The following is a 57671-nucleotide window of genomic DNA, read 5'->3' as shown; positions in this document are numbered from 1 at the left end:
CACGATGGTGGGCATGGCTGCGCCCATGACCAGGCTGTCCAGGGCGCTCAGAAACAGGGCCAGGAGCGATGCGAAGATGATGTAGAGCCGCTCCCTGGCATGCGGCGGGGTGAAGCTCTTCGGCCGGAGATCGGAAGCGCCCGGGGTCATCCGGTCATCCGACCTTGGGCATCAAGGCCCAGGTGATCACCCAGCCGCGGGCGGTCCCGGGATAGATGTCGAGGCAGACGATACCGCCGTTCTGAAAGCGGAATACGGGCCGGCCCTCGCTGCCTGTGACCAGCAGGGCGGCCAGCTTCTCCATGAAGGGGAGGTGCCCCACCAGCATGACGCGCGCCTCCGGGACCGCGGCGGCGGCCCAGTCCGCAGGATCGTCGAGGGGATTGAGACCGGAGGCCGCGCCCAAACCCTTTTCGGGCCGGAGGAACTCGGCAAAAATCTCGGCCGTCTCCCGGGCGCGGGTCTTTCCGCTGTGAAGGATCCGGGAGACCGCCACCCCGTACCCCCCGGCGACCTCGGCGATTCGCCGCACGTCGCCCCGGCCTTCAGGCGACAGGGGCTGTTCGGGATCGACCTCCCGGGGCAGGCATTTTCCATGCTGAACGAGATAAAGAGGCATATTGATCTCTTTCTTGTAATTTTTCGCGATTGCCGGTATGTTTTATAGTTTGATTTCTTCGCAGGGTCCAATCATCCGGAAACGCAATAAGATCATTTTAATGATAGGATAATTTATGGAAAAGCTCAATGTCCAATCGCGAAAGGAAAACCCCATGAGAATCGTGACGCGTCCTGATTTCGACGGCATCGTCTGTGCCGCCCTCCTTTACGATGCCGAAGAGATCGACCGGCCCATCCGCTGGGCCGAGCCCAACGAACTGCAAAAAGGTTTTGTTGAGATATTTGAAGGGGATATCATCGCCAACCTCCCCTACCACCCCAACTGCGCCATCTGGTTCGACCACCACGTCACCAACCGGCCCGACACCCCCTTCATGGGGCTTTACAAACTGGCGCCGTCCGCCGCCGGGCTGATCTACGAATACTACCGGAAGAAATTTCAGCGGAACTACGATGAGCTCATCCACCAGACCGACCGGATCGATTCCGCCGACCTCACCCTGGACGAGGTTCTCGCCCCGGAAAAATACCCCTACGTGCTCCTCTCCATGACCGTGTCGGGGCGGGACGACGCGGAGGAGCCCTATTGGAATCATCTCATTCAGTTGATCCGACGCCATGACATCGATGCCGTGATGGCGGACCCGGAGGTGAAGCGCCAGTGCGCCCGGGTCATCGCGCAGAACAAGTCGTTTACGGGCATTCTGAAGGAAAACACGCGGCTGCAGGGCCATGTCACGATCACCGACTTCCGCTCCCTCGAAAAAGTCCCCAACGGCAACCGCTTTCTGGTCTATTCCCTCTACCCCGAGGCCGTGGTCAGCGTCCGGATTCGATACGACGGCCGCGAGCGGCGGAGGGTGGTGATCGGCGTGGGGCACAGCATCTTCAATCTCAACTGCAGGGTGAACGTCGGGCTGATGCTGACCCGGTTCGGGGGCGGCGGCCACAGGGGGGCCGGATCCTGCACCGTACCCGCCGAAGCGGCGGAGGTGTGCCTCGAATCCATCCTGGCCACCCTCACCGCAAATGAAGCAAATGATTGACTCCTGAGGCCCCGCATCCGGCCCCGGGTTCCACAGGCGCCTTTCCGGGCCAGGCCCGATCCGACGGCGGCTTTCCGGCCACGGGCAACACGGCATACCGGGGCCGTGCACCGGGCCGCCTTCCCGCAGGAGGCCATGGGCCTTTCCTGCGGCGCCCGGGCCTATCCGATCCTCGGCAGGATATTGGTGAACTGATATTCCTCGACAAAAATACCCACGAAAACCTCGAAGTCGTCTTCGTCCCACTGTTCAATCGACAGAAACCGCTCGCCGGCGTCATCCTCGTAATCCCATACCAGGAATTCCCGGCCCGGCCCCTTGCCGTTCCGGAAGAACTTGCCCCCGCCGAATTCATCGAGGTGGTAGGTCGTCCCCTCGAACTCGATTTCATCCGGCGGGTCCTCGTGCTCCTGAATGTGGTTACGGACGCGCGCGCCCAGGCGGCTGAAGGGGATGGGACGGCAGACGCACCACTCGACCTCATCGTCGGACGCCTTTTCCAGGTAGAGCGTATCGTCGTGGCTTTTCATCTGCCACTCGTGGCTGAGGGTTCCGCCGTCCCCCCAGTCGTAATGATGCTGGGCCGTCACCTCCCACGTTTTCATATCGTAATCCAGCACATACCCCACCTGGAGGTCGGCCAGGGTGAGGTCTGTCACCGAAGCGGACGGTTTTTCTTCTGATCCCCCGGGATCCGGCTCCCGCCGTTTCCGTCCAAAGCCGAAAAATTCTTTCCAGCCCATTGTCGCTCCTACTCTTAAATAATTCCCATCTTTTTCTTCAATTCCAGCAGATCGGCCGCCGCGGTGGAACTCTTTCCGCTCTCCAGCGCCGTCTGGATTTCATTCTCCACCGTCTTTTCCGCCGAGGCCATATCGCCGTACGCGATTGCAAGAGACTCATCCTCCTCGACCTTGAACTTCATCTTTTCCAGCATGGCGAGGGTGCCGGTGCTGTCGACCCTGGCGAGCTGCTGGTTGATCTTCCTGGTCGAGGCGGCCGTTCTGGCGCGGGCCCGGAGGGTGACCAGATCGTTCTCATAGCCGGTGACGGCGGATTTGATCTTATTGACGTTGGCCTGGAGCTGGGCGGCCATCTGTTCGTGGCGCTCGGCCTCCTGGGCGACGCGGACGGACTCGGCGGCCTGCTGCTCCTTCAGGGACAGGGCTTCGGTCGCCAGGCGCTCTGCCTCCTGCATGTCCAGCGCGCCGCCCTGGGCTCTCTGGAGGAGGAGCATCGCCTTCCGCTCGTAGTCGGCGGCCAGCTTTCTCTTGTTGTCGGCGTCCCTGCGGGTCCGGATGGCGATGGCCTTGACCTCCGCAAGGCTGGTCATGGCCGCCTGGAGATCATTTTTTAAATCCCGGATGCCCTGTTCGGTCATTTTGATGGGATCTTCGAACTTGTCCGCGACGGCATGAGCCTCCGCCTGTCCAATCTTGAAGATGCGGCTGAAAAACGACATGTTGCAACCTCCTTGAAAATCTGCCCGATGTGACATCGAAAAGTCGGATGGGCCGGTCATGACCGGTTTCGAAGGCGTCAGCTTCGGCGCGTCTAAGCCGACGCAAACCCCAGAAGCTCGGATCCGTATTCGGAGAGAGCGAGGCTCAGGGCCTTGACGGACCCCTCCAGCTCGTTGGAATCGAGGTTCTCCAGTTGAAGCGTGTCCCGATAGAGCAGCATCTCACCGGTCTCGTCCAGAACGAAGGCGCCGTGGACCAGTGTCCGGTTCATCTGCAGCAGGCGTTTATACTTCTCCGGCGTTCCCGCCCGCAGCTTCAGGATGAGCTGCTCGACGATCACGATGGGCGCCTCGCAGTCTACGATCAGGTTCTTGATGCCCTCGTCTTCGTTCTCCACCACCACCAGTTCGTTTTCGGGGTCTTCCGACACGACGGCCATCCCCATGTCGATCAGGTATTCCTTCACCAGGTCAAATCTGCTCATGCCATCCTCCTGAAAGGGTAACTGCAAGAAATTCACCTACAATCTAACACGCAAACGATGCCGATCAAGGCCGGGGAGAAAAAATCACGGGCCAAATCCGCGCACATGGCATAGTAATGTATAAGATTGATTATATACGCGTTCTGCCGTTTTATCAACAAAATAGAGCGGCATCGGCGATCCGAAGCCGGGGCCGGAAATCCTCCGTCGGAAACCGCGGGTATCCCGGCCGGCCGCCGCGAGGACCCGGGGTTGCGCCGGTTTCCCGGCCCGGTTTTTTCCTTGTCCGGCCTTCTCGATTCTGATAACCCTGCATCCATGAATCCCTTTGCAGGAAAGCGTCGTCAGGCGAGATGACGCCCGTTTCCGACATCAACGAATACGTCGGGGCCTTCAAGGCCTCCCCCCGCATGGGGGATCAGGTGATCTATCACATGGTCCTCCCGGAGCGTCCGGCCGACCTCGCCGCTCCGGAGCGCCCCTTCCCGGCCCCCATCCTGGAGATCCTTTCGGCCTGCGGCATCTCCCGGCTCTACCGCCACCAGGCCCTTGCCGTCGACCGGATCCGGAACGGCGAGCACGTGGTGGCCGCCACCCCGACCGCCAGCGGCAAGACCATGATCTACAACCTTCCGGTCCTCGAAAATATTCTGAAGAACCCCGCGTCGAGTGCCCTCTACCTGTTTCCCCTGAAAGCCCTCGCCCAGGACCAGCTCCGCACCTTCACCGCCATGGCCGGCAAAAGCAGCGCCCTCAACCGGGCCACGGCCGCCATCTACGACGGAGATACCAGCAACTGGCACCGCCGCCGGATCCGCGAGAACCCGCCCAACGTCCTCCTCACCAACCCGGAGATGCTCCATCTCTCGCTGTTGCCCTATCATGCCGCGTGGTCCGGATTCTTATCGCACATCGACATCGTGGTCATCGACGAGGTCCACACCTACCGCGGGATCATGGGGTCCCACATGGCCCAGGTTTTCCGGCGCTTCAGGCGAATCTGCGCCCACCACGGGACCTCCCCCGTCTTTGTCTTCAGCTCCGCCACGGTCGCCAACCCCGCCGAACTGGCGGCGGAGCTCACCGGCCTCGATGTGGCGCCCATCACCATAAGCGGCGCGCCCCAGGGGAAAAAGCACCTGATCTTCGTCGACCCCAATCAGGGGCCGGCCCGCACGGCCATCCTGCTGCTCAAGGCCGCGCTGCACCGGAATCTCCGGACCATCGTCTATGCCCAGTCCCGGAAACTCACCGAACTGATCGCCCTCTGGGCCGGCAGCCGGGCCGGCGCCTTCGCGGATCGGATCAGCCCCTACCGGGCCGGGTTTCTGCCCGAAGAGCGCAGGGAGATCGAAGCGAGGCTCGCAGGAGGCGATCTTCTGGCCGTCATCTCCACCAGCGCCCTGGAGCTGGGCATCGACATCGGCGACCTCGACCTCTGCCTTCTGGTGGGATACCCCGGGACCATCGTCGCCATGTGGCAGCGGGCCGGCCGGGTGGGCAGGAGCGGCCAGGACGCGGCCGTCGTCCTGATCGGCGGCGAGGACGCGCTCGACCAGTATTTCATGCGGCACCCCCTGGAACTGGTGACCCGGGAGGCCGAAGCCGCCGTGATCAATCCCTGGAATCCCGAAATCCTCAAGCGCCATCTCGCCTGCGCGGCGGCGGAGCTCCCCATCGAGGCGGGCGACGCCCTCCTCGCCCACGATGCCGCCAGAAGGGCCGCGGCCGAACTGGAAGCCGGGGGTGAGCTGCTGAGGAGCGCGGACGGGGGGACGCTCTTCAGCCGAAACAAGGCCCCCCACCGCAACGTGGACCTCAGGGGGACCGGCAGCCGGTATGCCATCGTCTGCGCCCGGACCGGCGCAGGCAAAGGCGAAATCGACGCCTTCCGGGCCTTCCGGGAAACCCATCCCGGCGCCGTCTACATCCACAACGGCGAAACCTTCCTGGTGGAGACCCTGGACATCGGCGCATGCACCGCCCGGATCGTGCAGGCCAAGGTGGACTATTACACCCGGGTCCGGGCCGCAAAGACGACGGAGATCCTGGAGATTTACGACCGGCGCACCGCATGGGGGGCCGAGGTCTTCACCGGGCGGCTCAAGGTCACGGACCAGGTGACGGGATATGAAAAGCACCAGATTCACGGCCGGAAAAAGCTCTCGGTCATCCCCCTGGACCTGCCGCCCCAGGTGTTTGAAACCGAAGGCCTCTGGATCGCCATCCCGAACTGGGTCCAGCGGGAGGCGGAAAGAGAGCGGCGCCATTTCATGGGGGGCATCCACGCCGTCGAACACGCGGCCATCGGTATCTTCCCCCTGCTGGTCATGACCGACCGGAACGACCTCGGGGGCATCTCGACGCCGCTCCACCCCCAGGTCGGCCAGGCCGCCGTCTTCATCTACGACGGCGTGCCGGGGGGCGCCGGGTTGACCCGCCAGGCCTTCCGGCGGGCCGAGGGGCTTCTGTCGGCGACCCTCAAGTCCATCACGGCCTGCACCTGCGAATCCGGATGCCCCTCGTGCGTCCATTCGCCCAAATGCGGCTCCGGAAACCGCCCCATCGACAAGTCGGCGGCCCGGTTCATCCTGGAGGCCATCCAGAGCGGCCCCGTCGCACCGACCGAACCCGACCCGATGCAGACCTCGGCGCCGGACGGGCCGGCGGCAGCCGCGAAACCCCCACCGTCCCGGGGAATGGTGTCCGCCCCGAAGCGCTTCGGCGTGCTGGACGTCGAAACCCGGCGATCCGCCGACGAGGTGGGGGGATGGCACCGCGCAGACCGGATGGGCGTCTCCTGCGCCGTGTTTTACGATGCCGGGGCCGACCGGTTTTACGACTATCTTGAAGACCAGATCCCGGACCTGGTGGCGCGCCTGAAAACCGTGGACCTCGTGGTCGGCTTCAACATCCGCCGGTTCGATTACTGCGTGCTGGGCGGGCTGATCGACTTCGATTTCACGACCCTGCCCACCCTGGACATCCTGGAGGAAGTGAAAAGCCATCTGGGCTACCGGCTCTCCCTGAACCACCTGGCCGGCGCGACCCTGGAAGCGGAGAAGACGGCCGACGGCCTCCAGGCCCTCCGGTGGTGGAAGGAGGGGCGCATTCAGGACATTATCGCCTACTGCCGCATGGATGTGACCGTAACACGGGATCTCTATCTCTACGGCAGGGAAAAGGGCTATCTCCTGTTCCGGAACAAGGCCCGGCAGATCGTCCGCATTCCGGTCAAGTGGTAATCCGGCCGGGGCCGGCGGGGCCGGGCACAAAACGACCGGAGCCGTCCGGCCCCGGGACAAACCGCAGGATGTGGGTAGTGCAGGCGGGAATCTCCTCCGGGTGATGGGTCACGTACAGGATGTGGGTGGGGGTATGGCGGCCGACGGCGTCGACGATCGACAGGAACCGCCTCCGGTTTTCCCGGTCGAGGCCCTGGCAGGGCTCGTCCAGGATGAGGAGCGCCGGTGATTTCACCAGGGCCCGGGCCAGCAGGACCATCCGCTGCTCGCCTTGGGAGAGGTGAGGGAAAGGCCGGTCGGCCCGGTCCGCGATGCCCAGGCAGCGCAGCCAGTCCCGGGCGGTTTCCTTCTGGAGCCGCGTCGATCGCCGGTAGAGGCCGACGGAATCGTGAAATCCCGACAGGACCGCCTCCATGGCGGTGACCCCCTTTCGATAGCCGATCTGGAACTCCGAGGAGATCATCCCGATGGGCGCCTTGATCTCCCAGATGCTCTCCCCGCTTCCCCGCCGCCTGCCGAACAGGAGGATCTCGTTCGCATAGGCCTGGGGATGGTCGCCCGAGATCATCCTCAGCAAGGTCGTCTTGCCGGCGCCGTTGGGCCCCAGGAGGGTCCAGTTCTCCCCCCGCCGGACCGTCCAGTCGAGATTCTCGATGATCACGGACGGCCCATAGCGCACGGTTACTGCCCGCATCTCGATCAGCACCGGCGGCGCCTGGAAGGCCGGCCGGCCGGTTCGTACCTCGGGAAGGGGCGCCGGAAGGGTCGCGGCACAGGATTCGCCATATTGCTCCCGCCCTTCTGCATCCCGCGCGAAAAAACCCTCCCGGATATTCTGCCGGACCACGCGCCCGTCCGCCACCTCCAGGATGTGGGTCACCTCGTGCGGAATTTCCGAGCTTCGGTGGGTGACGAGGACGATCTGGGTCCCCGACGCCATGAGGCGGCCGATCAGCGCCGTCAAACGGCTCCGGGACGGGGTGTCCAGGCCGTCAAAGGGCTCGTCCAGGATCAGGAGCCCCGGAGACGGGGCCAAAGCCCTGGCGATCAGGGCCTTGCGCATCTCCCCGGTGGACAGGGTCCGGATGGGGCGGTCCAGGAGGGGAAAAATCCCGAGGGACCGGGCCGCCGTTTCCGGCATCCCGGCGGCCGCGGGAGGATCAATCTCCAACAGCCGGCGTACAGTGGCCTCGCCGCTCCAGTCGCCGCTGAACTGCCGGGCATCGTCCCGCCCCTCCTCCCGGGCGATCAACTCCCGGTGCAGCTCGAAGGAGACATAGCCCACGCGCAGATCGCAACCCTGCGGCCCCCGGATGACCCTGCCCCGAACGATCGGCAGATCTCCTGCAAGGGCCCGCACGAGGGTCGATTTCCCGGCCCCGTTGGGCCCCACGACCGCCCACTGCTCGCCCTTCTCAATCCGCCAGGAGGTTCCCTCAAGAAGGCGCCGGTCCCGGACGCGCACGGCGATATCGACAAGGGCGATGACGGGATCAGCCGCCGCCCGCGAGGCGTCCACCCATCAGTCCGGAAGCATGTCGTAAAAGTAGAGCATGACGTCGGAGCGGGTGACGATCCCGATGATGCGGTCGTCCTCGACCACCGGAAGCCGCCCGATGTCGTGCTTCACCATGAGCCTGGCGGCCTGCATGGGGCTCCGGCCCGGTTCGATGGTCTTGATGTCCTTGCTCATGAAGGCCTTGACCGGCGCCTTGAGTCCCTTGTTGTTCCGGACCTTCTTGAAGTCGCGCCGGGAGATGACGCCGACGAGGCGGTCGTCCTCCACCACCGGCACCCCGGTGCAGCCGTTCTCCCGCAGCAGCTTGCGGAGCTCCGACATGGGCGCGTCCGCTGCGATCGTCGTCACCGGAAAGGACATCAGGTCGCTGATCTGGACCGATGCCTGCTGGTTGCCCCGGATGAGGTCCGAGATCATCTCCTGGATGGTGTCGGGGTTGACGAAGTCGGCCATGGCCGATCCGGCGCCCGGATGCCCGCCCCCGCCCAGGCTCCGCAGGAGGGTGCCGACGTTGGGCCCGTCGGCCCCGCTGCGGCCGATGACGATGGATTTGCCTTTTTTCTGGCCCGTGAAAATTCCGAAGACGGCATCGACGTTGAGGATCTCCCTGCACATCTGGGTCACCACCGACAGGCTCCCCACATGGCCCTCGATGTCAACCTTGTGGAAGGAGACCTTGAAGCCGTTGATGGTTTCCCGCTCCCCGGACTTCAGCATCTCGAACAGAACGTTCTTCTGCTTTTCACCGTATGCCGGGCGCAACAGGGACCCCACCACGTTGAGGTCGGCGCCGGCGTCCATGAGGTAGGCGGCGGCCACGGCGTCTTCGGCGCGCGTGGACGGGAACATGAAGCTGCCCGTGTCCTCGTGGAGGCCGGTGAGAAAGAGCGTGGCATGGATGGGGGTGATGGACTTGCCCTCATGACGCATCTGACGCACCATGAGGGTGATGTTGGCCCCCATGGGCTCGTGCCGGACCCAATTGGCGCTGATGTCCCCCTTGTCGGGATGGTGGTCCCAGAGGATCACCTCGAGGGAGGGCTTGGCCCTCACCTTTCGCAGGTCATCCAGGCGGTGCCACTGATTGACGTCCACCACCACCAGGGAGGTGACCTTTTCGAGCTCGATGTCATCCACCGTCCGCACGTCGAACAGGTCCTTGTGGATGGCGAGGAAAGACTTCACATTGGGGTTGATGTTTCTCGGGATGACGGGGACGGCCCCCGGATAGAGGACCGTGCCGGCGATCAGGGACGCGAACCCGTCGAAATCGGTGTTTTTGTGTGTGGTGATGATCTGCATGGGGTCACGCCGGGGTCACGCGGGTTGTGTCGCCCGCGGATGAGGGCTCCGGGGCCGGATCCGCATCTTCCGTCGATTTCGGAAAGGACGCGGAGGGCGGCGGATCGGCCGGGTCCTGGGCCTTCCATTCCGCAAGCCGGGGCGCGGGTTGCGCATCGGGTGCGTAGGTCAGCCGGGCCCGGGGGCCGGGATCCCGCTGGTACTCGAGCTGGAGCCTTGCCTTTTCAAGTTCGGCCTGGTTGTCGATGCTCCGCTTGGCCAGGAGGTACCGGAGATAGATGATCCAGACAAAGAGGCCGACCACCACCCCGCCCGCGGCGATGAAAACCCATTTGAACCGGATCAGGGTGTCGACGCTGACCCGTCCGATATAGGTGACCATATTGGGCAGGACCCAGTACATGAAGACCGCGAGCAGCAGCAGAAAGCCGATGGTGAAGATATTGAAGCTGCTGATGGTGGCCACGATCTTCTCGAATTCGGTTTCATAGGGACCGGTTTTCCCGTCCGGGGATTTCGAGCGGGCCGCCTCCTCTCCATAGAAGAGGGATACATAGGCCTTGACGACAAAGGCGAAGAGCAGGATCACGCCGACGGGGATCCCCACCGCGGCCGTGAACCAGGCCCGGAAAGGGAAGGGCTGCTCCCGGACCTCCAGCTTTTTTTCATACTGGTCCAGGGGCCCGAAGGTCTTTTCGAAATAATACTTGTTAAAATCACTCAGGCTTTTGCCGTCGGTCTCATGGATGACGTTGCCGTTGCCGTCGATGATCTGGAGCCACGCCTTCCTCCCGGAATTCATGGCCGCGACGGCGAAGATCTCAAGCTCGATGAGGAAAAGCACCACGCCGATGATGATAAAAACGGTCTTGTGTTCTCTTAACAAAGATGCAATACTTCGTTTTTGGCTGATCATGCTGTTTTCCCTGACTGAATTCCCTGGTACAATTTTTCAAAGCTATGCCTGGGGGCCCATTTTGGGTCCACATGCGTAAACATAATGCCGATTTTACCGACTGCACACGCCCGTGCGGCATCTGCAGCGCCGCAGACATGCAATCCTTACCACACAGGCCGCTCTTTGTTCAAGGCGGAATGACATCCTGAAAAAGCGAGACAATACCAAATGAAAGAAACGCGTCAAACGGCAAGGGAACGAATGAAAGGATACTGCCGGGTCTGCCCGGTATGCGACGGGCGCGCCTGCGCCGGCGAGGTCCCCGGCATGGGCGGCATCGGCACCGGAAGCGCCTTCATGAACAGCTTCAAGGCCCTGGCCGCCTTCCGGTTCAGGATGAAAACCCTCCATGACGTCACGTCGCCCGACACCGGGATCGACCTTTTCGGCAGGCGGTTTGACCTTCCGGTTCTGGCCGCGCCCATCGGCGGGGTCTCCTTCAACATGGGCGGGAAAATCACCGAGGACGATTATATCCTTTCTGTGCTGGGCGGCTGCGCCGACAGGGGGATCCTGGGATGCGTCGGGGACGGCGTGCCCGCATTCATCCATGAGGCCGGATACGCCGCGATCCGGGAATTGAACGGCCAGGGCATCCCCTTCATCAAGCCCTGGGAGGACGCCGAACTGTTCGACAAGATGCAGAAGGCACAGGAAACCGGGGCCGCCGTCATGGGGATGGACATCGACGCGGCCGGCCTGGTCACGCTCAAGCTCATGGGGCGCCCGGTGGCGCCGAAGCCGCCGGAAAAACTCAGGAAGATCATCGAAAAGACCCCCATGAAATTCATCCTCAAGGGCATCATGACGCCGGAGGAGGCCAGGCTCGCCGTCGATGTCGGCGCCGACGCCATCGTGGTCTCCAACCACGGCGGGCGGGTCCTCGATCACACCCCCGGCGTGGCGGAGGCGCTCCCGTCCGTGGCCGACGCCGTCAGGGGAAGGATCACCGTCCTCGCCGACGGCGGCGTCCGGACCGGCGGGGACGTCCTCAAAATGCTGGCCCTGGGGGCCGACGCCGTCATGATCGGCCGCCCCTTCTCCGTCGCCGCGGTCGGCGGCCTCCGGGAAGGGGTCAGGGAATACATCGATCAGGTCCGTTCGGAGCTAATTTCCGCCATGGTCCTGACCGGAACCCCGGCGGTCGCCTCGGTGGACCGGAAAATACTCTGCGAATTCTCCTGAGGAGGACCCGGATCTCATGGAAAGAAAAATCGTCATCACGGTCCTGGGGCAAGACCGGCCGGGCATCATCGCCCGGGTCACCGGCGTGCTGTTCGAGCAGGACTGCAATGTTGAAAACGTCAGCCAGACGATCCTTCAATCCGAATTCTCGGGCATCTTCATCGTGTCGATGCCCGGAAGCCTTACGATCGATGTGCTCCAGCGCCGTCTGATCGATCGGACGAAAGACCTGGGCCTTCACGTCTACATCAAGGCGGTCAACCCGGCCGAGCCGCCTGCCGACGATGCCGCGGGCGACCCCTTCGTCATCACCACCCAGGGTCCGGACCGAAAGGGGCTCGTTGCCGCCGTCACGGCGATCATCGCCGGATACGGGGTCAATGTCACCAATCTCCAGGCCGTTTTCAAAGGGGGAGACGATCCCACGAGAAACATCATGATCTACGAGGTGAGCATTCCCGCGAGCACGGATCGCGCGGCGCTGGCCGGCGACCTGAACCGGAAGGCCGCCGAGCTGGGCCTCCATATCAGCATCCAGCATCGGAAGATCTTCGAGGCGATCAACCGAATCTGAGAATTTCCTGTTTGATTCCCCCGGCAATTCTGGTATGGAACTAGGCGGCTGGAACCCGGATTCAATCGATCGGGCGGAGGTTGCCGTGGCGCTGACGTTCCCGGCCCGGGCTGGACGCCGGGCGATCTTGAGCGGCCAAGGCCTGAACCGGTATCGATCTGGAGTGATGATATGAGCAACGATGGTGACTCCCAAATCAGCGAAAAATGGCAGGAGATCAAATCCCAGCGGGTAAGGATCAAATTGACCGACGGGACGATTTTTCGCGGCAAGGTCAATCTGAACAGCGAAGCCGTCCCGGCGGACCGGATGAGCGATTTCTTCATGAAAGGCGTCTGCCCCTTCGTCGTGCTTTTCGATGTGACCGCGCAAGGCAGGAATTCCCTCTTCATCATCAATAAAAACCATATCCTCTGGATCACCCCCGATGATTGACCGCCCCCGGAAACGGATGTCCGGACATCGCTTTCGACGCGTTCCGGCGCATCTTCAGGGTCGCCCGGGCGCCGGGGATATCGGGGATTCGTCCCCGGAATAGCCCTTTCCGGCCGCGGATCGGCCATGCAGGCGGGCCTGCATTTGTTCCGGCAACACCATTAAACCAGACGCGCATGAGGGTCCCATGGAAAAAAAGATACTTCTGGCGATAGACGAATCCAAGCATGCCAGGAATGCGGTTCAATATGCCATCGGCATATCATCCCGGGTCAACCAGCTCAAATACACCCTTTTTCATGTTCAGCCGCAGATCTCCCAATTTCTCAGGGATGAGGCGCGGACCAGCCTGAAAACCCAGTCCGCGCTGGAAAAACTCAAGAAAAAAAACACCCAGAACGCACACATCCTGCTGGAGAAATACAGGGATTACATGCTCGACGAAGGCGTCGATGAAACCCGCATCGAATTGAAGACCGCCCCCCGAGGTTTAGGGCTTGCAAAGGACATCATCGAGTTCGCCCAGAAGCATCGATACGATGCCATTGTCGTCGGGCGCCGCGGCCTGACGAAAATGCAGGAGGTCTTCATGGGCAGCCTGACCTCCAAGCTCATTGAACATTCACAGGTCATCCCCCTCTGGGTGGTGGACGGCAAGGTGACCTCCCATCGGGTCCTGGTGGCGGTCGACGGCTCCGAGAGCGCCTTCAGGGCGGTGGATCATGTGAGCTTCATCTTTCGCGGCAATCCCCATGTGACCATCACCCTCTTCCATGCGACGCCGAGGCTCAAGGACTATTGTCGGCTGGACTATTTCACCGACGATGAAGACCTGGAATCCGCGGTCCTCCAGAGCGAAAAGAAATGCATCGACCAATTCCTGGAGATCGTCCGGAAAAAGTTCGAAGACGCCGGCGTTTCCCCGGAACAGGTCATCGTCCGGCAGACCAAACCCCGATTAAGCATCGGCGACGCCATACTGGAAGAGGTCCAGAAGGGGGACTACGGAACCGTGGTCGTCGGTCGGCGCGGCACCGACCGGGCCTTTTTCATGGGGAGCGTCTCCAATTACGTTCTGTCAAAAACCTCCCGACGGGCGGTCTGGCTGGTGTCATGAGCGATCTCCACCGCCCCGGTGATGAGGACGCACCCGCCGAGGATGCGCCGGCGAGTCGATCGCAGCGCAAACGGGAGGTGACCCGGCTTCAGAAAATGGGCGAGCGCCTGGTGACGCTCTCCCGGGAGCAGACCGATCGGATTTCCCTGCCTCCCGAGCTCCGGGAGGCGGTGGTCTTCGCCCGAACGCTGACCAGCCACGGTGCAAGGCGGCGGCAGATGCAACGGATCGGGGCACTGATGCGGGAGGTGGACCCCGGCCCCATCCAGGCAGGGCTGGACCAGTTGGACCAGCGCGGCTACCGCGAGGTCATGCGGCTGAAAGAAGCCGAGTCCTGGCGCGGACGGCTCTTGACGGAAGGCGACGCCGCGCTGGCGGCGCTTGCGGAGGCGATCCCGTCGGTGGACCGGCAGCGGATCCGGCAGTTGGTGAGAAACGCCGGGAAAGCGGCGCACCCGCCCATGCGCGCCCGGGCGTCGAAGGAGCTGTTCCGGTACATCCTGTCGCTGCTCTCCGGGGCACCGGAGGCCGATGAATGAGCACCGGCATCCCTGCGCCAAAACCCCCGCCCAGGCTTTATGAGTACAGGCTTCCCGGCGACTGGACCGTCCTCGCCGGGCGGACCGATGCCGACAACGACACCCTTTCCCTCGCGCTGGCCGCTCCGGACGACTGGTGGTTTCACGTGCGCGGGGTGCCCGGCAGCCATGTCGTGCTGCGCGCCAGACCCGGCCAGGAGCCGGTCCGGGAGACCCTCCGGCAGGCGGCCGCCGTCGCCGCCTATCACAGCAAGGCCAGAAACGGCGGCATCGTCCCCGTCGCCTGCACCCAGGCCCGATACGTCACCAAACCCAGGGGCGCAAAACCGGGGACGGTCTGCATCCGAAAAGAGACCATCCTCAAGGTGAGGCCGGGCCTGCCCGCCCAAAGCCAGGGAGACTGATTCCGCGGTGACGTCAACAATCCCCCGCCACCGCTTCCATGCCTGCGGCGTCTCCGCGGCGCAGCCCGGCGCCGGTTTTTTTTCCGGAACGGGTCAACCTGAAAACCATCACAATGAAGGCCGATGCCATGTTAACCCAACGAGAGATCCTCTCCACGATTGAAATGCTCCGGAATGAGCATCTCGACGTTCGCACCGTCACCCTGGGCATCAACCTGTTTGAATGCGCCGGCCACGACATCCGGCGGTTCAAACAGAAAATCCGCGACCGCATTCTGGGGCTTGCCGAGAATCTGGTCGGCACATGCGACGACGTGGGCGCCAAATACGGCATCCCCGTGGTCAACAAGCGGATATCCATCAGCCCCATGGCGGCCGTCGGCGCCGCGTTCTCTTCGGAGGAGCTGGTGGAGGCCGCCCACACCCTCGACCAGATCGCCCGGGAGGTCAACGTGGATTTCATCGGCGGCTTTTCAGCGCTGGTGGAAAAAGGCATGGCCAGAGGCGATCGGGCGTTGATCGCGGCCATTCCCCAGGCCCTCACCGAAACCGACCGCGTCTGCGCATCCGTCAACGTTGCCTCCTCCAAGGCCGGCATCAACATGGACGCCCTGCTGATGATGGGCCGGAGCATCAAGAAGGCCGCCGAGATGACCGCGGACAAAGACGGTCTGGCCTGCGCCAAGCTCTGCGTCTTTGCCAACATTCCTCAGGACGTGCCGTTCATGGCCGGCGCCTATCTCGGGATCGGCGAGCCGGATGCGGTCATCAACGTGGGGGTCAGCGGGCCGGGCGTCGTCAAGAAGGCCATCGACCGCGCCCTGGCGGCCCACCCGGACATGCCCCTGGGCCTGATCTCCGAAGAGATCAAAAGGACCGCCTACAAGGTCACCCGCATCGGCGAGCTGATCGGCCGGGAGGTGGCCGAAGCCCTGGGAACCGAATTCGGCGTGGTCGACCTTTCCCTGGCCCCGACGCCCAACGTGGGCGACTCCGTGGGGGAAATCTTCCAGAGCCTGGGCCTGAAGAGCATCGGCGTCCCAGGCACCACGGCGGCGCTGGCGCTCCTGAACGACGCGGTCAAGAAGGGCGGCGCCTTCGCCAGCTCCTACGTGGGGGGCATGAGCGGCGCCTTCGTGCCGGTCAGCGAGGACCTCAACATCTCAAAGGCCGCCGAGGACGGTTATCTCACCATCGAAAAGCTCGAAGCCATCACCAGCGTCTGCTCCGTGGGGCTCGACATGGTGGCCATCCCCGGCGACACCACCGAGGACACCCTGGCCGCCATCATGGCCGATGAGATGGCCATCGGCGTCATCAACAAAAAGACCACGGCCACACGCCTGATTCCGGTGCCCGGAAAAAAAGCCGGGGAGCGCGCCTATTTCGGGGGCCTGCTGGGGGAATCGATCATCATGCCGGTGCAAAACATCCCCGGACCCAACGCCTTTATCCGCCACGGCGGCCGAATCCCCGCGCCCATCCAGAGTCTCACCAACTGATGGCTGAAGGTCTCTGTAATGCAGCTATCGGAATTTTTACGAAATCATCAACATTGATATCCCAGAAAGGAGACGCCCCCATGGACCAAATCAAAAAAATGCTTTTCACCCTCTTGAGCAGCGCCTTGAAGTTTATTCTGACAAGGAAAAAAATCGCAATCTATATCTGCCTCACCGCCCTCTACTGCATCCTCTGCGGGATGATCGGCTTCGCACTGCTGATCCTCACGGCCCTTCAGTGGTTCTTCCTGCTGATCCTGACCCGGCCGAACCCCGCCATCAAAGGCCTTTGCCACCGGCTTACGGTCTACATCTACAGGATGCTGCGCTATATCGTCCTGTGTGAATCCGAAAAACCCTATCCCTTCGGGCCCATGCCCCAGGAGATCGAACCCGCGGGCGAACCCGATCTGAAGGCGGATGCCCCGGAAAAGAACTTTTTTGACAGGGCGGCCGAAAAAAGCAGCCACCCGGCCTCGGATGCCGGGCGATCCGATCCCTCCGGGATCAATGGGGAGTAAGCCCTGATGGGCCGCGGTTCCCTTGAAATGCCCCGGACGCCTGCCGCCCATCCCGGGTGAGATGACGCGGCACCTGATTCAGCAGGCAGGCGGGCCGTCGATCTGCCGACCGAAGGCCAGCCTGCCCGACCCTACCCGTTCGACGCAGACCCGGACGATGCGGTTCCGCAGCGCGTCGTCCCCCTCCAGCAGCACCGTCAGGTAATTGGAGCTGACGCCTTTCAGCAGGCCCGTCTCCCCGTCCCGCTCGTTTTCCACCAGAACGTCTACGATCCGCCCCAGAAAGTGCCGGTAAAATGCCTTTCGCTTGGCGCTTCCGAGGGCACGAATGCGCCGGCAGCGGGCCTTGACCACCTCGGTCGGCACCGGATCCGCATAGCCGGCGGCCGGGGTGCCTTTTCTCGGAGAAAAGGGGAAGACATGGAGATAGCTTACGGGCAGTTGATCCACCGTATCATAGGTGTTGGAAAAGGCCGCCTCGCTCTCGCCCGGAAACCCGATCAAAACGTCCACGCCGATGGTGGCGTCGGGGATTTTCTCATGAATCCCTGAGACCACCTCCTCGAACAGCTCCCGGGTGTAGGGCCGGCCCATCCGCCGCAGCACCCCGTTGTCGCCGCTCTGAAGCGGGATGTGAAAATGGGGGCAGAAGCGGTCGGAGGCGGCCAGCAGATCAATGACCTCCGGTGTCATCTCCAGCGGTTCAATGGAGCTGAGCCGGACCCGGTCGATGATCGCCGCATCATCGATCCGCCGCAGGAGCTCCAGGAGATCCGTCCGCAGCTCCAAATCCCGGCCGTAGCACCCCATGTGGATGCCGGAAAGAACGACCTCCCGAAATCCCCGGGCCTTCAGCCTTCCGATGGCGGCCAGCACCTCCGGTAGCGGCATGCTCCGGCTCCGGCCGCGGGCATGGGGCACGATGCAGTAGGTGCAGAAGGCATCGCAGCCGTCCTGAATTTTCAGAAAGGGCCGGGTGCGGTCTCCGTTGGGGGCGGCCGGAAACTGGTTGAACTGGCGCACCTGCATGACGTCGCGGACATGAACCTCCGGAATATGCGCCTCCGGTTCATGCGCGTCCGGTTCGAAATCCGTCCCGGAGCATTCATCCCTCGGGGCTTCCTTCAGGTGGGCGTCAACCATCATCGCGATGCGGTGTTTGTCGCCGTGGCCCACGATGAGGTCGATCCCGCCGATCTTGCGGAGCGCTTCGGACTCGATCTGGGCGTAACACCCCGTCGCGACGATGCAGGCCCGGGGATTGGCCCGGATGGCCTGGCGGATGGCCTGGCGCGACTGCATGGCGGCCTTTCCCGTAACGGCGCAGGTATTGATGATGCAAAGCCCGGCCGGCCATCCCTCGGGCGCCGGCCACCAGTCGGCCTCCCGCAGCGCCCCCCCCAGGGCTTCCGATTCACACTGGTTGACCTTGCACCCCAAGGTGATGATCCTGAACGATTTCAACTATACCTCTCAATCCATCCGCCGCCCAGCACCGCTTCCCTGCTGTAAAAAACCGCGCCCTGGCCGGGCGTGACGGCCGCTTCGGGCGCATCGAACACGAGGGTCCCCGAACCGTCGCTCCCGGGTTCGAAAACCGCCGGAACCGGCGGATGCCGATATCGGACCCGGACCCCCAGGCGGATCTCCCTTTCCGGAGGGCGGCCGATCCATCGGACCCCGGAAAGCCGGCACCGATCAACCGGCAGGTCCGCCTTGAATCCCACCACCAGGCGGTTCTCACGGGGATCCAGGTCGAGCACGTAATAGGGCTCCGACGCGGGGCAATTGATGCCTCTGCGCTGACCCACGGTAAAATGATGGAGACCCGGATGGGTTCCAATGACGCGTCCACAGGCGTTCGAAATGGGTCCGGGACGGGACGTGATCCCTCCTTCCCCCTCCAGGAATCTTCCGCAGGACGAGGTGATGAAGCAGACATCCCGGCTTTCCCTGCGCTCGGCCGGAACCAGCCCCCTTTCCTCGGCCAGGCGCCGGACCCGGGCCTTGGTCATGCCTCCAAGAGGAAACATGGCACGGGAAAGCTGGGCCTGCGACAAAAAGGCCAGAAAATAGGATTGATCTTTTTCCGGGTCAACCCCCTTCAGCAGTTGGCACGCCCCGTCCGCGTCCCTGCGGGTCCGCGCATAATGACCGGTCGCAAGAAACCCCGCCCCCAGCGTTTCGGCCGCGGCCAGCACGGCCCCGAACTTGATCACGGGATTGCAGACCAGGCAGGGATTGGGCGTCTTGCCTTCCTGGTAGGTTTCGATGAAATAATCGACGATCTCCCGGCGGAACAGTTCACCGACATCCACCATTTCAAGGGGGATCTCCAACTGACGGGCGACATCTTCGATCTGATCCGGCGGCGTGCTTTCGTATCCGGTGAAAAAATGGATCCCGAAAAGGCTGTGGCCCCGGTCTTTAAGGAGGCTGGCTGCAACAAGGGAGTCGACGCCGCCGCTCAGTGCGATGGCCGTTCTGGATGTCATTCAAAAAACATCGTATTGGTGGGGCGGATCTTCATCGCTCGGGTGACGCACGCAGTGATGCACAGCTCGCAGACGCTGCATTTTTGCTCTTCGAATTCGACGGTCATTTCCGGCCGCCGGATGCTTAAGGCGCCGGTCGGGCAGACCGCCGTGCAGGCGCCGCAATGAATGCAGCGCTCTTCGATCCGCTTGACCTCCTGGTCGGCGTTGGTGACCTTGACGCCCTGTTCCTTGAGATAAGTGACGCCGGCCTTGAAATTCTTCTTCTCCCCGGAAAGCTCGAGCACCAGGATGCCCTCCTTCCGCGGCAGCACCTGAGCGTTCAGAATATTGAACATCAGGTCGTAATCCTTGACCAGATGGCAGACGATGGGCTTATGGGCAACCTCTCGGGAAAACCGAAGGATCAGTATCTTGGAATACATGGGAGACCTCCGAAAAAAACTTTATTTTTAGTTCTAAACATAATAGATTACTTACAAGATGAATTGATGTCAATCGAAACCTGAGTCCAACAGCCGCAGCGTATCCCAGTGAACCCATGAACCGATTCGCATACCTGACGACGGGTCTGGCCATAAAGGCTGTTTCCGGTCTTTCCAAAGCCAGCATTCAGTTGCACGGCACCGAGAATATCCCCAAGGGTTCGATCATCTTCACGGTCAACCACTTCACCCGCATTGAAACCATGATCCTGCCGAGCTTTATCCATAAGATCATCGGCGGCATCCCCGTCTGGTCGCTTGCAGACGACACCCTGTTCAAGGGCGGCTTCAAGACCTATCTCGATCATGTGGGCGCCATCTCCACCCGGGATCCCGACCGGGACCGCCTGATGGCCAAAACCCTGCTCAAGGGAGACGCGGCCTGGATCATTTTTCCCGAAGGCCGGATGGTCAAAAACAAGAAGATCATGGACAAAGGCCGTTTCGTGATCCTTGGCGAGTCGGGAAAACACCGGCCCCACACGGGTGCGGCCACCCTGGCCCTCCGGACCGAATTCTACCGAAGGCGCATGGCCAAAATCGTCCACAGTTCACCCGATGAAGCCCGGCGCCTGATGTCGCTTTTCGAAATCGACGCCCTCCCGCCGGTGTCGGCGCAGCGGACCTACATCGTCCCCGTCAACATCACCTACTACCCGCTGAGGGCCCATGAAAACGTGCTCAGCAAGCTGGCCGCGACCCTGGTGGAGGACCTGGACCACCGCGCCCTGGAGGAGCTGATGACCGAGGGGTCCATGCTGCTCTCCGGCGTGGATGTGGACATCCGGTTTGGCCCCCCCATCGATGCGGGGGCCTACCTGGACCACTGGGCCGTCTCCAGGGACATCGCGCAGCCGGGGTATGCCAGCTTCGACGATCCCCTCCCCTCCGCCCGCGTATTAAAAAAGGCGGCCGTAAGGCTCATGGAGCGCTACATGACGGCCATCTACGAGATGACCACCGTAAACCACGATCACCTGGCGGCCTCCATCCTCCGGCACATGCCCTTCAGACGCATCCACATCGACGACCTGAAACGGCGGCTCTTTCTCGCGACCCAGCTCGATCTGAAGACCGCCGGGATCTCCTTTCACAAGAGTTTCGAAACCGACCAGGTCCATCTCCTCACCGATGACTGCTATCGGAAATTGAGCGACTTTCTCGCCGTGGTCCTCGAAAAGATGGTCCTCTCGCGGGAAGGGTCATACCTCGTGAAAAACACCTCCTCCTTTGCGCAGGTCTTCAATTTTCATCAGATTCGCATCGACAACCCCGTTGCCGTGATGGCCAATGAAGTGGAGCCCCTGGGTCCGCTTCAGCGCGGGATCCGCCGCATCGCGTTTTCACCGGCCTTCTGGATCAAGCGTCGGACGGCCGCCCATCTGCTCCGGAAGGCCGAGGAGAATTATGTCCAGGACTATGGAACCTATTTTATGGAGGGCGAATCCAAACCGATGGAGGTCGGCATGCCCTACCTGGTCCGGGGCCGCGGCGCAAAGATCGGGGTTCTCCTGATCCACGGCTACATGTCGGCCCCCGCTGAAATGGCAGACCTTGCCGGATACCTGGGGGACAGGGGGATAACCGTCTATGTCCCGAGGCTCAAAGGCCACGGCACAGCCCCGGAGGACCTGGCTTTGCGGACCTATTCGGACTGGCTCGATGCCATCGATGCGGGGTTTGCGGTCATTCGCTGTCTGTGCCGCCGGGTGGTTGTCGGGGGGTTTTCCACAGGCGCCGCCCTGGCCCTGGACCTGGTGTCCCGAAGCGAGGGCGTTCAGGGGGTTTTTGCCGTCTGCCCGCCGAGAAGGCTTCACGACCCCTCCCTGAAGAAAAACCTGGCGGTGGATTTCTGGAACCTTATGGTGAAAAAGGTTCGGGGAACGTCCTACCGGGAGAAGGAATTCATCCCGAACACGCCTGAAAACCCCCATATCAGCTACCGGAAGAACCCGGTTTCAGGAATCCGTGAAATCGAGCGGCTCATGGAAAGGCTTGACGCAAAGCTCCCCGACATCCACCCCCCGGCCCTCGTGATCCATTCTCATCGGGACCCCGTCGCGCGCCCGGAGGAGTCGAAACGGATCTTCGATCTCATCGGCTCCGAGCAGAAGACCTACGTCCTGTTCAATTTTGAACGGCACGGCATCCTGTCCGGCCCCGGCGCCCATATTGTCCACCGGGTCATCGGCGACTTCATCCGGGATCTGGTGTCCAGGGCGCCCCGTTGATCAGCCTCGCAGGACGATGCCCGAGGGAAGGGCCTCCCCGAACATCGTGTTGATCTCCTGCCGCTTCATCTGGACCACGTCGATGAGGGGCCGGATATCGTCCTCTGCAAACACATCCCGGGAGAGGGCTTCGACCACCCGCCGGGTCGTTCCAGGGTCGACATCGCGGATGCGGTCTCCTGTTTTTCTGGCCATCTGGATCGCCGCGGAAAGGGCGGGCCGGGGATCTTTCCACCGGCGGTCCAGGAGCGCGTCTATCCATCGGGCCGCCTCGTCCGGGGGAATGACCCGGTCGACCGGGCCGTAAAGCAGCTCCCGGGCCCCCAGGCGGGCGAGGGACCAGAAATATTGGGCGGCTTCCTTCCTGTCGCCCATCTCCGAGAGCAGCCGCTGCCCCCATTTCACCTTGTCCTTCACGAGGAGAAGCTCCATGTTGGCGACGGCCATCCAGATTTCCAGGTATTCCTGGGGAGGCACCCTGACCCGAGAACCTTTCCCGGGAAACATCACCTTCGACAGGTCCTGAATGAACTGGCGCTGCTGGCCCGGCGTCAGCCCCGCGGCCACCCGCCGCCACATGATCCACCATTCGGACCGGACCTGGGGGGTGTTGCCGTGGATCGGCCCCCCCTTGTAGATCTTCCAGAGCTTCTTGACGCGGTACTCGTCGAAGCCGTCGCCGACCCCCGGCCTCAGGCAATAGCCCGCGAGGTTGAGCCAGCGGCTCTCCGAAAGATGTCGCGCCCCCCGGCCGGCCGCCCGCTCCAGGAGCACATCGGCCATCTTCCGGATGAGAGAGAGGGGCCAATCCTCCCGGGGTCTCTCGACGACCGACGCGATCTCCTTGACCAGGGATGCCAGCTCAAAACTTCCGGCCGGGTCCGAGAAGGCGTCATCGACCCTCCGGCACACCGCCGCCACGACTGATTCATCGAAGATCTCCGCTTCCGACACCTCGGCCGGCAGGGCCGTATCCCGCAACTGGAAGCGGAGCTGCCAGCGGTGGTCGCTCACCCGGGACCGGCACCAGATCCCGAGGGTGCCCGCCTCCGTGTACTCTCCTTCGATCTCGACCGGAATGGATTTCTCCACCCCCTTCCTGCCGTACTGAACGACCGTCTGCAGGGGTGGCAGGGGGGTCAGGGTGTCATCCACCGTCACGAGGTCCCCGGAGGCGTCTCCGGAACGGAAGCTGGAGCTGTACATCTCGAAACGGACCGGCTGGTTGGCCAGCACCTCGAACGAGCGGTCCTTCAGGGTGATCAGGCTGCCCTCCTCGAGGCCCCGCTCCACGATGCAGACGGCCCGCCTTTCCGCGGGGTCCGCCTGGACGCCCATGTAGTAGGAACGGGCGCTGCCGCTCCCCACCCTCACGCCCCGCCCGATTTTGACGAGGCCGTAATACGCCGCCCCCAGGGCCACCGCGACATCCGGATGGGGATTTTCGAGGACCCGGGGCAGCGACGCGTCGGATATCCCGAACCAGTGGCGCAGGGCCTCCCGGATCCGCTCCTGGATCACCGGGGCCTTGAGGGAGCCTCCGTTGAAGAGGATCAGGTCCGGCGTCGGGGTTTCCCTTCCCGTCGCCTTTCGGACGTCATCGGCATGGTGCTCCAGGAACCAGCCCAGATGGCGGGTAACCGCGGGCTCGGGCTCGTAGGGCAGACCGAATTCCGTGATCCCCTTTCGAAGGGCGGCCTGTCTTTCGACGGTCCGATCGACCACGGGGAAAAAGCCGTCCAGAACGATGCGTTCGACCCCCTCCCGGGAGAGTTCCGTGGCAAGGGTGCCGCCGATGAGCTTCCTGCCTGTTCCCATGAGGGTGATCTTCCGGGATTCGCCAAGGCCGTCCAGGAGCATCTCCTTGGCCTGGCGGCACTGGTGGCAGAGCATTTTCCATCGGTCTCCCGAAAGGACGCTCCTGGTTTTTTTCCGGAACAGGGACGCCTCCGCATGGCGGGCCAGGGCCAGATCGATGTTGTCCCCGCCGAGGATCAGGTGGTCGCCCACGGCGATCCTTTCAAACCGGGGGCTCCCGTCCACCTCTCTCAGGGTGATAAGGGTGAAGTCGGTCGTTCCCCCGCCGACATCGCAGACCAGGATCAGTTCGCCGGGCCGGACGTGGTCGCCCCAGGTCTTTTCGTGCCGGATCAGCCAGCTGTAAAAGGCCGCAAGGGGCTCCTCGAGGAGGGTGACCTGGCCGAATCCGGCCATGGCGGCGGCCTCAAGGGTCATATCCCTCGCCACCTCGTCGAAGGAGGCCGGGACCGTGATGGTGACCCTCTGGTTTTCGAGATAAAACTCCGGGTCCTCCCCCTGGTCGTGGTTCCATGCGTTCCGGATGTGCCTGAGAAAATAGGCCGTGGCCCCCACGGGCGAAACCTTGGCCACCTCGTCTCCGGCGCCCCACGGCAGAATCCGGGCATACCGGTCCGCCTTGTCGTGGCAGAGCCAGCTCTTGGCGGAGGAAACCAGCCGAGCCGGCACGGTGGCGCCGTGATCCCGGGAGAAGGACCCCACAAAATTGTCATCCTCGGTTCTCCAAGGAATGGTGATGGCCGTCCGGGAGATGTCGTACTCTCCGGGGATATAGATGAAGGAGGGCAGCACCGGGAGCCTGGAAAACTCTCCCGCGCCGGTCAACTGGGGAATCTGGAAGCTCCGGATCCGCATCGCATCGCGATCCGCAGGCGCCAGATCCACATAGGACACGGCGGAATTGGTGGTTCCCAGATCAATGCCGATGATGTATCGCTTGTCGTTCGGGTCCAAAAGGGCAACTCTCCAAGGCAAAGGCGTTGGGCGGCCTGGCCTCCCGGACGGTTTCCAGGGGCCGTTGACGGCTGAATGCCGGGGATACTACTTCCGCCGCGGCTTTTTGTCAAAAAAATCTGCCGGGCCACCCCATCCAAGTTTGACGGTTTCGCAAAAAGGCCGATATCTGCGTTACGCTTCATCCCTCGTCACTGCGGCGTACTATAAGTATTCCTCATTCCTCGGGATTCGCAAGCCTTGATCTCGGCCTTTTTTCGGAACCGTCTGAAAATCGACTTTTTGCGAACCCATCAAGTTTGGTATTGCAATCCATCTCTTTGCGGTTATAGTATGAGCATAATGCCGCTTTTCCTATGAGTTATCTTAAATTCTGCGCCCGCGGCGGAACGGCGGCGACAAGGCCATACGCAACCCCATCCGGATCAGGGAATGCCCGGACACACCCTCTCCCCATCCACCAGACACAGGAGGAAATCATGGCGGGTCAGACCAGCAACACGCTCCGAAACCATCTTGCAGCGGTAAAAGAGGGAACACGCCGTTTTGAAAACGCCTTTCAGGGCGTCGCCAGAATGATCTTGGACGGCGAGATCCGGAAAGTCGTTGTCAACGGTAAAACCACTTATGATTTCGATATCTTCAGAACCGGAAAGAAGCATGTCATCGGCATGTACGATGAAATCAACAGCTTTGTTTCCTATGTCAAGGATGCCGCGGAAGGGGGCTCTTCCAAAGAGATGGCCTATGTTCTGGTGGGAGAACCCGGAAACGGGAAGACCTTCCTGGTGGATTTTCTCTGCGCGAAATACCGTGAATTCCTTTCGAAGCCTGGAAACCGCAAATTCACCTTTCGCTTCAACAATGTCGATCAACTGGGGAGCTATGGCAGAATCAAAACCATTGAATCCCAGACCTATGAAGACCCCATGATCCTCGGGATGAACCCGTTTGAAGACCCCGGTGAAAACCGCGCGTTTCTGGCCCGGGAGATCGGCTTCTCAGAAGCGGAGGTTGAAACCCTCTACGACAATTACCGGCCCATGGGGGCCTGCAGCGGATACATCTGGAACGACATCCGAAATCACTGCGACGGCGATCTGGATCGAATGCTGGGGTTTGTCGAAATCATTCCCGTTCCCCTGACCGAGAGCCTGGGGACCGTCACCGGCAAATACCCGGCCAAGGACAAGATCACCTCCTCGGCGGTGGACCTTCTGGGCGAGGAGTCGATCCAGCGGCTTCTCCACATCACCGACACCAACAACCCCTACCGGTTCGACCTGCGGCGGGGGGCCCTGGCGAGGGTGGCGGGCGGCGGCATCCATTTCAGCGACGAGATCTTTAAGAACAAGAAAGATCTGGTACAGGTCTATTTAGGCGTCATCCAGAATCGCAACATCGAGATCGACGGATACAAGTGGCCCATCGACACCCTCATCATCGCCACCAGCAACAACTCCGAATTCAACCGCTTCCTGGCGGAAAAGGAAGAGGCGCCCATCGTCGACCGGTGCCGCATCTGCTACGTCTCCCACAACACCAATTACAAGCTCCAGAGCGAACTGACCGCCTATTCCATCGGCAGCGAGGCCCGGACCACCCTCACCCGTGAATCCCTCCACCAGGACCCCAACCTCAACTACGCCACTTCCGTGGCCGTTGTGCTCAGCCGGCTGGCGCGTTCCGAAAAACTGACGCCCATCGAGACCATGAAGCTGGCGGCCGGCGAGGTGGCCGGGGAGAAGAGCATCAAGGCCCTGGCCGAGGTCATCGACACCCTGAACCAGGACCCCGACATCATCAAGCGGTTCGGGCAGAAAGGGCTCGGTCAGCGGAACCTCGGCCGGGCGCTCCAGCTCCTGATCGAAAGCTCGGAAACCAACGAGGGGCAGTGCATGTTCGCCTACGATATCTTCAAGTGCATGGAGCGCATCGTTCTCGACTACGTATCGGACGCCAACGACCGGGCCAAGTACCTGGAGGACCTCAAGATCGCCAAGGGGCTCTACCGCGAGCGGATCATGACGGAGATGTTCAATGCGTACATGGACGAGCCCATGGCCATCCGGAAGGACGTGATGAACTACGTCAACATGATCATCGGCATCGATGCGGAGAATCTGGGCCCGGACAAGATGTGGAAGTACAAGGATCCCCAGTCCAGGGAGCTTCGGGCACTCAAGATCGACGAGCGCTACATCCAGAGCGTCGAAGACCGGCTGGGGCTGAAAACCGAGGAGCACCGGGAAAGCTTCCGGACCACCATCCGCAAGATTTACGGCCAGAAGATCACGGTCGAGCCGAATTACGACTTCATGGACAACCTGGATCTGGTCAAGGCGGTGACCGATGTCCGGCTCAAATCCGACATCGCGGGCGCGGGCAGCCTCATCGGTGCCCTGGCCAACCGCACCAACGAAGAGAACCAGAAGCTCTACGACCGCATGGTCGACACCATGCTGAACAAGCTGGGCTACTGCATGACCTGCGCCCAGAAGACCATCGAATATTTCTGCACGCAGGAAGACGAAAAATAACCGGATATCGATCGGGGCCATTCCCGGAACGGGTCCCGACCGGACCCAACACCGTCGCGAAGAAAAGGCGGGGCAACCATGACGGAACAGCGACTCAAAGCCTATATCGAAGAATTGAAAGCACGGGGCCTTCCGCGCGGGCGGGAGGAGCGCATTCTTCAGGAACTCTCAGAAGACCGCTCCCACGGGATGCCGGCAGACCCGGAGGCGGCGGAGACGGATCGATTTCCGGCCGGCCCGGAGACCCTGTACGAATATTTCGATCTCTTTGAACTCCAGGACATGTCGCCGCCCCATGTCCCCCATGCGACCTGCCTGAGATCCCTGGACGAGCTGCTGGAGCGGGACAAGCTTCGCGAGAAGGACGGATTTCCGAGGAAGGTCCGGGTCGGGAGGCTGGTGAAACCCGGCAAGGGCGGAAAGGACAAGATCGTGGTCGTGCCGACCACCGTCGAGGAGAAGTTCATCCACGACATCATCCGCGCCCCCGAGGATGAAGAGCAGTCGGGCGGCTCCGGTGACGGGGAGGAGGGGGAGGTGATCGGCGAACAGCCCATCCGCTCGCCGGAAGGATCCGGCGCAGGCCCCGGAGAAGGCCGCGGCGGCCCCCATGAAATGGAATCGAGCGCCTACGACCTCGGCAAAATCCTGACGGAAAAGTTCGAGCTGCCCAACCTCAAGGACAAAGGCAAGAAACGCTCGCTCACGCGGTACACCTACGACATGACCGACCGGAACAAGGGGTTCGGCCAGTTTCTGGACAAGAAGGCCACCCTGAAACAGATCCTGGAGACCAATATTCACCTGGGCAACCTCCCGGATGTGGCCGACATCGACCCCACCGGGTTTCTGATCTCTCCGACCGACAGGATCTACCGGATCCTCTCCCGTGAAAAGGATTATGAATCCCAGGCCATGGTCTTTTTCCTGAGGGACTATTCCGGATCCATGACCGGCAAGCCCACCGAGCTGATCGTGTCCCAGCATGTGCTCATTTACAGCTGGCTCCTCTACCAGTATGAAAAGCAGGTGGAATCGCGATTCATCCTCCACGACACCGAGGCGACCGAGGTGGCGGACTTCTATACCTACTACAACACCCGGGTCGCCGGCGGGACCAAGGTGGCGTCCGCCTTCCATCTGGTCAACGAGATCGTCGAAAAGGAAAACCTTGAAAAAGACTACAACATCTATGTGTTCCACGGCACCGACGGGGACGACTGGGACGCGGACGGCAAGGAGACCCTTCCGGAAATCGAGCGGGTGCTCCGGTATGCCAGCCGCGTGGGGGTGACCATCGCCCGGCACGGCACAAGCGGCGAAGAGAGCGAGGTGGAGAAATACCTCAACCGGTCGGGGCTCCTGAAGAACAAACCCGGCCTCATCCGGATGGACGTCATCAAGCAGGATGCCGACGAGGCGCGGATCATCGAGGGAATCAAGGCCCTGATTTCCATGACGGCGGGATAACTCAATTTTGCCTAATCGGGAGTGGCGGTACCTATGGAACTGATCGGCCAGCACGCGAAAAAAATCATGGAGGGATGCAAACAGCGGGCACGGGACGCCGGGCTGCGATTTCAGGATGACACCCTGGAATATATCGTGACCAACCGGGACCTCCTGGAGCTGTCTCCCAAAATCATGATCCCGACCCTTTACGACTACTGGGTCCACGATGTCGAGGTCCTGAAGGGCAAGGGCAAATATGAGCTCTATCCGGGAAATCCCTACGAAACCGTCATCAACACGCGCCCCCCCATCTCCTTTTACAACGACAACAACCCCGACTGGCTCAACGTGATGATCTTCTACCACGTGATCGGCCATATCGACTTTTTTCAGAACAACGTCTTTTTCGAGCACACCCACGACTATGATTTTACCGGTGAAGCCCTCTCGGACAAGCGGCTGATCGCCAAACTGAGGTCCGAAAAGGGGCGGTGGGTCGATTACGTCCTCGAGTTCGCAAGGGGAATCGACAATCTGGTCTCCTTCCACCGCGAGCTTTCCAGAATCGCGCCGCCGGCGGCCGCGTCCGGCTCCGGCCCGATCAATTTCTATTTCGATGTCTTCCTCCAATCCATGAAGAAGGTCAATATCACCGACTACATCAAGGAGATCGAGCGATACAACGCGTGCATGCGCGCCTACGGGAAGCTGGGGGAAGAGACCTTTCTATCCGATACCGCGGTAAAGCACCCCGAATTCAAGGCGGTCTACCAGAAGAGCCTTCAGAAAAAACCCGAGACCAGGATGGATCTCCTGAAGTACCTGATGCTTCACTCCGAATTCCTCAACAAGGAAGAAAACGACTGGATGAAATCGATCCTGCAGGTCATCCGGAAAACGTCGCTCTTTTTCCAGCCCCAGATCCGCACCAAGATCATGAACGAGGGGTGGGCAAGCTACTGGCACGAGATCCTGTTCATGGCCGATGACCGCATCCGGGGACACGAGGTCGATTTCGCCCGCATCAATGCCGGCGTCACCGCAATGCCCCGCGTGGGCCTGAACCCCTACGCGCTGGGGATGCGGCTTTTTTACTTTATCGAGGAAATGGCCGACAAAGGGAAATACGCCTTTGACTTCAGCCGGATCAGAGACGCACGCGAACGGGAGACCTTCGACGCGAAAACAAACGCCGGCCGCCGATATCTCTTCGACGTCCGGAAGAATATGGACGACTTTCTTTTCGTCAGGACCTTCGTCGATCAGGATTTCATCGACGCCCACAGGCTGTTCGTGGTGGGGAAACGGATCAACGCCGCCAAAACGGCCTGGGAATACTACGTCAAATCCCGCAATGCCGAGGACTATCGCGACATGCTGATCGACGGGCTGTATCACCCGCCCCATATCGAGATCGACCCGAACAAGACCGAAAACAGGGTGCTGTATCTCGTGCACCGGTTTGAACACAAGCCCCTGGTGAAAGATTACATCACCAACACCATGATCGGCATCGAATACCTCTGGGGAGGTCCGGTCAAGCTGGAGACCAGCGAGGTGGCCGGCACCCAGGCCCCTTCCGCCTACGGCGTTTTCAGCGTCGGCGGCACCCCCGGAAAGGAGATGCCTGAAGCCCCGGAAATCAAATGGCAGCGGGTCCTCTACACCATGGAAAAACGCCGGATGACCCGCAGAATCCTTTACGATATGGAAAATGTATGAGCCGATTTCCAGACACCGTCATGAGGGGATAAATTAAAGCGATGAACAGCATCCGAAAGGCCATGGACAACCTCAACCGCACCATGGCCGAAAAAACCCCGAACGAGCTTATTTCTTTCGAGGAATTTCTGAAGGTCATGTCCGATAAGCCCTCCCAGGTGATCCGGAACATCTTCCAGATGTTCCACGACATGATCCGGTATTTTGTCAAGGAGAGCCCCGACGAGTACCCGGACGACCCGGAATCCATTCATTACGTCTACTATGACTGCAGCCGCCTGTTCGTTGAAGACACGGACCATCCCTTTTTCGCCGACCGGCTGTTTGCAAACCGTTTCATCAATCATATCGAGGCGCTTCGGCGGGGCGCCCAGCAGAACAAAATCTACATTTTCGACGGTCCTCCCGGATGCGGCAAAAGCACCTTCCTGAACAACCTGTTAAAAAAACACGAAACCTACGCCAACACGCCCGCGGGGCTGCGATATGAAACCGTATGGCGCCTGAACCGGAAGGTCCTGGGAAGCTATCGCGACCGGGAGAACAATCCCATGCTGGACAACCTCTACCGGATCCTTTCCGTGACCTCGCCCGCCAGGGACGCCTTTGACCTGAACGACGACGAGACGGCGCCATCCCAGGAGAACGCCTGCGAGGGAGACGCCTTCCTCCAGGATTTTCATGAAGACTATATCGACGTCCCCTGCCCCAGTCATGAGCACCCCCTGCTTATCATCCCCAAGCGATACCGGCGGCAGCTTTTCGACGATCTGTTCGAAAACGACGAGTTCAAGTGGAAACTCTTCACGGACAAGGCCTACGAATGGGTTTTCCGGGACAAACCCTGCACCATCTGCAGTTCCCTCTACCAGGCCCTTCTGGCCCGCGTTCAGCGCCCTGAAGAGGTCTTCAAAATGGTCTTCGTGAGGCCCTATCATTTCAACCGCCGGCTGGGTCAGGGCATCAGCGTATTCAACCCCGGGGACAAGCCCATGCGCCAGGCCACCATGACCAACCCCATGCTCCAGCGGCGCATCAACGACATCCTCAAGGACAGCAACCAGGTCAACTATATCTTTTCCCAATATGCAAAAACCAACAACGGCATCTACGCCCTGATGGACATCAAATCCCACAATATCGAACGGCTGATGGAACTCCACAACATCATCAGCGAGGGGGTCCACAAGGTTGAGGACGTCGAGGAAAACGTCAACTCCCTCTTCTTCGCCCTCATGAATCCCGAGGACAAGAAGAACATCCACGGGCTCCAGTCCTTTTCCGACCGCATCGAATACATCCAGATCCTCTATGTCCTTGATTTGAACACAGAGGTGGAGATCTATAAAAACATCTTCGGCAAGCATATCCTCGACAGCTTCCTCCCCCGGGTCCTTCATAATTTCGCCCGCGTGATCATCTCGTCCCGTCTCAACCAGAAATCCGAAGCCCTCCTTCAATGGATCGGCGATCCGGACAAATACAGCCTTTACTGCGACGCCAACCTCCACCTCCTCAAGATGGAGATTTACACCGGTTATATCCCCAAATGGCTGTCGGACGATGACCGCAAGACCTTCACCGCGAAGGTCCGTCGGAAAATCCTTGCGGAATCGGAAGCCGAAGGACAGAAGGGCTTTTCGGGACGGGACTCCATCAAGATCTTCAACGAATTTTATTCGACCTGCGCCCGCGAGGACAAGCTGATCAACATGTCCACCCTGTGCAACTATTTTACCAAGATCCGTGCCGACCTGAGCGAGGACATTCCCCCGGGCTTTCTGGAGTCCCTCCTCAGGATGTACGACTACACCGTCCTTCAGGAGGTCAAGGAATCTCTCTACAACTACAACGAGGCTCAGATCGCAAGAGATATCCAGAACTATCTCTTTTCCATCAATTTTGAACCGGGCGCCAAGGAAACCAGCCCGTATACGGGCGAACACCTTGAGATCACGGATGAGTTCCTGTGGGGAATTGAGAACCGGCTCATAGGAGGGAACGTCACAGATGCCCGGAGATCCGAATTCCGTTCAGAGACACAGAAGATTTATGCCGCAAAAACCCTGACCCAGGAAATCCTCATGGAAGGGCTGCCCATCACCGAAACCCAGCTCTTCAGCGAACTTCGGGAACGGTACGTCCATACCCTGAAAGAGAAGGTGCTGGACCCGTTCCTCAAGAACGAAAACTTCCGGCAGGCCGTCAAGGACTACGGCAAGGAATCCTTCAAGACCTACGACAAACGCATCCGGGAGGATGTGACCTTCCTGATGAACAACCTCACGCAACGGTCCAGATACACGGAGCAGGGGGCCAAGGAGGTCTGCATGTACGTGATCGACAACAATCTGGCCGCAAAATTCGGCAGTCGATGAAATGAAAAATTCCTGAAGCATCCTGATGACACCCTCCCGGTTCTCTGGTATAAAGCCATGGGGAGTATCGATGCCGACAATCGGCCGGCAGATCCCCAAGGTAACGGACCCCCGCCGCGCATGCTGCATCGGGCCAAGCAAGACGGTTGCAGAGCGCTTTCGGCGCACCGGCATCCTGACGGAAATCGACCCATAACCATTGACATGATTAATGAGAAAAATAAGAATATTAATCTTTTTCAGCCTTTTTGCGGGAGTCATGGGGTGTATGATAGAGCGCCACGCCCCCCATACCGCCGCTCCCGGCGCCCCTGACACCTACAACCGTGCCCCGGTGGATTCGATCGACGGCCTGCCTGGAAAAGACGCCTCGACCCATGACCCTGGAACTCGGAAAAGCCCGTCCGACGAAAAGCCCAAAGAAAACTCTAAACAGCGGAGCATCCCATCCCTTGAAGCCAGGCTTGCCAAGGTCGGCATCGACGGCGCCCATGTCATTCATTTGGTCCAGGCCGGGGAGACCCTCTCCGAAATCGCCAAGGCACGTTACGGCACGTCCAGGAAAGACCTCCTGCAGACGCTGAAAAAAGTCAACGAGATCCAGGAAACGGACACGGTTCAGGCCGGATGGGAGCTGATCCTCCCGGCCATGACGATTGACGGGGAGGTCCGGCCGAAATCCGGGATGGAAGCCTCCCTCCCCCCCGACCAGAGGCTCGAACCCGGGGCGGGCGCGCCGCGCCCGTCCGACGGCGGGGGCGATGATGCATCCGCGGTATCCATACCCCCCCCGGAGGATGACGGAAGGACCGCAGAAGGGCCCGCCTTCAGCCGTTTCCAGGAAGGGGTCTTTGCATTTAAACGGGAAGATTACCCCGCAGCATACGATGCCTTTGCATTTGAATCGGGGTCAGACCAACGCTGCGATCCCTGTGCGCCCTACCTGAAAGAGATCAAGACGCGCGCCGGCCTTCATTTTGAAAAAGGCCTGGGCCTGTTCAGGCAAAGGTCTTATGCCAAGGCCATACAGGAATTTGAGAAGGCCCGGATTCCGCCGAACCACTCCCAGACGGCGGAATATCTCTTTAAATCTCATTTTGAGATCGCACTGAAAAAATTCCTTAAATACAAGCGCTCGGGGGACAGAAGCCTTTACATCCAGGCCCGGACCAGCCTGAACCAGGCCCGCCAATACCGCGCGGAATGCCCCGGATGCACCGATTACGAAGAGGCCTTCAAGAAAACCCACTACAACAACGGCATCAAGTACTTTACGGGCAATGACGGCGACAGCATGGACAACGCGCTGAAGGAATGGGAGAAGGTGCGATTCATCGACCCCGGCTACAAGGATGTCTCGGAAAACATCCTCCAGGCCGAAGCCCTGCTGAAAAAACTGAAAAAGTTCAAGAAGGTATCCTGAAAGCGGGCGGTGGGCGAGACCGGCTTCGATGACAGGGGTGCAGCGGATCGGCAGGAGCCCTTTTCGCCTGCATCCGGGCGGTTAAGAAATCCGGGAGAGGACGACCGTAATATTGTCTGAGCCGCCGGCCTGTTTCGCCAGGGATATGCATGCGTCGGCCTTTTGGGGCAGGAGGGTATCGGCCGCCAGCGCCGCCGTGATCTCCGCGTCCTCGACCATGTCTGTCAAGCCGTCCGAGCACAGCAGATAGATGTCCCCCGGCAGGGATTTTCCCCTGATCAGGTCGAGGTGAAGGTTCTTCTCGATGCCCACCGCCCTCAGGATCACATTGCGATGGGAATGGCGCCGCGCCTGGTCGGCGGAGATCATTCCCTGATCCACCATGTTCTGGACCAGGGAATGGTCGCGGGTGAGCTGCTTGAGTTCGCCGTTTCGAAACCGGTAGGTCCGGCTGTCGCCGACATGCCCCAGAACGAATCCCCCGTTGCAGAAGGCCATCAGTTCGGCCGTGCACCCCATGCCCTTGTGCCGGGGTTCCTCCCTGACGTGATCCAGAATGTATTTATTGGCCACCTGGAAAGACTTCTGAACCAGGAGCAGCACTGCGGGAATCGAATCCGCCCTCCTTCCGGAGAAAACCTTGAAGCAGGTCTCGGCGAAATATCGACTGGCCAGCTCCCCCGCGGCGGCGCCCCCCATGCCGTCGGCCACCAGACAGAACTTCAGGTCCGATCTGATGAGAAACACATCTTCATTGTTGGTGCGCTTCAGACCGACGTCGGTCTGGCCGGAGAATGCAATGTCAGGCATATGGTATCGCTAATTCTAATGAAGGTTTTCAAAACCAGGTCACCCCGCCGGCCGCAGGCTTATGATCATGCTGAATGGCGGCAGGTCATCACGCCGGGGATAACCGCTTCCGGCGGGAGGCGATGAAAGCCCCGAAGCCGCGTGCATGAAAGGCTGCCCTCAGCCACGCGAGCGGCATGAAGGATCGGAGATTCGGCCGGGGCGCTCAAAAGGGCCGCCTGTGCTGAAACTAACGGAAAACCACCTCAATATCAAATGATTTTTTGAATAATTCGTGAGGCGCATTATAATATGTGCTTGACAACATGGATGAATTCTATAGACTTTCTGACGCGTTCATCAACCCGTGCAACCCCCACAAGGCCATAGGATCGCATGCCTCAGCAACCGACTATTATTGTTCAGCTTATCCATATTCATGGGCCGCTCAAAGGAACGATTCAGGAGTTTTCGGATCCTGAAATCACCATCGGCCGTCACCCGTCCTGCCATGTCCAGTTCCCAAAGAACCTTGCCACAATCTCCCGGTATCACGCCAAAATCATTCGGGACGGAAACCGGTTCAAGCTGGTGGACCAAAGCATCAACGGCACGTTTATCCGGGGCAAGCGGATAACTGAGACATATCTTAATTCAGGGGATGTGCTGATCCTTGCCGAGGAGAACGGCCCGAAGATCAGCTTCCTGGCTGAAATACGGTCCGATGTACAGGCGTCCGCTCCTCCACCTCCGGCCCGGCAGCATCCGGCCCCGCCGAGAGAGCGCTACCCCGCCCCGCCGGAGCCTGACGGCAGGACACTCGAGATGGACCAGGAGATCGCCCCCCCGATCCGCACGCCGTCCCCCCCATCGCCGGCAGCGCCCTCCCCGCCCATCGTCGGGAAGGTCAAAGCCCCCCTCGCGATTCAATACGGACCGACATTGAAGGCCTTCAAGGAACTGCCCATCACGGTGGGAAGACACCCGGACTGCGATTTTCCCCTGGACCATCCGGATATCCTGGACCGGCACCTTCAAATCTTCTTCAGCATGGACCGATACGGCATCAAAGATCTCACCGGGAGACGCATGGTGTCTGTCAACGGGCATCCCTTTGAAGGCCATGCCCTTCTCAGTCCCAACGACCGGCTGCGTCTGGGGCCGAAAGGGCCCAGCTTTCAATTTCTGGCGGGAGGGCGGCTGGCGGAGATCGACGAACCCGGCGCAGCCGCAGGGGGTCCGCCGGAAGCCGGACCCGATCCCGCGGGCACCCCGCTCAAGGGCGCCCCCAGGGGGCGATCCATGATCGACAAGCTGTTCAACCGGTAGGGTCGCCCGCCGGAGATGGGGATGGAAGGATGTCGCCTGCGGCCGCCCTGGCCGCGGTCATGCCCTCGGCAAGGCCCGGGGCGGACGCCGTTTTCGCAGCGGCGCGCAGGACTCGGCCGCTTTCCACCTCCACGAGCCGGATATCCAGCCGCATCCGGCCGCCCATGACGATATAGCCCCCGAACACCATGAACCGGGCCCCCACGATTTTACCGATCCTCAGCCGCGTGCCCTCGTCCGCCAGCGCGGACGACCCCAGGTGAAGCTCCTCTAAAGCCAGCACGAGCTGCTCCCGCTCGACGATCGTATAGCGGCCGGATTCTTCGAACACCGCCACGATGGAAGCGGAGAGCACCTCCCCCCAATCGGCCGCCGAGACATCCCCGAAGTTTTCCAGGTCCCATACGGCAACGCTCTGCACCGACGGCGCGGCCCCTTTTCCGTCGGGCGCCGTGACGCACCCGGACAGGCCCGCGAGAAGAACCGCCAGAAGAACGAACACCCGGATTCGCGCGTGGTTTGGGTTCATGTCATCCTTCGGAGACGAAAGGATCGATCTTTTCCTGGACCTGATCGTCTCTTTTCAGGGCCCGCGCCTTCTTCGTGATCCGACCCCGACAAAACTCCTTTTCCACCGCCACGACCTCGATCAGACCGATGGGTGTTGCCGTCCCCTCGAGTGTTTTGCCCTTGTACTGAATCCGCTTCGGGGCGTCCAAAATCTCAAAACGGGTCCCCAGGACCACACCCTGGGCTTCACCGATGTTGAGGAGCGCCTCCTCCCCCTGGACCTCCACAACGAATCCTCTCAGAGGATATTTTTCAATGACGGCGTGAAGGAGTTCGCGGTTCAATCGGTTCAGCTCTTCCTCCAAAGACCCCCCGGCTGGCAACCGGCGGGTGATGACCTTGGGGACCGCCGAGGTTTCGGTGTCGATGAGCCGCAGGTTGAAGAGGGTCCCGTCCGGCATGTGATGAAGGGTGCCGGTGCCGATCAGTTTGGCGGCCAGAACCTTTCCCAGCCGGAGCGCCGTGTTGGGGTCGGCCAGTTCGGAGGAGCCCAGGTTCAGCTCCTCCAGCAGGTGCTCGATGAGCGTCCGCTCCACGGCTTTCACCCGGCCCGATGCGTTGAGCCTGTCCCCCAGTTGGACGGCCAGGGCCGTCGATAAACCATCCCGCTCGGAAAGGCCCCCTTTTTCCTGGAAATCCATGAGCGTCAGCACCATGGGGCGGGAGGTCCAGGTATCCTCCTCGCCCTTTTGGGGCGACTGCTTCTGCCGCCGGTATCTTTCCGCAAGCTCCTTGACGAGCTTGTCGATGCGCTCCTTCCGGCTGCGGTCCTGGTTGAGGGCGATCATCTCCTCGGCTTTTCCGGCCAGCACCGAGGCGATCATGTCCCCCTTGTCCAGGGCGAGGGTGCTGCGATAGCTCGCCAGTGCCTGGTCCCACTGCCCCTCCTTCTCGTAGGTTACGCCCTTGTTCGAGGTGGCCTCCACATAGTAGGGGTCGATCTCCACGGCCTGGTCGTAAAGGCCCCGGGCCTCCTTGTACTCCCCGAGGCTCGCGTAGAACCGCCCCAGTTGATTGCGGGCCTGAGCCTTCTGGGTGGGGGACCCTTCCGGCTTTGCCGCTGCCTTCCGGTATTTTTCCTCGGCCGCCGCCTTCTGGTTCCGGGAGTAGAGGATATCGCCCTGGATCACCTGGGCCTGAACCCTGCCGGGCGCCTTCCTTTCCAGCTCCCCGGCCAACCGGGCGGCGCGGTCCGTCTGCCCGGTTTTGGCGTAGACAACGGCCGCCACCTCCTTTCCCAGGATCTCCCCCTCGCCTTTGGATGCGATCATCTTTTTGGAGATGTCTTCGGCCTCCTTCAGGTTGCCCTCCTGGATGGCGGCGTAGGCCTCAACCGAGCGGGCCTCCACATTCCGGGGGTTCTTGTCGGCCACCTCCCGGGTGATGGCCTTGGCCAGGGCGGTCTCTTTCCTCTGGAGATTCCGTTCGGCGAGCCTTACCAGCATCACCTCCGTGGATTTTCCGCCGCCCTGGAAATAATCCATCACCGTGAGTCCCGGCCCCAGGATATACACCGTGGGCAGGATGACGCGCGCGCCATACAGATCACTGATGCCTTCAGCGTCCAGCAGGATGGGAAAATCGACGGCATTCTGCGACACGAAGTCCGCGACCCCTTGCCTGGGGGACCTCGTAATCCCCCAGACGGCAAGGTCGGTGCCCTTGAACCTGCGGCAGATCTGGCCAAGACTTGCCAGCCCGTCCCGGCTGGAGGGTGAGGCCGCGTCAAAAAAATAGAGCACCGCCATGGGCCGGCTCTTGAGCACAGACAGATCGTAGGACTTCCCGTCCACTCCCGCGCCCGCAAACATCGGGGCCGCCTGTCCCGAGCGAGGCGCCGCCCATGCGGAAACAGATGCCAACAATACCGTCAGGGCCGCACAACACGGAATCACCAAGAGCTTCGATACGGGTCTCATCCGATCCTCCTTCATCTTCGGGTCAACGCACCGCCGGCAGTGTCCGACACCGCCGGTCCGCACCAGGCCGCTGCGCTGGAAACGAGGCTGATGCATACCCCGGTTCTGGTCATGAATCAATATAATCATTTGTAATCTAATGAAGAAATACCGCTCAATCGGCCACCGGGTTCAATTTCACGAATACCGGCGTTTCACCGGCCTGGTCCAGATCGATCTGGGCTTCCCAGTTGTAGTAGTCCTGGAGCTGCATCCGGACCTCCTGCTTGCCCAGGGGGAGCTCGATCTGAAGGGGCGTGCGTCCCTTCAGCGTGCCGTTGATGAACACCTCCGCGTCCACCGGGTCGCTCTCAATGGTCAGCATCGCCGTTTCTACCGGAGGCTTCGGGGGTTCCTCGACCACCTGCTCTTTCAGCGGGAAAACCTTAAGCCCGATCACCACGGCGATCAGCAAAAACGCCAGGACACCGACCGCATAGATCGATTTGAGGATCCTTCTCCTCTGTACGGAAGCCCCATCGGCTCTCTTCTCGGTTTTAATAACGGATAGAGCGCGAAGGGCTTCGGCCATGTCGCGGCCGGTCTGAAACCGCCGGTCCGGATTCTTCTCCAGGCACCGCATGATGATATCCGACAGTGCCCGGGGGATTGACGGATTGACGGAAACGGGGGCCGGCGGCTTCCTGTCGGTCACCTGCTTGAAAATGACGGCCATGTTCGGCCCCCCGAAAGGCCTTTTTCCCGCCGCCAGCTCATACAGGATGACCCCCAGGGCATATAGGTCCGACCGGCCGTCAGGGGGTGTCCCCAGCACCTGCTCGGGGGACATGTAGACCGGGGTTCCGAGGATTTCGCCGGCCCGGGTCTGGAGGGTGGAGGAGACATCCTCGATATGGGCGATCCCGAAATCGGTGATCTTGACCTGGTTGTCCTCCCCCAGCATGATGTTGGCCGGTTTGATGTCCCTGTGGACGATGCCCCTGCCGTGCGCGTAATCCAGGGCCTCCGCCGTCTGAATGCCGATCCGGACGATCTCATCGATGCCGAACGGCCGTTCCCTGGCGAGGTCGCTGATCGCCCTGCCCTTCAGGAGTTCCATCGCGATATAGATTGTCCCGTGATCCTGGCCGACGTCATAGACCGTGACGATATTGGGATGGGAAAGGCGCCCGATGGCCACAGCCTCTTTAAAAAACCGCTGAACAAAATAATCGTCGTTCACGAGATTATCGTGCAGGGCTTTCAACGCAACGAACCGGTCTATCCTGGGGTCGTGGGCATTGTAGACCACCCCCATGGCCCCTTTTCCCAACTCGCTGATCACTTCATAGCGGCCGAATTTCAGCATCTACCTTACCTTCTCTGGTTCTCTTTCAGAAAAGCGATCATCGTCTCGACGGGGATCAAGAATCCCACCGAATCCGTTCCCCGGAGGCGGCCCTTGACCATGCCGATGAGGTTTCCCTCGACATCGAAGACCGGGCTGCCGCTGCTGCCCGGCAGGACTTCCATGTTGACCTGCCACAGGGGAAGATCCTTGACCCGTCTCGGCGGTCCGTTGACGAACCCGCTGTAGACCGTGCCGTTCAGGTTCTCCGGACAGCCGACGGTGAAGAGTCGCTCCCCCATGCCGACCAGGTTCCGTCCGCCGGTCAGCGGGATATAGGCGTCAAGGCGGGCCGGGACCTGAAGGAGCACGAGGTCGCGGCGCGGATCCATCCTGACGATGCGGGCCTCCATGCGGCCGCCGTCGTAGAACACGGCATTCATGGCTTGGATCTGCTTGAGGTCGTGGGCCGTGCAGAGGATCAGGCCGGACTTGTCCACGACAAATCCCGAAAACTGCACCGTCCGCTCCTTCAACACTGCCGTAACACAGACGACGGATTCGATTCTGGCCAGGATCGGATTGGGAATCGCCAGGTTGGACGATCCATCGGAGGCCGCAGGCCCCCTGTCGGCGAACCCCTCCGTTGCCGGAAGGCGCTGCCGCCCCATGATATCCCTCAGATAGGCTTCCCCGGTCCGGCCCCCGGCCGCACCGGAGGCCTGCACCTGGGTCGCCAGGGCCGACCGGGGCGCCAGGATGAACCGCAGGGTTTCCTCCCCCTTCTGCGCTTTCAAGGCCGTCATCCCCATGGCAAGGGGGCTTTTGAGAACAACAAAACCGCGCTGCTCAAGCCCCGCTTTAATCCGGGCCTCCATCTCCGCCGCGGGCAGGGGAAACACCTCTCCGGTGTCCACCCCCTGACCTTGGCACACCGCCGGCATCAGCAGTGGAAAGATCAGGAGGCAACCGATCACTATTTGATGAAGTCCAGATTTCAGCATTTTGCGAGCACTGCAACATCCTGTTGAGGTTAGTGATGTACCTGCCCCATCGGTTCCTACCCGGGGATCTCGGTAGTGAAAGTCCACTGATAATCCGACGCCATGCCCACCCCCCTGGTATCTCTCGCGGACCGGAATATGGTGGCGCGGACAATTGTGCCGAAAGGCAACGGCAATTCCGTCTCGTTTATTCTGAATGTGGCGGTTCTGCCGCTTACGCTAACGCTCCCCGAGAGATCCAAAAATACCCCATCCGTAAAATATTCAACGATGAAGGCCTGAGGAATCGTCGCCGGGTCCATCTCCCTGGAAAAAACCGCGCTGATACTCGAAATACCGCTATCGACGCCTTGCTGACCGCTTGCAGGAGAGGTAGATACCACGGTGGGCGGTGGATAGGTGACGATCACCCTGCCATCCTCCGTGTCCGACAGCGGGGGATCCTGGTTGTCGCTCGCCCGGAACGTGACGATATGGATGCCGATGTCGGGGATGTCGGGCCGCCAGCGAAAAACCTGGTTCTCGAAAGTCGACCCCTCCGGCGGCCGGATCACGTCATAGGTCAGGGGGTCCCCGTCGGGATCAATGGCGGTCACGGTGAACGATATTTCCTGACTGACGCTCAGATCGATGGTCCGGGTGCCGATGGGGGACATCACCGGCGGACGGTTCACATCCCCCACGGTGATGGTGATGGTTTCGGCGTCGCTCAGCGAATCTTCCCGAACATCGGAGACAATGAACGTGACCGGGTAATTTCCCGCGTCCTCGAACCCCGTCTGCCAGGTGAACCGCTGGGTCTGGGGGTCGAAGGCCGCCCCGGGGGGCAGATTCTCGGCGCTGTAGACCAGCGGATCATTGTCCGGGTCCCTCCCCGTGACGACGATTTCCAGGAGCGCCCCCTCATCCACCGACCGGTTGCCGATGGGGTTCAACTCCGGCGGGCGGTTGCCGGTCCCCACCGTGATGGTGATCTCCTCGCTGTCGCCTAAGGGCGGCTCGCCGTCATCGGCAACGCTGTAGAGCACCGTGTGGGTGCCGATGTCACCTGTCCCGGGCTGCCAGGAGAAGGTCTGGCCCTGGGGGTCGAACAACGCCCCGGTCGGCAGATTGGCGGCGCTGAAGGTCAGGTTGTCGCCGTCCGGATCCCTGGCGGTGACAACGATCTCCAGAATCTCCCCCTGGTCCACCTCCCGGTTGCCGATGGGATCCAGTATCGGCGGGCGGTTGACGTTCCCCACCGTGATGGCCGCCGATTTGGAATCGCTTCCGGGCGGATTCCCGTCGTCGGTCACCCTGAAGGTCACGGTGTAGTTCCCGGAATCCTCGAACCCTGTTTCCCAGGTGAAATTGCCGGTCGCCGGATTGAAGGAAGCGCCCCTGGGGAGATCGCCCGCGCTGAAAGCCAGCGTATCCCCCGGGTCCGGATCGGAGGCGGTCACCGCAAAGGAGACGGTCTCCCCCTCGTCGATCCGGTAATTTCCCGGAGGGGCCATGGTGGGCGGGCCGTTGACGTCTCCCACGAGGATATTGATGGTTTCGGCATCGCTGGCGGGGTCGCCCTCCCAGTCATCCACCACCCGGAAAAAGACCTGGAAAGCGCCGGCATCCGTGAAGCCCGGAGTCCAGGAAAACACCCCGGTCTCCGCATCAAAGACGGCCCCCCGGGGAAGAACGCCGGTTTCAAATGTAAGGGTCTGAGCCGCATCCGGGTCCTCGGCCGTTACCGTAAAAAGAAGAAGTTCACCCTCCAGCACGGTTTTGTCCCCGATGGGCGGCTCAATGCGCGGCTCCCGGTTCTTCACCTGAAGTAAGATGACGGGCCCCACGGCGTTGACCTGGTTCGGCAGCACTGTTACGCCCGTAACCTCGCCGCTGAAGATCATAACCCCGCCCTCATCAAAGGCATTGACCTGGACCGTGTAGCCTATCCCGGCCGGGACGTCTGAAACGGTGCCGGTGCCGCCCGTGCAGTCGAAAGGACCGCCCTGGGCGATCTCGTTCCCCGAGGCGTCTTTCACCAGGATCTCGATGGTGTCGATGTGGTTGCCGACGCAGTCGAATTCAGCGCCCGTCTGCTTGAGCCCGTAGCCATCCATTCCACTTTCGTCTATCTGGAGGGTCAGCAGGATCTGACCGCTTCCCGTCGGGGACCCGGATTCCTGTGACCCACCTCCCCCGCCGCTGCATGACAACATGAGGAAGACAAGGCAGATCGTCCCCAACATGCCATACCATCTGGCCGTATGAAATCGTTTTATATTCCTCATGGCGCTCCCTCCATATCGTAAGGTTGTCCCGTTCCGTGCATCATTTTCACCAGCTCACGGAGATATCCCCCCTGCCGTCGCCCGCATCCGCCTCTTCCCGGTCTCCGGTGCTGCCGGTTCTCTGTTCCTGCTCCGCCTCGTGATGATCCCTGACCTGGGCGCTCCGGATGCCGGTTTCCGCCATTTCTGCCAATCCCGATGCGTCCATCTCGCCCAGCTCGCCGATTCCGGGGGCATTCTCACCCGGGCAGTGATCGAGGCCCTGTCGGGCCAGGGAGAAGCCGGGGTCCGCGGTCAGGGCGCAGCGGTAATATTCCCGGGCATCCTTCCATTGACCCTTGTCCTGTGCATCCAGGGCCTGCCCGTAGCAGATCACGGCGGGGTAGCTGGTGGTATGGTATTTGTCGATGACCTGTTTTTCGGCCTGGGTCGGAGAGATCTTCAGGATGCCCAGGAGATTCGAAACGATCTCCTTTTCGAGCTTGAAAAAGTTTTCCTCTTCATCGGCCGCGGGGAATGTGGCGATCACATCCTTTTTCACGGTGGAGGCAACGGAGGTTTCACTCTGGATGCTACCCGAAGCGAGGGTGCCGATCACCAGGCTTTCCGCCCCCAGAAGTCTGCCGGTCCTGGGTGCGGTGCCCGGGTCGATCACATCGGTGCGGCCCAGGGCCATCTCTTCGAGGAGATACTGCACCCTCAGGCGTTCCACCACGGTGAGAGACTTCACCTGCGACAGATCGGTGATGATCATGGCCGCCAGCGCTTTCTGGAGATAGCGGAACTGCTGGTCCGGGGTGGCGTCGTAATAATAGAAAACCGCAACGCTTCCAGGCTGAGGCGCCTGCGTCTGCAGCGATTCCTCGTCTGCGACGGCTTTTTTGGCCAGCTTTATGCTCTGGCTGATTTCAAGCAGCGTCAACTGCTGGTTGACGGCCTCCTGAACCCTGGGATGCTCCGGATCGTGGTGCCGGCGCCAGTTTCGGGCGGCGCTTTCGCCGTTTCCCCTCCGGAGTTCGGCCAGTCCCAGGTAATAGCGGGCGTCCGGGTCGTCCGGCAGGATTTCCAGCGCCCTTGTCAGCTCCAGGGCGGCCGGCTCGGCCTGCCCGTTCTTGTAATAGGCGATTCCCAGCAGCTTCCTCGCCTCCCCGTCATCCGGGTTTTCCGAAACCGCTTTCTCGAAATTTTGAATGGCGGCGCCATAATTGCCGAATCCCAACTGCACCTCTCCTGCCATTTTGCTCGAACAGCCGAAGCCGAAAAACAGCAGCGCCATCAGGACGAACGCTTGGATAAAAATAATTTTCCTCATGTTTCACCTACCTTCCGGAAGTAGTGGTTGCATGGACATCATATCAACGCGGGCGGTACCACAAAGCCCCGCACGATGAGGTGTTGCATCACATCGAGCACGGAGGCCGCGATGTCGCCCCTCTCGGTTCCCATGTCCCGGGCCAGGGCGTCCACCAGGGTCCCGAGGGGCGTCCGGCCGTCGCACCCGCCCAGCAGACCGATCATCAGCCCGTCCAGATTGCCGGCGTAACGGATGCCCCCGGCGTGTCTCAGGACGGTCTTCTCGGCCCGCCACCCAGGGGCCGACGGCCTCAGGCTCTGGTCGATCCGGGCCTCGGGGGAAATCTGAAACGGGAGATCGAGCCATTCGGGGGCCGGCGTGCTGCGAAGAAAGTCCCGCAGGAGAAATCCCCGGTGCCATGCCTCGCCGGCATGCGGGCCGACGCTTTCGGCGTCTTCCGTGATCCAGAAGCCGTGATCGGACGAATGCCTGCGCCGCAGGGTGATCATGCCGGTGCTGACCGCCTCGATGCCGGCCGCTTCAAAATAGGCCATCCACGCATCCCATTTTTTTGCGTAATCCATGGGGGCCAGCTTTTCGGTTTCGGAAATCCAGTTGGCCGCGTAGGTTTCCGGATTCTGGGTCGTGAGCCGGATGACCCAGGCGTCGCACCCGCTGCCCTCGACCCACCCTTTCAGCCGATCCTGCCAGGCGCAGCCTTTCTGGTGAGCCCACTGGGCGGTGATCTGGCAGTAACCGCCCTCGGTGAGATGGGCCGGGGCCTCTCCGATCAGCGCCCTCACGAACCCGTCCCCCGTCATGCCGCCGTCCCGGAACAGAAAGCGATGATCCGGCGAAATCGCGAACGGCGGGTTCATGAGAACCAGGTCGAACCGCTCCCCCGTGACCGGTTCGAAACGGCTCCCGCATCGGAACTCGATATTCTCCAGGCCGCTCAGCATGGTGTTGAACCGGGCGATGTTGAGGGCCCGCAGGTTGATGTCCGTGGAGACGACCCGACGGCTGTGCCCCGCGCACATCATCCCCTGGATACCGCAGCCGGTCCCCAGGTCGAGGGTCCTCTCCACCGGCCTCCGGATGGTCGCGTTCATGAGGTTGAGGGAGCTGATCCCCAACCCGTGGACATGGTCCGGCCGGGTCTCGGCATCGGTTCCGCGCGTCGACGGGTCGAAGGCCGCCAGGAGGTGGCTCGTGGGGACCAGCCTGAGCGGGGCGCGCACCGAGCTTCCCGCGGCGGAAAGGAGCCCGACCTCTTCCCAGGCATCGAGGGCCATGGGCGAGACCGCCGTCCGGGCCGCATCCGCCGGGACCGCAACCCCCATGATGAACAGCCGGATGAAGACATCCAGGGGAGTTCCCCCGCGGGTCATGCTGAGCAGGCGCGGCATCTCTCGCGCCTCGACCTTGACGGGGTCCCGGGAGTGAAGGTGCCGGACCACGCCGGCCTCGGTAAAATCAGCCGCGGCAAAGACCTCCCGCATGCGGGAAATCCCCGCTTCGTCGAGCCGGAAAGGGCCGGTCGCCCCGCTATTCATGGGCGTCCCACCTTCCGGAAAGCCGCGCCGGGGGATCCGACAGGGATTGGAACCGCCCCAGCCGCACCACGTCCCGGTTTTTGATCGACAGGAGCGGCATGATCCCCATCTCGATGATCCGCAGGGCCGCAGTCTCGGTCAGGAGCACCTCGGCGCAGGGTTTGACCGCCCTCTCGCCGCCCTCCCGGAAGAGATGGAGGGGAAGCCCCCCGATCTCCAGGCCGCGCTCCGGCCGGAGATCCCAGCCGTCCCGGGAAAAAGACCGGCCCATGATGAGAAGGCAGAAGAGGGCCGGATCCCCCCACAGGTAGTCCTCGTGGCGGGGCGGCTCCCCCATCTCCTCGAAATCGAAGCCGTCCACCGGGTCCGTTTCCGGGCCATAGGGCATGCGCACCAGGAACCGGGGCAGGGCCAGACCGACACTGACCGCCTCGGGCCGGCCCCGGAGGGCCTTCAGGGCCGCGTTGACATCGGCCTCCGGCCGCCAGTCCCGGGGGTCGGGGGTTTCGGCGATGGAGGCGCACCCGATGAGCCTGCTGTCCGCAGCCGAGAGAAACGGGGCCCCCGCCGCGGCCGAGATCCGGGCCATCCGGGCCAGCACCACCACGTCCGCCGCACTGCCGACGGCATAGCAGCCCGCCGCCACCGCCCAGGGAAAAGCGCCCGGCGTGCGGACCGCCTCTTGGACCAGGAGCCTGTAGATATCGGAATCCGCGCCGTTCTCCGATCCCGAGAGGTCCGCCGAGAGCTCCGCCCAGGTAATGTCCAGAAGATGGATGCTGAGCCATTCGTCCGTTTCCAGGTCGGTCACCAATTGCCACACCCCCCGCCAGAGCGCTTCGAGCCGCTGAAAATCGGGGTGGTGGAGAATCCGGCGCATGATCTCGGAGATCATCCCCGACACGACGGTGTGGAGCGCGTCCCGGCGCGGATCCTCCGGTGCCGCCCGGCAGGAGGACGCGATCGCCCCCAGGAACCGGTCCCAGGCGGACCGGCCCGCCCCGGGTTTCGGCGCATCGACAGCTCCCTCGGCCTCGTCGAGGATCCGGTCCAGGATTCCGCCCCCCGCCTCTTGGGGGCCTTCATCGGCCTCCCTTTCCGGCGGGGCCGCCTTCCCTGTCGACCGGTCATCCCCGGTCCAGGATGCAATACGGGCCGCGGCAGATTCAACCGTCCGGGGGTCCTCCAGGTCCCTCAGCACCTGCCGGAGCTCCTGGAATACCGCGAGGGTTTCAAAGAGCCGCTCCGGGTGAAAATCTTCCAGCTCCCGGATCCGGATCGGGACGCCCGCCTCTCCGTCGCCCGCAAACCCCAGGACCAGTTCGGGGGAGAGCCCGGCCAGCACCGCCGCGCAGGTATCCCGGTCGACGGGGACGGGGCGGCGGTCCCGGAGGGATTCCGAGACCTTCCGGTTCATGCGCCCGGTAAAATCCCCCATGACGGCGATCCGGAACGGCATGTCCGAGGTTGGCCCGGACACCGGGGCATCGCCTGAGGAGGCAAGGCGGATATTGACGTCTATGGTGGATGGATCCGTAGGCATGGACAACTCCCCTTTTCCTATTGAGCCGCACGGCGCCGCATGAACCTTGCCGCCGCGCGGGCCGGGTCATTTCCGTTATGCGATGTCGAACACAAACCCCTCTCCCGCGATGGCCACGCGCACCGTCCGCATCTCCCCGCCGGCTGCCATGATCGAGAGCATCTCTTTGGACATTTCGGGCAGGAGGGTGTTGGTCAGGATGTGGTCGATGTTCCGGGCGCCGCTGTCCACCTCGGTACAGCGGCCGGCAACGGCGTCGATAATTTCGTCGCCGTAAACGAACTCGACGTTCCGGTTCTCCTTCATCCGCCGGGCGATGCGGTTCAGCTTGAGCTTCACGATGCGCCGCATGTTGGCGTCGGTGATGGGGAAATAGGGCACCACCTTGAGCCGCCCCAGGAAAGCGGGCTTGAAATGCTTCTGGAGTTCGGGTCGAAGCATTTCCGCCAGGGCCGGGGCATCGGGCATGGTCTCCTCGTCGGCGCAGACCTTCATGATCAGGTCGGTGCCCAGGTTGGAGGTCATGATGATGAGGGTGTTCTTGAAATCGATCCGCCGGCCCTCTCCGTCCTCCATCATGCCCTTGTCAAAGACCTGGTAGAAGATCTCGGTGACGTCCGTGTGGGCCTTTTCGATCTCGTCCAGCAGGACGACGCTGTAGGGCCTGCGCCGGACCGCCTCGGTGAGCACCCCGCCCTCTCCGTACCCCACATACCCCGGCGGGGACCCCTTGAGGCCCGAGACGGTGTGGGCCTCCTGGTACTCGGACATGTTGATGGTGATGACGTTCTGCTCTCCGCCGTAAAGAAGCTCGGCGAGGGCCAGGGCCGTCTCCGTCTTGCCGACCCCGCTGGGGCCCACCATCATCAGGACCGCCGTGGGCTTGGACGGGTCCTCGAGACCGGCGTGGGCGGTCTGGACCATCTGGGCGATGGCGGCAAGGGCGTGGTCCTGGCCGATGATCCGCCGGCGGAGAAGCTCCTCGATGCCCAGGACCGTCTCGATCTCGTCGGCCATCATGCGGCCGGTCGGGATGCCGGTCCAGCCGGAGATCACCTCCGAGACGACCTGGGACTCCACGGCGACCTGGACCATGGGCGCATCCCCCTGGATGGCCGCAAGCTCGAGCTCGAGGGCTTTCAGCCGGACCTGGAGATCGCCCGGCTCCGCCGCCCCGCCTTCGGCCTCGACGGCGGCCTGGATCTCCTGCTGCAGGGCCAGGATCTGCCGGGCCGCAGCCATCTCCTTTTCCCAGCGCGCGTTCAGCGCCTCGCGTTCGGTCTCCGTGTCGGCCTTCCGCACCGAAAGGGCTTCCATGCGGGCGGCGTGGTCCCTCCCCATGAGGGATTCGCGTTTCAGGATCTTCATCTCGCGGCCGATGTGGGCGATCTCCCGGTTGGCCGCCTCGATGGGCGGCGGGATGGTGTTGAGGCCGATGGCGACCCGCGCGCAGGCCGTGTCCAGTACGCTCACCGCCTTGTCCGGGAGCTGCCGGCCCGAGATGTAGCGGTGGGAGAGCCTCACCGCGTCGAGGAGGGCCTCGTCGGTGATCATGACCTTGTGGTGCTTCTCCAGAAACGGTCCCACGGCCCGCATCATGGCCAGGCAGTTGGCCTCGTCGGGCTCCTCGATCTTGACGACCTGAAACCGGCGGGTCAGGGCCGCGTCCTTTTCGAAATATTTCTTGTACTCTGCCCACGTGGTGGCCGCGATGGTCCGGAGCTCCCCCCGGGCCAGGGCCGGCTTCAGGAGGTTGGCCGCATCCCCGGACCCCTGTGCTCCGCCGGCGCCGATCAGGGTGTGGGCCTCGTCGATAAACAGGATGATGGGGATGGGAGAGGCTTTCACCTCCTGAATGACCCCCTTGAGGCGATTTTCGAACTCGCCCTTGATGCCGGCCCCGGCCTGGAGCAGCCCCAGGTCGAGGGTGTGGAGCGCAACGTTCCTGAGGGGTTCGGGGACGTCCCCTTCCACGATGCGGAGGGCAAACCCCTCGACCACGGCCGTCTTACCGACCCCGGCCTCCCCCGTGAGGATGGGGTTGTTCTGCCGCCTTCGGATCAGGATGTCCACCATCTGGCGGATCTCCACATCCCGGCCCAGAACCGGATCGATCTCGCCTTTCCGGGCCCGCTCTGTCAGGTTGATGGTGAACTGGTCCAGGGCCTTGGTGCCCGCGGGCCCCTCCTTTCGGGGGGCGCCGTCCCCGGGGGCCTGGCCGGCCTCCGCGCCCGCATCCTCCACGGAGCCCGCCACCAGGTCCATGAGGTTCCGCCCCAACTGCTCGGGGGATATCTTTTCAAAAGCGGCGGAGCTGGATTTCAGCATCCGGGCGGTCTCGTCGCTGCCTAGAAGCGCCACCAGGATGTGCCCCGACCGCACACGGGACGCCTCGTAGTCAACCGAAGCCGAGAGCCAGGCATCCTCGATCATCCGCGGGATGCGGGGCGAGAGGGCGGGGTTCCGGGCGTTGCCGGTCTTGAACCCCTCCATGGCCCGCGTCAGGTCGGCAATCAGCCGCGAGGTGTTGATCTCGAAATACCGCAGGATCTTCTCAAAATCCGTGTTGGGGATGTCGAGCAGCTTGATGAAAAAATGCTCGATCTCCACTTCATAGTGGGTTTGGGACAGGCACAGACCCGCGGCGGCTTCCAGCGCCTGGCGGCAGGTGGCGTTCAATTTCGCGATGAGCGATTTCAGGTTGGATCCGGGCATGGGGACGCTCCTTTCTTTTGCGCGCCGGTCTTGGCGCGCGGGTCTTGGCGCACGGGGTTGATGCGGCGCGGGGTCGGCCATCGCCGCGCTGTCTGATGCCACGCTGTCCATGGCTGTTCGACCCTGGGATCAGCCACATTCGGGTTGAAATCTTTCCGGCCGCTCGCCGCCGCCGCTGAAACAGGGTCGGGGAGGAACGGCCCTCAGGGGTTATGGTCCGGAAACGTGACATGCGGATCCGCGGCGTGCACGAAATCCGGATGCCTGATCCATGTGGACCAGCCCAGCCGGGAGGCGGACGGGGCGTCGGACCCCAGGATGCAACCCGGGACCTCCTCCCGCTTCAGGTGCACGCGGATCTCCAGTTCAAACTCGATGCCGGCCTGATATCTCACCAGCGCGAAGATCGGCCGAAGCAGGCTGCCGGTGGGAATGAAATCCAGAAACCGGCGGTAGTGCATGGGCCCCAGGTTGACGCGGAATTTCGTCTGGTTTTCCCAGACGTAGCTCCCGCAGACCGTATCCTCCCCCAGCCGGCTGTTGGCCGCGCCGATCCGGGTCCGGTCCTCCTCGCTGAGGGGCAGCATCCGGTTGATAAAGGGCTCGACCCGCGCGGGGACGTCGGCCAGGTATTCCACCGCCGCCTCGATGGCGATGGCAGAGGGGACGGTCCGGGAAAGCAGCCCGGAATAAAAGAGCAGGCACTCCTCGGGAAGGCCCATGCGGCCCGAGAGGCCCGGAGTCCCCAGGCCGATCAGCGAAAAGAGATGCCTTGACAGCCGGTCCCGCGCCCCGGAAAGGTAATTTTCAGGAAACCGGTGTTTCTTCCATGCCAGGTAGAAGAGAGAAATCATCCGGTGGTGAAACATGTCATAAAACGCGGTGACGGCGAAATCCTTTTCCCGGTTCCGCTCCAGCGCCAGTTCATTGTACCAGTCCGGAAGGATGCCGTTGGGGCCGATCAGCCCCATGAAGGTGACCGACATCTCCGGCACCCGACCGTCTGCGGCCGCTCGAAGGCCCGAGATGTCGGAGGCCGGAAAGGCAAAGCCGGGTTTGACGCTGAACCGCACCGCCTCCTCGCCCGGGGTCAGGGCTTCCCCCAGCCGTTTCCTGTCCGGCGCCAGGGCCTCCAGGAGGCTCACCGCCTTGAAGAAGGAAAACCGGAAGATCTCGCGGAACAGCCGGGCCGCGAGGCTCTCTCCGGAGGGCTTCCCGCGCCGGGCGTCTTTCTGGTGAAGCGGCATCTCGGATGTCATTTCCCACCCTGCTCGTCCAAGGGTCAATGGCTTAAATGAGGATGCGATCGCCGCTCCTGGGCGACCATCGCTTGACGGCATCCTTCTTCTGAAGGGTTTTCACCACCAGCTGGGAAAACGAGTTGACGGATACGTATTGCCCGAGAAACCGCTCCAGGACCGCCGAAAACAGAAACAGGCCCGCACCGACATATTTGTCCTCGTCGAAGGTCACGGTGGTCTGAACCCCGCGGCAGAAGGACCGGCCGACGCGCTTGGTCACGTACCGGGACGTGAGGCCCGCGATGCCCTGGATCTGCTGCCGCGTCGCCGCAGAATTTTCGAAATCGTACAGGCTCAGGATCTCTTTGAAGGCATCCTCCCCCCCGGCCACCAGGGACATGTAGTTGAGGGAGAGATGGGAGATCAGCCGCCACTGGAGCGCGCCATCCAGAAACGGGCGGCGGGTCGCCGTCGGTTTGATCAGGCTGCTGATCCGGGCCACCGGGGCCGCCGTCTCCAGGTCGAAGTCCCCCTCGGGGTCCCCGAAAGGCAGGCGGCCGGGAAGGTCCCGGTTCGTGCAGGTCACATGAACCGTCAGGATCTCCACCCCGGGACCCGCCGGTTGGAGGCCGAGGTCCGTAAAGGAGAGGAGGAGATCGGTTCCCGCGTCTCCCTTCTTGCCCGACAGGCGCCGTTTGAGGTGCCAGAAGACCTTCCGGTCCTCCCCCCGTCCTTCGCCCAGATGATGCCGAATGGAATAGAACGGCTTGAACTCGATGGATGTTTCGGCATGTTCCGCCGAAGCCGCGATCACCCTGTCCACGCAGAAGACCTCGGTGGCCTCCTGCCTCCGGATGTCCGGTATCACCGCGTAATCGGGCTTTCGGTGATCCACCCGGATGGGCTCGGCGATCCGGCTGAAGAGATTGATCGCCGGTGAGGCGTTCAGTTGGAAGGTATTCCGGTCGACGGGCAGCCTGGCCCTGAGCGTCGTATCCAGGTAGATCAGGATGCGCAGGGCATCGGCCAGATCGTACCCGGCCAGGTGCTCCAGCCCCGCAAGGTCGAAGAACAGGAATTTTTCGGGAAAGGCAAAATATTCAAAAAGCATGAGGTATCCGGGAAAGGACCGCTTCGTATGGGGCAGAATCTCTTCATCCCGCGCAAATCCCACCGGCTGTATGGCGTCCGCGGAAAGTGTGACGCGGATCGTTTTGCCGTCCCTGCCCTGGACCTCGCATTCGACGTGGCAGACATGGTTGAAGATGAGTTCATAGAGGAGGAATACATGCTGGTGCTGCCCCTGAAGGAAAAACCGGACGCGGTCCCAGGCCAGCTCCGACACCTGGATGTCGTTGAAGGTCTTGAGACCGATGGAAAGAACCTGCTGCGCGCCGTTGACCAGTCGCTCAGGATCGCCCATGGACGCGGAGACGACCTCCACGGGCCAGATCGTCACGTCCTGGGAGGTGGTGAACTGGCACGGCACCCCCTTGACCGGCTTTGAAAAGAGCCGGGTTCCCCGGGGCAAGCGGCTGCCGACCGGCGGGATGTTCTGGGGGATGGGCGCGAAGGTGACGATGGTCATGGAGGGGATCGGCCGGACATAGTGGGGATAGACGATATTGAGGATGGCCTCGGTGATCTCGGGAAAATCGTCATCGATTTTCTTGTGGATGCGCCCGCTGATGAAGGCGAATGCCTCGATCAGCCGCTCGGTGTGCGGGTCTTCACACTTATCCGCCTCCAGGAGAAGACGGCCGGCAATCTTGGGATACTTCCCCGCAAACTCGGCCCCCATCCTGCGAATGAAGGTCAGTTCCCGCTCGTAGTAGGAAAGCAGTTGGTCTTCCATACTCACCCCGCATCACTTCCGATAGAGGATTGGGAGCAAAAGCCATGGCCCGGGTCCGGGCCGGTTTCCGGTTCAGCCCCTGTGTCTGTCCGCCGCCGCCCTCACCCCGACACCACATAGTTCCCCCGTTTGGCATCGTAGTAGGAATCGAAGACCACCGGCTCGGACAGGGGCTCCACCACCAGAACGCCTGCGATCCTGAAGCTGAAAACCCGCTCCCGCTTTACGGAGGTGTCCAGCCGGACGGCGACATTCCTCAGACGGGGCTCGAATCTGGCGATGGCCTGCTCGATGGCCTGCAGGAGCCTTCTCTGAAAAACAGGGCTTCTCGGGTTTTCCGACGAAAAATCCGGAAGCCCGTACATGTGAAGCGACCGGTTCACCTCTTCGAGGCCCGGGGGCGGGACCGTGATCTTCCGCCGCGTATTCATCAGGTTCTCCAGATCCCGGACCACGGACGCACGGATCTGGTCGCTGTCGAACAATCTGCGCTGAACAGCCTCGCGCGACAGTTGGGGCTCGGTGTCCACCAGTCTGTCCAGCACAGATGCCTGCGCATTCGCACGATGTTTATCCACCATCGGACCGGCTCATATCTGTTTCACGCATCGGGGCCTATACCGGTTTGTTGGCCTTCAGGTCCCATCCCGCCGGCACATTTCCGCCGGCAGTCCCGTCTTCACGCTTCTGCTTGGTATAGGTCTGTTCGATCTTCCCGTAGTTGAAGGAGACGCTTTCGGTGGAATCCCCGCTCCCGCTCCCGCCGACGCTGACGTTGCTGATGATGACATCCGCCATCTTGTATTCCATGAATTTCAATTTTTCATCCCCTGCGGCTCGGCAGAGTTCCAGGATGACCTCCTTGATGTGGTCCCCTTTGGCACAGGCCTTGAAAAGCAGGGGGGACGCGGAATCCATCGTTTTCACGATGTTGAAATCCGCAAAATCCACCCGCTGGGTCGACCCTCCTCCGGAGGTGCTCGCCGACGCCGAGGCCTGCTGGTTGCAGCCCCAACTGAAGGAGAGGATCTCGATCCACTCCTTGTGCTTGTCATCCGTGCTCTCTCCTTTGATCCCGTCGATTTTTAAAAATACATCCGCTGGCATGGTGGCCTCCTTTACGCTTTGGGTTGAATATACCGCCTGCGCCGCGTCGACGCCCGCACCCGCCGCCTATCCCTTGGCGGGCGGGGGCAGCTCCGACACCAGACGCAGCGACACCGTCAGTTCATCCAGTTGATAATGCGGCTTCAGGAACGCCACCGCACGGTATGCGCCCGGCTTTCCGGGGATTTCGCTGACATCCACCCGGGCCTCCCGGAGCGGATACCGGGCCTTGGTTTCCTGGCCCGCGTCATCATCCAGAAGAACATAGTTGCTGATCCACCGGTTCAGGAAATCCTGGGCGTTTTTCCGGGTCATGAAGGACCCGATCTTGTCCCGCATGATCGATTTCAGGTAATGAGCGAACCGCGACACGGCCAGGATGTACTGGAGCTGGGAGGAGAGGCGGGCGTTGGCGTTGGCGAAATCCGTGTCGTAAACCTTGGGCTTGTTGGCGGTCTGGGTACTGAAAAAGGCCGCGTAGTCGGTCCCCTTGCAGTGGACCAGCGGGATGAACCCCAGGTCCGCCAGCTCCTTTTCCCGCCGGTCGGTGATGGCGATCTCGGTGGGGCACTTGAGGGCGACCTCCCCCTCGTCTGTCCGGAAGGTGTGGGTGGGCAGCCCCTCGACCAGGCCGCCGCCTTCCACCCCCCGGATGGCGGCGCACCAACTGTATTTGGCAAAGGCATCCGTGAGGCGCGTCCCGAGGGCCCAGGCCGCGTTGCCCCACAGATATTTCCCGTGGTCGGTACCGTCCACGTTCTCCTCGAAATTGAAGGATTCCGTGGGCACGGTCGCCTGTCCGTAAGGAAGCCGCATGAGGATATGGGGGAGCGCCAGCCCCACGTAGCGGGAATCCTCAGAATCCCGGAACGACTTCCATTTGGCGTATTCCACGCTCTGGAAGGTCTTGGCCATGTCCCTGGGGTTTCCGATCTCCGTGAAGCTGTCCAGATTGAACAGCTTGGGGGACCCGGCCGAGATAAACGGCGCATGGGCCGCCGCCGCCACATGAGACATCTCCTCGAGCAGCGCCATATCCTGGGGGTGGTTGCTGAACTCGTAGTCGCCGATGAGGGCGCCGTAGGCAGCCCCGCCGAACATGCCGAACTCCTCCTCGTAGATCTTTTTGAACAGCGCCGACTGGTCGAATTCGCTGGCTTTTTCAAAATCCTTGAGGAGGTCTTTTTTGGAGACGTTCATCACCCGGATCTTCATCCGTTCTCCGGTTTCCGACTGGTGCACCAGGTAATGCAGCCCCCTCCAGGAGGCCTCCAGCCGCTGAAACTCCTCGGCATGCATCACCTCGTTGAGCTGCTCGGAGATGAGCGTGTCGATCTGGGCGATCCTGGCGTTGATCATGGCCTCGGTGTCCCTGGCGATGGTCATCGTGCCTTCCATGATCTGACTCACGAACTCTCCGATGAGGTCCCTGGCCCGCTCCTTGTAGCTTTCCTCCCGTGCCATGCGGCCTTCCTGAATGATCGTGTCCAGAAGACTCGGCTCCTCCTGGATCTCTTCCGTGCGTGCGGCCTCAGGCTGCGCTTGTTGTTCATTTTCGGCCATATCGCCCCTCCTTGGTGGGTTCATGGGTTATGCTCTTCAGCCCTTGGGTTCCTCTTTCGGCGCCGCGACGCCGGCGGCCTCCCCCAGTTTCTGCAGGGACTCGGTGTTGGACAGGACATCCTGGAGCAGCTCATCAAGACGGTCGTTGCCGTCGAGCTTGGTCAGGAGCTCCGAGAGCCGCCCCCGGGTCTCGACCAGTTTCCGCAGCGGGTCGATCTGCTCGGCCACCTTCTCCGGATGGAAATCGTCGATATTCTTGAACCGGAGATCCACCGCCATCTTGGATCCGTCCCCGGTCAGGCGGTTCTCGACCCGGTATGCCAGGCGGGGCGCCATGCCTTCCATGACATTGTTGAAGTTGTCCCGGTCGATTTCGATGAATTTCCGGTCTTTCAACTTGGGCAGCGGCTCCTCGGGCTTCCCTGTAAGATCGGCCAGCACGCCGACGACAAAGGGAATCTCTTTCATTTCGATCGCGTCCCCGATCTCCACGTCATAGGTGATATGCACCCGGGGAGACCGGACCCGATCGAGGGTGTGTTGCCTGCTTTCTCTGGCCATGGTTCCTCCTTTCCAAACAAAACGGAACGTCTTGATTCGCGTGATCTCTAGTCGAGGGCCTGGGTCACATCCAGCGTGCAGATCCTTTTCAGAAGGTCCCTGGCCCGGAAGGCGTCGTCGCTGTCCGGCGCTGCCGTCATCAAGCACTGGCGGAGGGTGTCCAGGACATCGGCGATCCAGATGGGGGACTCCCACCGGCTTAGGTTCATCTCCTCGACGAGGGCGCTGAGCTCCTCGATCAGGGGTCTTGCGAGATCCGGCCGGCGGGCCTTCAGGCAGAGCTTGGCCATCAAAAGCCGGTACCGGCTCTTCTGTCGGGGCGAAACCGCCGTGTAGGCGGCACCCATCAACTGCGCCAGGGCCGGTTTCAGCCCCGATGACTTCAGCTGCCCCAGGGCGTCCCGCCAGACAGCCTCCTCGATCGCCCCGGAATCCGACAGGCGGGCGGCCGGATACACGGGAAGGGGGGCACCGGCGCCTGCGGCCGCGCCGCAGTGCATGAAGTCAAAGTGCGACGAATGCTCGATCCGAACCTGTGGGCAACGACGCTATCCGCAACTGATGCCGCGTTTTTCATCGACCCCTTGGGCTTGCTACACGGCGGCAGCGCCACGT

General features: G+C 61.8%; 46 protein-coding genes (1 of these 46 running past the window's edge). 17 read left to right on the top strand and 29 right to left on the bottom strand.

Features of this window, described 5'->3' with window-relative positions:
• Window positions 1–150: the start of a DHA2 family efflux MFS transporter permease subunit gene (locus ACEW8N_RS14120; RefSeq protein WP_373500477.1), read on the bottom strand. The gene continues 1410 nt to the left of window position 1, outside the view; 150 of the gene's 1560 nt are visible here — the first part of the coding sequence; it begins with the start codon at window positions 148–150; its stop codon lies beyond the left edge, outside the window.
• Window positions 151–154: 4 nt separating this feature from the next.
• Window positions 155–619, bottom strand: coding sequence for a phosphohistidine phosphatase SixA (sixA, locus tag ACEW8N_RS14115; protein ID WP_373500476.1), 465 nt, complete (start codon window positions 617–619; stop codon window positions 155–157).
• A 115-nt stretch (window positions 620–734) separates the two neighbouring features.
• Here sixA and ACEW8N_RS14110 point away from each other — a divergent pair, with 115 nt between their 5' ends.
• Window positions 735–1667: an exopolyphosphatase gene (locus ACEW8N_RS14110; RefSeq protein WP_373500475.1), complete on the top strand. Its 933-nt coding sequence runs from the start codon at window positions 735–737 to the stop codon at window positions 1665–1667.
• Between the two features lie 161 nt (window positions 1668–1828).
• On the opposite strand, the gene ACEW8N_RS14105 is transcribed toward ACEW8N_RS14110, so the two are convergent.
• The 3 genes from ACEW8N_RS14105 to ACEW8N_RS14095 all read right to left on the bottom strand — a co-directional run bounded on the left by ACEW8N_RS14105 (window position 1829) and on the right by ACEW8N_RS14095 (window position 3614).
• Window positions 1829–2410: a DUF4178 domain-containing protein gene (locus ACEW8N_RS14105; RefSeq protein ID WP_373500474.1), complete on the bottom strand. Its 582-nt coding sequence runs from the start codon at window positions 2408–2410 to the stop codon at window positions 1829–1831.
• A 14-nt stretch (window positions 2411–2424) separates the two neighbouring features.
• Window positions 2425–3129 carry a PspA/IM30 family protein gene (locus tag ACEW8N_RS14100; RefSeq protein WP_373500473.1) on the bottom strand — a complete coding sequence of 235 codons (705 nt, stop codon included), beginning with the start codon at window positions 3127–3129 and terminating at the stop codon, window positions 2425–2427.
• Window positions 3130–3221: 92 nt separating this feature from the next.
• Complete coding sequence (locus ACEW8N_RS14095) at window positions 3222–3614, bottom strand: YbjN domain-containing protein (RefSeq protein ID WP_373500472.1); 393 nt, start codon at window positions 3612–3614, stop codon at window positions 3222–3224.
• 353 nt (window positions 3615–3967) lie between these two features.
• Between ACEW8N_RS14095 and ACEW8N_RS14090 the strand changes: the two genes are divergently transcribed.
• Window positions 3968–6859: a DEAD/DEAH box helicase gene (locus ACEW8N_RS14090; RefSeq protein WP_373500471.1), complete on the top strand. Its 2892-nt coding sequence runs from the start codon at window positions 3968–3970 to the stop codon at window positions 6857–6859.
• Here ACEW8N_RS14090 and ACEW8N_RS14085 read toward each other — a convergent pair.
• Genes ACEW8N_RS14085 through ACEW8N_RS14075 form a run of 3 tightly spaced genes read right to left on the bottom strand, consistent with a single transcriptional unit; the run spans window position 6849 to window position 10596 of the window.
• Window positions 6849–8378, bottom strand: a complete 1530-nt coding sequence (locus ACEW8N_RS14085) for an ATP-binding cassette domain-containing protein (RefSeq protein ID WP_373500470.1) — start codon at window positions 8376–8378, stop codon at window positions 6849–6851. The genes ACEW8N_RS14090 and ACEW8N_RS14085 overlap by 11 nt on opposite strands.
• Window positions 8379–8381: 3 nt before the next feature.
• On the bottom strand, window positions 8382–9680 hold the full coding sequence (locus tag ACEW8N_RS14080; protein ID WP_373500469.1) for a CBS domain-containing protein: 1299 nt from the start codon (window positions 9678–9680) through the stop codon (window positions 8382–8384).
• Window positions 9681–9684: 4 nt separating this feature from the next.
• A complete protein-coding gene (locus ACEW8N_RS14075; RefSeq protein WP_373500468.1) occupies window positions 9685–10596 on the bottom strand; it encodes a hypothetical protein in 912 nt (303 codons plus the stop codon).
• Window positions 10597–10839: 243 nt separating this feature from the next.
• Between ACEW8N_RS14075 and ACEW8N_RS14070 the strand changes: the two genes are divergently transcribed.
• The 8 genes from ACEW8N_RS14070 to ACEW8N_RS14035 all read left to right on the top strand — a co-directional run bounded on the left by ACEW8N_RS14070 (window position 10840) and on the right by ACEW8N_RS14035 (window position 16915).
• Window positions 10840–11823 carry an alpha-hydroxy-acid oxidizing protein gene (locus ACEW8N_RS14070; protein ID WP_373500467.1) on the top strand — a complete coding sequence of 328 codons (984 nt, stop codon included), beginning with the start codon at window positions 10840–10842 and terminating at the stop codon, window positions 11821–11823.
• A 16-nt stretch (window positions 11824–11839) separates the two neighbouring features.
• A complete protein-coding gene (locus ACEW8N_RS14065; protein ID WP_373500466.1) occupies window positions 11840–12397 on the top strand; it encodes a glycine cleavage system protein R in 558 nt (185 codons plus the stop codon).
• A gap of 171 nt (window positions 12398–12568) precedes the next feature.
• Complete coding sequence (locus ACEW8N_RS14060) at window positions 12569–12832, top strand: hypothetical protein (protein ID WP_373500465.1); 264 nt, start codon at window positions 12569–12571, stop codon at window positions 12830–12832.
• 187 nt (window positions 12833–13019) lie between these two features.
• Window positions 13020–13949 carry a universal stress protein gene (locus ACEW8N_RS14055; protein ID WP_373500464.1) on the top strand — a complete coding sequence of 310 codons (930 nt, stop codon included), beginning with the start codon at window positions 13020–13022 and terminating at the stop codon, window positions 13947–13949.
• The gene (yjgA, locus tag ACEW8N_RS14050) at window positions 13946–14488 is read left to right on the top strand and encodes a ribosome biogenesis factor YjgA (protein ID WP_373500463.1); all 543 of its coding nucleotides are present in this window, start codon (window positions 13946–13948) and stop codon (window positions 14486–14488) included. Before ACEW8N_RS14055 ends, yjgA begins: the two co-directional genes overlap by 4 nt.
• A complete protein-coding gene (locus ACEW8N_RS14045; protein ID WP_373500462.1) occupies window positions 14485–14892 on the top strand; it encodes an NFACT RNA binding domain-containing protein in 408 nt (135 codons plus the stop codon). The genes yjgA and ACEW8N_RS14045 overlap by 4 nt, the downstream gene beginning before the upstream one ends.
• Window positions 14893–15020: 128 nt before the next feature.
• Window positions 15021–16394, top strand: a complete 1374-nt coding sequence (locus ACEW8N_RS14040; RefSeq protein WP_373500461.1) for a PFL family protein — start codon at window positions 15021–15023, stop codon at window positions 16392–16394.
• An 80-nt stretch (window positions 16395–16474) separates the two neighbouring features.
• Window positions 16475–16915 (top strand): DUF4389 domain-containing protein, encoded by a 441-nt coding sequence (locus ACEW8N_RS14035; protein WP_373500460.1) that lies wholly within the window; start codon window positions 16475–16477, stop codon window positions 16913–16915.
• Window positions 16916–16993: 78 nt separating this feature from the next.
• Here the strand turns inward: ACEW8N_RS14035 and mtaB are convergent, their stop codons facing one another.
• The 3 genes from mtaB to ACEW8N_RS14020 are packed head-to-tail and all read right to left on the bottom strand — an operon-like array spanning window position 16994 to window position 19835.
• Window positions 16994–18379, bottom strand: coding sequence for a tRNA (N(6)-L-threonylcarbamoyladenosine(37)-C(2))-methylthiotransferase MtaB (gene mtaB / locus ACEW8N_RS14030; RefSeq protein WP_373500459.1), 1386 nt, complete (start codon window positions 18377–18379; stop codon window positions 16994–16996).
• Window positions 18376–19410 (bottom strand): tRNA 2-thiouridine(34) synthase MnmA, encoded by a 1035-nt coding sequence (gene mnmA, locus ACEW8N_RS14025; protein ID WP_373500458.1) that lies wholly within the window; start codon window positions 19408–19410, stop codon window positions 18376–18378. The genes mtaB and mnmA overlap by 4 nt, the downstream gene beginning before the upstream one ends.
• Complete coding sequence (locus ACEW8N_RS14020; protein WP_373500457.1) at window positions 19407–19835, bottom strand: NIL domain-containing protein; 429 nt, start codon at window positions 19833–19835, stop codon at window positions 19407–19409. Before ACEW8N_RS14020 ends, mnmA begins: the two co-directional genes overlap by 4 nt.
• A 116-nt stretch (window positions 19836–19951) precedes the next feature.
• Between ACEW8N_RS14020 and ACEW8N_RS14015 the strand changes: the two genes are divergently transcribed.
• Complete coding sequence (locus ACEW8N_RS14015) at window positions 19952–22126, top strand: alpha/beta fold hydrolase (RefSeq protein WP_373500456.1); 2175 nt, start codon at window positions 19952–19954, stop codon at window positions 22124–22126.
• Here the strand turns inward: ACEW8N_RS14015 and ACEW8N_RS14010 are convergent, their stop codons facing one another.
• The gene (locus ACEW8N_RS14010; RefSeq protein WP_373500455.1) at window positions 22127–24898 is read right to left on the bottom strand and encodes an Hsp70 family protein; all 2772 of its coding nucleotides are present in this window, start codon (window positions 24896–24898) and stop codon (window positions 22127–22129) included. It lies immediately after the preceding gene.
• A 479-nt stretch (window positions 24899–25377) separates the two neighbouring features.
• Here ACEW8N_RS14010 and ACEW8N_RS14005 point away from each other — a divergent pair, with 479 nt between their 5' ends.
• The 5 genes from ACEW8N_RS14005 to ACEW8N_RS13985 all read left to right on the top strand — a co-directional run bounded on the left by ACEW8N_RS14005 (window position 25378) and on the right by ACEW8N_RS13985 (window position 34413).
• Window positions 25378–27438: a serine protein kinase PrkA gene (locus tag ACEW8N_RS14005; protein WP_373500454.1), complete on the top strand. Its 2061-nt coding sequence runs from the start codon at window positions 25378–25380 to the stop codon at window positions 27436–27438.
• A 78-nt stretch (window positions 27439–27516) separates the two neighbouring features.
• Window positions 27517–28908: a DUF444 family protein gene (locus ACEW8N_RS14000; protein WP_373500453.1), complete on the top strand. Its 1392-nt coding sequence runs from the start codon at window positions 27517–27519 to the stop codon at window positions 28906–28908.
• Between the two features lie 33 nt (window positions 28909–28941).
• Entirely contained in the window at window positions 28942–30612 is a 1671-nt protein-coding gene (locus tag ACEW8N_RS13995) for a SpoVR family protein (RefSeq protein ID WP_373500452.1), read from the top strand.
• 41 nt (window positions 30613–30653) lie between these two features.
• Window positions 30654–32990 (top strand): serine protein kinase PrkA, encoded by a 2337-nt coding sequence (locus ACEW8N_RS13990; protein ID WP_373500451.1) that lies wholly within the window; start codon window positions 30654–30656, stop codon window positions 32988–32990.
• A 268-nt stretch (window positions 32991–33258) separates the two neighbouring features.
• Window positions 33259–34413: a LysM peptidoglycan-binding domain-containing protein gene (locus ACEW8N_RS13985; RefSeq protein WP_373500450.1), complete on the top strand. Its 1155-nt coding sequence runs from the start codon at window positions 33259–33261 to the stop codon at window positions 34411–34413.
• 81 nt (window positions 34414–34494) lie between these two features.
• Here ACEW8N_RS13985 and ACEW8N_RS13980 read toward each other — a convergent pair whose 3' ends face one another.
• Window positions 34495–35223, bottom strand: coding sequence for a Stp1/IreP family PP2C-type Ser/Thr phosphatase (locus ACEW8N_RS13980; protein ID WP_373500449.1), 729 nt, complete (start codon window positions 35221–35223; stop codon window positions 34495–34497).
• Between the two features lie 375 nt (window positions 35224–35598).
• Here ACEW8N_RS13980 and ACEW8N_RS13975 point away from each other — a divergent pair, with 375 nt between their 5' ends.
• Window positions 35599–36531 (top strand): FHA domain-containing protein, encoded by a 933-nt coding sequence (locus ACEW8N_RS13975; protein WP_373500448.1) that lies wholly within the window; start codon window positions 35599–35601, stop codon window positions 36529–36531.
• Here the strand turns inward: ACEW8N_RS13975 and ACEW8N_RS13970 are convergent.
• From ACEW8N_RS13970 to ACEW8N_RS13895, 16 genes are all read right to left on the bottom strand, one after another.
• Window positions 36521–37060 (bottom strand): CsgG/HfaB family protein, encoded by a 540-nt coding sequence (locus ACEW8N_RS13970; RefSeq protein WP_373500447.1) that lies wholly within the window; start codon window positions 37058–37060, stop codon window positions 36521–36523. The genes ACEW8N_RS13975 and ACEW8N_RS13970 overlap by 11 nt on opposite strands.
• Window position 37061: 1 nt before the next feature.
• Window positions 37062–39020: a tetratricopeptide repeat protein gene (locus ACEW8N_RS13965; RefSeq protein ID WP_373500446.1), complete on the bottom strand. Its 1959-nt coding sequence runs from the start codon at window positions 39018–39020 to the stop codon at window positions 37062–37064.
• Window positions 39021–39174: 154 nt separating this feature from the next.
• On the bottom strand, window positions 39175–40368 hold the full coding sequence (locus tag ACEW8N_RS13960) for a serine/threonine-protein kinase (protein ID WP_373500445.1): 1194 nt from the start codon (window positions 40366–40368) through the stop codon (window positions 39175–39177).
• Between the two features lie 5 nt (window positions 40369–40373).
• Complete coding sequence (locus ACEW8N_RS13955; RefSeq protein WP_373500444.1) at window positions 40374–41264, bottom strand: serine protease; 891 nt, start codon at window positions 41262–41264, stop codon at window positions 40374–40376.
• Between the two features lie 143 nt (window positions 41265–41407).
• Window positions 41408–43621 (bottom strand): putative Ig domain-containing protein, encoded by a 2214-nt coding sequence (locus ACEW8N_RS13950; protein ID WP_373500443.1) that lies wholly within the window; start codon window positions 43619–43621, stop codon window positions 41408–41410.
• A 46-nt stretch (window positions 43622–43667) separates the two neighbouring features.
• Window positions 43668–44933: a tetratricopeptide repeat protein gene (locus tag ACEW8N_RS13945; protein WP_373500442.1), complete on the bottom strand. Its 1266-nt coding sequence runs from the start codon at window positions 44931–44933 to the stop codon at window positions 43668–43670.
• 38 nt (window positions 44934–44971) lie between these two features.
• Entirely contained in the window at window positions 44972–46471 is a 1500-nt protein-coding gene (locus tag ACEW8N_RS13940; protein WP_373500441.1) for a methyltransferase, read from the bottom strand.
• A complete protein-coding gene (locus tag ACEW8N_RS13935; RefSeq protein ID WP_373500440.1) occupies window positions 46464–48014 on the bottom strand; it encodes a type VI secretion system contractile sheath domain-containing protein in 1551 nt (516 codons plus the stop codon). The genes ACEW8N_RS13940 and ACEW8N_RS13935 overlap by 8 nt, the downstream gene beginning before the upstream one ends.
• Before the next feature lie 75 nt (window positions 48015–48089).
• Window positions 48090–50729 (bottom strand): type VI secretion system ATPase TssH, encoded by a 2640-nt coding sequence (tssH, locus tag ACEW8N_RS13930; protein ID WP_373500439.1) that lies wholly within the window; start codon window positions 50727–50729, stop codon window positions 48090–48092.
• A 203-nt stretch (window positions 50730–50932) separates the two neighbouring features.
• Window positions 50933–51988, bottom strand: a complete 1056-nt coding sequence (gene tssG / locus ACEW8N_RS13925; RefSeq protein WP_373500438.1) for a type VI secretion system baseplate subunit TssG — start codon at window positions 51986–51988, stop codon at window positions 50933–50935.
• A gap of 31 nt (window positions 51989–52019) precedes the next feature.
• Window positions 52020–53825, bottom strand: a complete 1806-nt coding sequence (gene tssF, locus ACEW8N_RS13920; RefSeq protein WP_373500437.1) for a type VI secretion system baseplate subunit TssF — start codon at window positions 53823–53825, stop codon at window positions 52020–52022.
• A gap of 101 nt (window positions 53826–53926) precedes the next feature.
• On the bottom strand, window positions 53927–54370 hold the full coding sequence (gene tssE / locus ACEW8N_RS13915) for a type VI secretion system baseplate subunit TssE (protein WP_373500436.1): 444 nt from the start codon (window positions 54368–54370) through the stop codon (window positions 53927–53929).
• Between the two features lie 70 nt (window positions 54371–54440).
• Entirely contained in the window at window positions 54441–54932 is a 492-nt protein-coding gene (locus tag ACEW8N_RS13910; RefSeq protein WP_373500435.1) for an Hcp family type VI secretion system effector, read from the bottom strand.
• Window positions 54933–54998: 66 nt separating this feature from the next.
• Window positions 54999–56495 (bottom strand): type VI secretion system contractile sheath large subunit, encoded by a 1497-nt coding sequence (gene tssC / locus ACEW8N_RS13905; RefSeq protein WP_373500434.1) that lies wholly within the window; start codon window positions 56493–56495, stop codon window positions 54999–55001.
• Between the two features lie 36 nt (window positions 56496–56531).
• Window positions 56532–57056 carry a type VI secretion system contractile sheath small subunit gene (gene tssB / locus ACEW8N_RS13900; RefSeq protein WP_373500433.1) on the bottom strand — a complete coding sequence of 175 codons (525 nt, stop codon included), beginning with the start codon at window positions 57054–57056 and terminating at the stop codon, window positions 56532–56534.
• A 47-nt stretch (window positions 57057–57103) separates the two neighbouring features.
• Window positions 57104–57556: a type VI secretion system domain-containing protein gene (locus tag ACEW8N_RS13895; protein ID WP_373500432.1), complete on the bottom strand. Its 453-nt coding sequence runs from the start codon at window positions 57554–57556 to the stop codon at window positions 57104–57106.
• Between the last annotated feature and the right edge of the window lie 115 nt (window positions 57557–57671).

The organism is Desulfococcus sp., assembly GCF_041737845.1.
Taxonomy (GTDB): domain Bacteria; phylum Desulfobacterota; class Desulfobacteria; order Desulfobacterales; family Desulfococcaceae; genus Desulfococcus.
Note: the sequence above shows the minus strand (reverse complement) of the source record. Positions and strands in the feature narration are given on the sequence as shown.

Bases quoted from the DNA above. Each gene is read 5' to 3' on its own strand.
- sixA (WP_373500476.1), bottom strand. From the start codon at position 619: ATGCCTCTTTATCTCGTTCAGCATGGAAAATGCCTGCCCCGGGAGGTC.
- ACEW8N_RS14110 (WP_373500475.1), top strand. From the start codon at position 735: ATGGAAAAGCTCAATGTCCAATCGCGAAAGGAAAACCCCATGAGAATC.
- ACEW8N_RS14105 (WP_373500474.1), bottom strand. From the start codon at position 2,410: ATGGGCTGGAAAGAATTTTTCGGCTTTGGACGGAAACGGCGGGAGCCG.
- ACEW8N_RS14100 (WP_373500473.1), bottom strand. From the start codon at position 3,129: ATGTCGTTTTTCAGCCGCATCTTCAAGATTGGACAGGCGGAGGCTCAT.
- ACEW8N_RS14095 (WP_373500472.1), bottom strand. From the start codon at position 3,614: ATGAGCAGATTTGACCTGGTGAAGGAATACCTGATCGACATGGGGATG.
- ACEW8N_RS14090 (WP_373500471.1), top strand. From the start codon at position 3,968: ATGACGCCCGTTTCCGACATCAACGAATACGTCGGGGCCTTCAAGGCC.
- ACEW8N_RS14080 (WP_373500469.1), bottom strand. From the start codon at position 9,680: ATGCAGATCATCACCACACACAAAAACACCGATTTCGACGGGTTCGCG.
- ACEW8N_RS14075 (WP_373500468.1), bottom strand. From the start codon at position 10,596: ATGATCAGCCAAAAACGAAGTATTGCATCTTTGTTAAGAGAACACAAG.
- ACEW8N_RS14070 (WP_373500467.1), top strand. From the start codon at position 10,840: ATGAAAGGATACTGCCGGGTCTGCCCGGTATGCGACGGGCGCGCCTGC.
- ACEW8N_RS14065 (WP_373500466.1), top strand. From the start codon at position 11,840: ATGGAAAGAAAAATCGTCATCACGGTCCTGGGGCAAGACCGGCCGGGC.
- ACEW8N_RS14060 (WP_373500465.1), top strand. From the start codon at position 12,569: ATGAGCAACGATGGTGACTCCCAAATCAGCGAAAAATGGCAGGAGATC.
- ACEW8N_RS14055 (WP_373500464.1), top strand. From the start codon at position 13,020: ATGGAAAAAAAGATACTTCTGGCGATAGACGAATCCAAGCATGCCAGG.
- yjgA (WP_373500463.1), top strand. From the start codon at position 13,946: ATGAGCGATCTCCACCGCCCCGGTGATGAGGACGCACCCGCCGAGGAT.
- ACEW8N_RS14045 (WP_373500462.1), top strand. From the start codon at position 14,485: ATGAGCACCGGCATCCCTGCGCCAAAACCCCCGCCCAGGCTTTATGAG.
- ACEW8N_RS14040 (WP_373500461.1), top strand. From the start codon at position 15,021: ATGTTAACCCAACGAGAGATCCTCTCCACGATTGAAATGCTCCGGAAT.
- ACEW8N_RS14035 (WP_373500460.1), top strand. From the start codon at position 16,475: ATGGACCAAATCAAAAAAATGCTTTTCACCCTCTTGAGCAGCGCCTTG.
- mnmA (WP_373500458.1), bottom strand. From the start codon at position 19,410: ATGACATCCAGAACGGCCATCGCACTGAGCGGCGGCGTCGACTCCCTT.
- ACEW8N_RS14020 (WP_373500457.1), bottom strand. From the start codon at position 19,835: ATGTATTCCAAGATACTGATCCTTCGGTTTTCCCGAGAGGTTGCCCAT.
- ACEW8N_RS14015 (WP_373500456.1), top strand. From the start codon at position 19,952: ATGAACCGATTCGCATACCTGACGACGGGTCTGGCCATAAAGGCTGTT.
- ACEW8N_RS14005 (WP_373500454.1), top strand. From the start codon at position 25,378: ATGGCGGGTCAGACCAGCAACACGCTCCGAAACCATCTTGCAGCGGTA.
- ACEW8N_RS14000 (WP_373500453.1), top strand. From the start codon at position 27,517: ATGACGGAACAGCGACTCAAAGCCTATATCGAAGAATTGAAAGCACGG.
- ACEW8N_RS13995 (WP_373500452.1), top strand. From the start codon at position 28,942: ATGGAACTGATCGGCCAGCACGCGAAAAAAATCATGGAGGGATGCAAA.
- ACEW8N_RS13990 (WP_373500451.1), top strand. From the start codon at position 30,654: ATGAACAGCATCCGAAAGGCCATGGACAACCTCAACCGCACCATGGCC.
- ACEW8N_RS13985 (WP_373500450.1), top strand. From the start codon at position 33,259: ATGATAGAGCGCCACGCCCCCCATACCGCCGCTCCCGGCGCCCCTGAC.
- ACEW8N_RS13980 (WP_373500449.1), bottom strand. From the start codon at position 35,223: ATGCCTGACATTGCATTCTCCGGCCAGACCGACGTCGGTCTGAAGCGC.
- ACEW8N_RS13975 (WP_373500448.1), top strand. From the start codon at position 35,599: ATGCCTCAGCAACCGACTATTATTGTTCAGCTTATCCATATTCATGGG.
- ACEW8N_RS13970 (WP_373500447.1), bottom strand. From the start codon at position 37,060: ATGAACCCAAACCACGCGCGAATCCGGGTGTTCGTTCTTCTGGCGGTT.
- ACEW8N_RS13965 (WP_373500446.1), bottom strand. From the start codon at position 39,020: ATGAGACCCGTATCGAAGCTCTTGGTGATTCCGTGTTGTGCGGCCCTG.
- ACEW8N_RS13960 (WP_373500445.1), bottom strand. From the start codon at position 40,368: ATGCTGAAATTCGGCCGCTATGAAGTGATCAGCGAGTTGGGAAAAGGG.
- ACEW8N_RS13950 (WP_373500443.1), bottom strand. From the start codon at position 43,621: ATGAGGAATATAAAACGATTTCATACGGCCAGATGGTATGGCATGTTG.
- ACEW8N_RS13945 (WP_373500442.1), bottom strand. From the start codon at position 44,933: ATGAGGAAAATTATTTTTATCCAAGCGTTCGTCCTGATGGCGCTGCTG.
- ACEW8N_RS13940 (WP_373500441.1), bottom strand. From the start codon at position 46,471: ATGAATAGCGGGGCGACCGGCCCTTTCCGGCTCGACGAAGCGGGGATT.
- ACEW8N_RS13935 (WP_373500440.1), bottom strand. From the start codon at position 48,014: ATGCCTACGGATCCATCCACCATAGACGTCAATATCCGCCTTGCCTCC.
- tssH (WP_373500439.1), bottom strand. From the start codon at position 50,729: ATGCCCGGATCCAACCTGAAATCGCTCATCGCGAAATTGAACGCCACC.
- tssG (WP_373500438.1), bottom strand. From the start codon at position 51,988: ATGACATCCGAGATGCCGCTTCACCAGAAAGACGCCCGGCGCGGGAAG.
- tssF (WP_373500437.1), bottom strand. From the start codon at position 53,825: ATGGAAGACCAACTGCTTTCCTACTACGAGCGGGAACTGACCTTCATT.
- ACEW8N_RS13910 (WP_373500435.1), bottom strand. From the start codon at position 54,932: ATGCCAGCGGATGTATTTTTAAAAATCGACGGGATCAAAGGAGAGAGC.
- tssC (WP_373500434.1), bottom strand. From the start codon at position 56,495: ATGGCCGAAAATGAACAACAAGCGCAGCCTGAGGCCGCACGCACGGAA.
- tssB (WP_373500433.1), bottom strand. From the start codon at position 57,056: ATGGCCAGAGAAAGCAGGCAACACACCCTCGATCGGGTCCGGTCTCCC.
- ACEW8N_RS13895 (WP_373500432.1), bottom strand. From the start codon at position 57,556: ATGCACTGCGGCGCGGCCGCAGGCGCCGGTGCCCCCCTTCCCGTGTAT.